The sequence below is a fragment of the Flintibacter muris genome (genome assembly GCF_943192995.1).
Lineage (GTDB): Bacteria > Bacillota > Clostridia > Oscillospirales > Oscillospiraceae > Lawsonibacter > Lawsonibacter muris.
This window is the reverse complement of sequence record NZ_CALPCP010000006.1, coordinates 57,532-113,883: the sequence shown is the minus strand read 5'-3', so window position 1 is coordinate 113,883 and position 56,352 is coordinate 57,532. Positions and strand designations below refer to the sequence as shown.

The window sequence follows — 56,352 nt, the reverse complement described above, 5'->3', positions numbered from 1 at the left end:
GCTCCAGGAACGCGCCGAAAATAATAAACATGACAATAAACTTCTGGCAAGCGGAGATCGGGGTACCCAGAATGCCGGTTGTGGTATAGAACAGATCAAACAGCATCTTGCCCGGACGAACATTCGCTCCAAACAGTGTATAAAGAATCAAAACGCCTACAACACACAAAATCGGCAGACCTACACTGCGCCGGCACAGCTCCACCATGGCCAGAATGCCGATCACCGCAAAGGTCAGCAGCATAGGGTCTCTGGAAACAATGGTATAGTCGGTCAGGGCGATCCTCTCCGCGTTGAAGGCGAAGTAGAAAAAGGGGATACAGCCCACAACCATGATAATAATGTCGTACCAGGGCAGGCTGTTCACCTTTACATTGCCCTTTTTGATGGGGAAATTCAGATAGCCAATGATGATGATGCCGCCCAGGAAGGTACACAGGCGGAACTCGGCCTGATTCCTGTCAATCAGGGTCAGGTACATGCAGAACACAGAGAACAGGATCATAATCCCCTTCACAATCCACATGGGGGTACCTTCCCAGACGCGGGTATTGGATTCCCGGTCAAACTTTTTCATTACCGCGTCCACGTCGGCGGCGCTTCCAATATCCGGGGAACCGGCCGCTCCTTCGCTTACGGCGGGGGGCGTCTCCTTCTCTTTTTTCCTAAAGCTCACGTTCTACTCTCCTTTCATCCCTTGGGTGTAATAAGCATCGGACTGCGGCGGAGCGAATCCACCGCAGTCCGATGGCTGCTAAATCAATTTACTTGGTGGGAACGGTGAAGCCCTTCTCGGAGAAGTACTTGGCGGCGCCGGCGTGATAGGGCACGGCGGTGATGCTGGCGGCAAAGTCCAGGCTCAGCTCATTCTTCTTGTCGTGGCCCAGAGTGTCAATGCTGTCAAAGATGCCGGAACAGACGTTGTAGATGTCGTCCTCGGTGCAGTCGTCCCGGGCGATAATGACGGCGCCCACAGCCACGGTGGTGGCGTCAGCGTCCAGGTTGTAGGCGTCCTTGGAGATGACGTTCTTGCTGTAGTAGGGGGACTCAGCGATCAGCTTTTCAATGTGCTCGTCGTCCAGCTCTACCAGGTAGACGTCACGGCTGGCAGCCAGAGCGGTGATGGCGTTGGTGGGAGCACCGGCCACTACGAAAGCGGCGTCGATCTTGCCGTCCTGCAGGGCATCGGCGCTGTCGCCGAAGCTCTGATAGGTGGGCTTGATGTCCTTATCCACGTCCAGGCCATAGGCGGCCAGCACGTCAACGGCGTTGAAGTACACGCCGGAGCCGGACTCACCGACGGAGACGCTCTTACCCGCCAGGTCGGCTACAGACTTGATGCTGGGGTCCAGGGTAACGATCTGAACCTGCTCCATGTACAGGGCGGCCACGGTGGAGAAGCTTTCGATCTTCTTCTCGAACAGGCGCTCGCCGTTGTAGGCGTAAGCCATTACGTCAGACTGGACAAAGCCCAACTGAGCGTCCTTTACGTCCATGGCCTCGATATTGCCCTTGGAGCCCTTGCCGGCAATGGCAGTGACATTGGTCTTGGTCTTGTCGCTGATCTGGCCGGCCAGAACGGTGCCGAAGGCGTAGTAGGTGCCGGTGTCGCTGCCGGTGGTAAAGGTCAGCTTACCGCCGCCGCCACCGCCGCCGCACGCGGTCAAAGCCAGGGTCATAACCATGACCAGTGAGAGCGCGAGTGCAATTTTTTTCTTCATATTCTCTTCCTCCATTTTTCAGTTTGCTCTGTTCTTCCACACAGGAAGAACAGAAAGCCCAACCTGGGCTTTTCCATAACGGACCGCAAGCCAAACTAAAGCTTGCGCCTCCATTATATTATATCTGATGTAAGAAAGCAAGATATTTTTTCATTTCTTCCAATTTCTGCCCTTTTATCCAATATATGTCAGGACATGCAGCAATCATCAGCTTTGCTGACACATGCAGGGGCGGCCTGTGGCCGCCCCTGCTATAACATTTCCGAAAAATTTGGTTGACAAATGTTCACCTTTCTGCTACACTGGGCTTACATAAGGTAGGCGGATGTTTACCTAGAAGGGAGAGGTTATTTTGAAAACTGAGCTTTCTGATGGGGAGTGGACGCTGATGAAGGCGCTGTGGAACGCCGCGCCCATGACCATCACCCAGCTGACTGAAGCCATGAAAGACAGCACCGGGTGGAGCAAGCACACCATCATCTCCATGCTCTCCCGGCTGGAGACCAAGGGGGCGGTGCGCTACCAAAGCAACGGCCGGGCCAAGGCCTACTCCCCCGTTCTCCAGCGGGGCGACGCGGTGAGGCGGGAGACCAGCCACTTTCTGGACAAGGTCTTTGACGGCCATCTGGGCGTGATGCTCAATGCGGTGATGGACAGCCGCCCGCTGAGTCAGGCGGACCTGGAGGAGCTGTCCGCCATTTTGGAAAAGGCGAAAGGGGAGAAGGCTTATGACTGAGATTTTAATTACCTCGTCGGTGCTGATTGCGGCGCTGCTGGTCCTGCGCAAGCTGTTCCGGAACGTCCTGTCCCGAAGGGTGCAGTACGCGCTGTGGGGGCTGGTTCTGCTACGGCTGCTGGTGCCGGTGAGCCTGCCGGCGGTGGACTTCTCTGTCCTCACCGCCGCCAAGCCGGTGGAGCAGACGGTGGCCCGGGGCATTGCCTCCCGGCCCGTCTACGTTCCGGTGGCCCGGGCCCCTTTGTCCCAGCATCCCTCCGCCCCTGATGTGACCCCGGAGCGGGCGGAAATTGGCGAGGGGGAGTCCGTCTGGCTTGTGGAGACGGAGGACATCGCCGTGCGGTACAGGCGGCTGTCGGCGCAGACGGTGCTGTCTCTGGTCTGGCTGACGGGCAGCGGCATTGCGGCGGCCTTTCTGCTGGCTGTCAACGGGCGCTTCTGGCTGAGGCTGCGCCGGTCCGGAAGGCCCTGGTCCGTGGAGGGATGTCCTCTGCGGGTGTATCTGGTGGAGGAGGGACTGTCCTCCCCCTGCCTGTTCGGGCTGTTCCGGCCCGCCATTTACCTGACGCCCCAGGCGGTGTCCTCCCCGGAGCGGCTGCGCCACGTGCTGGCCCACGAGATGACCCACGCCCGCCACCTGGACCACATCTGGACCCTGCTGCGGGGGGTGTGCCTGGCGGTGTACTGGTTCGACCCGCTGGTGTGGATCGCCTCCGCCGCCGCCCGGACCGACTGTGAGCTGGCCTGCGACGAGGGCGTTCTGGCCCAACTGGGAGAGGAGGAGCGCATCCCCTACGGGCAGACCCTGCTCTCCCTGATTCCGGTGCGTCGGGCGGGCAGTCCTATGCTGGTCGCCACCACCATGGCCGCCGGAAAAAAACAGCTCAAAGACCGCTTTACCCGCATTGCCCGCAAGCCCAGGCAGCTGGCAGCGGCGGCGGTGGCTGCGGCCCTGCTGGCAGGGGTGGTCTCCGCCTGCACCTTTACCGGGGCCAAGCCCCCCGAGGCCGTCCTCCCCAGCCCGGAGCCGACCCCTCAGGAGGACGCCGGCCTTACGGCCCTCACCGGCCAGGAGCTGCGCTGGTTTAACGAGGAGTTTTTCAACGGCGCGGACTCCGACCAAATTGCCGCCACCACCTCCGACGGAGGCAAGCTCTACTACTCCATCCGCAACCAGTTCGCCAGCCCCTGGTTTTCTTACGACAGGCCGGAGAATATCAACCTGGGCGAGCTGTTTTACTGCGAGGGGTCCATGCAGCTCACTGATGAGGAGCTTAAGGCGATCCTGGGCTACAACAGCAGAGACGATCTGCCCTGTGGCGCCTACAAGCTGACCACCGAAGAGATCAACCATGTTCTGACCCAGTACACCGGCCTCACTCTGGAGCAGACCAGCAAAACAGGGCTGGACTACTTCACCTACTCCCCGGACTACGACGCCTACTACTGGATGCATGGCGACACCAACTACTGCGGCGACCTGTCCTTCCTGTGCGGAACCCGGGTGGGCAAAACGGTCAGCCTCTACCAGAACGACGGCGGCGGCTGGACCTGCGTCACTTTGGAGGAGCAGGAGGACGGCGGCTACCATTTCAAGTCCAACTTGGCCTGTGAAAAGCCCGCCATCCCCACCCCCATACCTGCCGGGGAACCGGAGGCGGTCATCCCCCTGGACAGCCTGGAGCGCTATGAGGCCCCCGCCGTCACACTGGAGACAAGGGTGGGGGATTTTGTAGACACCTATGAAAACCGCCTGGCCAACTGGAACATTGACGGCCATAACGTGGTGGTCTACCGGGATACCGGCGGCGCAATCAACGCCGCCATCCGGGATGGAGACACTATGCACGTGTTCCTCACCGGCCTGAGCAAAAATGCCAGCGTGTTTTTCTTCCAGGACCTGTTCGGGCACAACGGGTTTACCCTCTCCTATGAGGTGCCGTCCAAGGGGGCTTCCCCCGAGCCGGTTACCGATTATTTCTATTTTGATGAAGCCGGCACTCCCGTTCTGCTGGTCCGCAGCAACGACGGCGGCGTTATGGCACTGGACCTGGACGGGGACGGAAGCGACGAGCTGGTCTCTAACCGGCAGATGTTTGTACAGCGCGACGGCATAATTTATGAGTCCGATATGGGTGACTGGGGCAGTATGGTTCTGAATCACTCTGAGGGCTACATGGAGACACAGTGGGATCAATACTCCAAATGCCTCTATATCCAGGCCTGCCCCGATCAAAATGACGGGGAAAAGGTTGAGTATTGGCTCTACTTCGACGGGGAACAGCTGCTTTTATATAAGGGCTGACAGAAAGCAGGGACAGAGCGCCACGCTCTGTCCCTGCTTTTGTGGAAATGGGGGTCACTCCCCGTCAAGCAACTCCATGCTGATTTTCACCACGCATTTTCGGCTGACAGCGGGGCCGTCCTCCAGAAAGAGGCCGGGCCGGTGGGCGTCCCAGGGGAAAAACACGCCGAAACAGCCTGCGGTGGCGGTAAGGATACTCTCATTGTCCACACTGGCCAGAAAGGCGATGTCGTTTTCCGGACGGGATTCCAGCACAGGTTCGGTGCCCAGATAGGGCGCTACACCGATCTTCTCTCCCCCCTCCGGCCAGTACATCAGGTCGATATACTTCTTGTGAATCTCCGGATGGGAGCCCTCGAAGGGACGGGTAGTCATATCCATCACGTTGGCAAACATCTTTTCCCCAAGGATGGGGTGCTTGCCCAGCTCTATGGTGCTCCAGTCGGTCCGCCGGAGAAATTCCAGCGCCTGACACACCGCCTTTGGATAAGCGGTCCAGGGGTCCTTCCCGTTGAGCTTTGAAAAAATCATAGTTTCCCTCCGTTCAAATTGATTCGCTTTTATCCCACACTTTAACACTCTGGAGTGCCCAGAATATTCTGTAAGGTGGAAAACAGCTTTTTGATATCAATGGGCTTGCCCAGATGGCCGTTCATCCCGGCGGAGAGGACCCGCTGGCGGTCCTCCTCAAAGGCGTTGGCGGTCATGGCGACAATGGGCAGACTGGCCAGCTTCTGGTCGGACAGGGCGCGGATGGCCTTTGTGGCCTCAATACCATCCATCACAGGCATCTGGATATCCATAAGGACCAGGTCGTAGGGGTTTTTCCCGGAGCGGCAAACCTTCTCCACTGCCTCAGCCCCGTCAGAGGCCACCTCCACTATGTAGCCGGCCTCCTCCAGAATGGTGACGGCAATCTCCTGATTGAGCTCGTTATCCTCAACCAGCAGGAGGCGGCAGCCGGTGAGATTCTGAACAGTGGAATCTCTCAAGGCATTTGTCCCGTCGGGGGCCTGGCCGAACCGGAAGGGAAAGCTGCATGTGAAGGTACTGCCCTGCCCCTTCCGGCTCTCCACGGTTATCTGACCGTTCATCAGTTCGGCCAGGTTTTTGGTAATGGACATGCCCAGGCCTGTGCCCTGGATACCGCTGACGGTAGAGGTCCGCTCCCGCTCAAAGGGTTCAAAAATGTGCTCCAGAAACTCCGGCGCCATGCCGATTCCGGTGTCATGGATACAGAATTCATAAACTGCGGTATCCGGTTGATCCCCCGGCCGCTCTGTGGCAGTGATGGAAATACACCCGTCTGTCGGGGTAAATTTCAACGCATTGCTCAGTATATTCAGCAGCACCTGATTCAGCCGCAGCTGGTCGCATACCACATAGGGGTGAATCAGGGCACTGTCGTCCAGACAAAAATTCAATTTCTTTTCTGTCAGATCAGCCTGGATGATGGACTGGAGGTCCCGCAGAATCTGGGACAGGCTGCAGGGCTTTTCGTCTATCACCACCTTGCCGCTTTCAATGCGGCTCATGTCCAGCACATCATTGATCAGGCTGAGCAGATGGCTGGAGGCGGCGGTAATTTTGCCCAGATAGCCGCGCACCAGCTCCTGGTTGTCCAGATGGGTGGCGGCCAGATTGGTAAAGCCGATGATGGCGTTCATGGGGGTGCGGATATCGTGGGACATGTTGTTCAGGAACATGGTCTTGGCCTGGGAGGCCCGCTGGGCCCTCTCCAGCGCCTCCTCCAGCAGCTTGTGCTGCTCCTGGAGCTTGGCGTCGGTCTCCTTGCGTTCGGTGATATCCACAAACATGCCCACGTAAGTGATGGGGGTGCCGTCCTCCCGCCGGGAGAGCTTGCCTGTGGCGCGGAACCAGCGGTAGCCCCGGTCCTTGGTCAACAGGCGGTACTCCACATTGTAAACCCGTTTTCCTGTGTAGTCGTCAATGGTGTCGTAATATTCCTTCAGTACCCAGTCATGGTCCTCCGGGTGGAGCAGATCAGACCAGGAGGAGAGCACATTGGGAAAATCCTCCTCATCCCGGTAACCAATCATGGCCCGGAAATCCTGGCTCCAAAAGACGCTGACCATCTGCCCCCGCTGGTCAAATTCCATGGTCCACATACCTGAGCTTAAAATCTCATGCACCAGCTTCAGCGCCGTGGTCTCATGCTCCAGCGCCTCCAAAGCCTCCAGCCGCTCCTGAGCCAGCCTGACCGTGTGGGCGTCATCAATCGCTTTAAAATGCTTTTCGGTGGCGTCCTCCACAAAGACGTAGAAGAGATCGCCGAAAACTTCCGTATGGACAAAATGTCCATAGTCCTCAATCCACCGCACCGCGCCGTCTTTTCGCACCATGCGGTATTCCACATAGTCCAGATCGTTGCCGCACGTATAAATCTGCTGCTCAATGCTCCGCTGCGCCGCCTCTAAATCCTCCGGATGAACCAGCCCCGAAAAGGTATAGCCGGTGTATTCCTGAAATTCCTCCAAACTTTGACAGCCATATATATGAATGAGCGCCTGATTGGCATAGATCAATTCCCTGTCCCCATCAACGTGATAAATAAAGAAACCGCCGGGCATTCCCGCAGTGATCTGTTCTATAATCGGGAAAGTCTGCTCACTGAGGGTCAAAGAACGCCGCTTGTTCCTCTCCTGTTTCTGCATAAAGCCCACCGGTCCCTTCTGCCGTTTATAAATGACATAATTTACCCTGTTCAGAAAACGCGGCCGCTTTCAGTCGACTATTTTTATTTTATCACAGCCAGACTTGAGATTCAAGGTAACATTGGCAATCATTACTATAAATATAAGCATGAACAAGAAGATACCAAAAAGGCAACTATAAAAAAGAGCTGCTTTCCCAAGAAAAAGAAAGCAGCAAAATAAGCAGTTCAGACGTATAAACAAGTCTATACCTGGTGGAGAACAAGTATACCGAACTCTTCCAATTTTATTGGACAGCCACGGCCTCAATCTCAAACAAGGCCCCCTTGGGCAGAGCGGCTGCCTGGACGCAGGAGCGGGCCGGAGCTTCTCCGGGGAAATACTTGGCGTAGATGGCGTTGATTGCGGCAAAGTCGTTCATATCCGCAAGGAATACGGTGGTTTTGACTACATCAGCGCAGCTCATTCCGGCGGCAGCCAGTACAGCCGACAGGTTGTCCAGTGCCTGGGCAGCCTGGGCCTCTACACCTTGGGGCAGCTCCCCGGTAGCGGGAATCAGACCAAGCTGACCGGAGGTATACAAGGTGCTGCCCGCCAGTTTGGCGTGACAATAGGGACCCACCGCGGCTGGAGCATTTGGGGCGGTAATCGTTTTGTTCATAAAAAGCCTCCTTGATGTTTGAACCCTCTCATAAAACGCATCAAAATGGATGGCAGATACAGGGACAGCCTGACATCCACATTTTTGAAGCATATTACATATTATATAATGTATTTCAAAAAAAGCAAGATGTTTAAACGGTCAGACACGGAAATCAATTTTGACGTTGCAAGACGCGACGACCCCGGCGCGCCGTCCGCAAAAGCTGCCAATCAGCGGTTGCAGGGGCGGCAATTCTGACGATTGCTATAAACTCCCTCCGTCACGGCTTCGCCGTGCCACCTCCCTCAAAGAGGGAGGCTTTTTTGACAATCCAGGGCAGACACAGGCCGCTCCTTTTCCATCTAGTTCACGCTCAACGCCAGGCCTTTGGGACGGCCGTTGGCTTGATAGAGCTCTCGAAGCTGGTTGAGCTGCTCCTGCTCCGGGTCTATGTATACATCACCGGTATAGCCGTCCATCAGGGCCAGCCGCCCCTCGCACCTGGGGGTCAGGGGGACCTCCACAATGGCGGGAATATGGTAAGCCCGCACCAGCATGGCGGTGTGGCTGTCCAGACTGCCCTTTCGGGTGATAAGCCCAAGCAGGCGGTGCTGATCGAAGTCCATCACCTCGCTGGGCAGATAGTCGTCAGACACCAGAATGGCCGGCTCATCCATCAGCAGCATCTGCCGCCCGCCCATCAGCGCCCGGAGCACCCGCTGGGAGATATCCCGGATGTCCGCCGCCCGGGCCCGCATATAGGGGCTGTCCATAGCGGCAAAGGCGGCGGCAAAGCTGACCTCCGCCATCTGAACGGCGTACTCCGCCGTGGCACCCTGGCCGTTAATCAGGCCCCGGACGGTCTCCACATAGTCGTGGTCCTCCAGCAGCATTCCGTGAATCAGGAAGATGGAGGCCACCCCGTCCCCCACCTGGTTCAGCGCTCGGTGATAGAGGGTATTCAGCTCCAGAATGGCGGTCTGCTGGGCCTGGTGAAATCGGTTGGCCTCATGCCGCCAGTCTCCCTGGGTGTACAGCTGGACCTGGGGCACAGGCCGGCGGTAAAAACACAGCCGGCCAGCCACGATCTGCTCCATGATGGCTTTTCCCTTCAATACCTGCATTTCGCCGCCACCTTTCCATGCTGTTATCCAGTAATTTTTAAAAATTATAGCTCTGCCCGTCCCCTTTGTAAAGGTCAGAAATTTCCAAATTTGGTGGATTTGTTTAAGTTTTCTTGTTCAACTTCATCCCTGTTGGCAGTTTTTAGCAATTTTCCCGGCTTTCTGTCCTGGAGAACAGTCATTTTCCCGCTTTACTCCAATAAATTGCTGTGATATAATAAATGCTACCAAAAAACACAGGAGGTTTCCTCATGGTCTCTGAACGTATGAAGGGACTGGGCACCGCCCGGTCCGTAATCCGGGAGCTGTTTGAATACGGCAAGGTCCGCGCCGCCCAGGTAGGACCGGAAAACGTCTTTGACTTCTCCATTGGCAACCCCAGCGTCCCCTCCCCCTCTGCTGTCAATGAGACGGCCATCCGCCTGCTCCAAGAACAGCCCGACCTGATCCACGCCTATACCAGCGCCCAAGGCGCTCAGGACGCCCGGGAGCGCTTTGCCGCCTCCCTGAACCGGCGCTTCAACGCCGGCTGCACCGCCGAACGGCTCTACCTCACCGTGGGGGCCGCCGCCTCGCTGTGCTGCGTGTTCAACGCTCTGGCCTGCCCCGGAGACGAGTTTGTAGTCTTCGCCCCCTACTTCCCCGAGTACAAGGTATTCATTGAGGGCGCCGGAGCCAAAATGGTGCTCATCCCCCCGGAAATAGAGGCTTTCCAGATTGACTTTGACGCCTTTGAGAAGTCCATCACCCAGCACACCAAGGGCGTACTGGTCAACAGCCCCAACAACCCCTCCGGCGTGGTGTACTCCCGGTCCACACTGGAACGGCTGGCCGCCATCCTCACCGAGAAGAGCAAACAGTTCGGCCACCCCATCTACCTCATCTCCGACGAGCCCTACCGGGAGATTGTCTACGCCGGGGTGGAGGTCCCCTGGGTGCCCCACATCTACAGGGACACCATTGTGTGCTACTCCTTCTCCAAGTCCCTGTCCCTGCCCGGCGAGCGTCTGGGCTATGTGTTCGTCCCCCAGGATGTCACCGATGGGGACGACGTCTACGCCGCTGTGGCGGGGGCGGGCCGTTCCCTGGGCTACGTGTGCGCCCCCAGCCTGTTCCAGCAGGTGACCTCCATGTGCTGTGATATGACCGCCGATATCGGGGTCTATGAGGATAACCGGAATCTGCTGGTCTCCTCCCTGCGGGAGATGGGCTACCATGTTGTGGAGCCCGGCGGGGCCTTCTACCTCTTCCCCCGCACCCTGGAGGCCGACGATGTGGCGTTCAGCGAGAGGGCCAAGAAATTTGACCTGCTGATTGTCCCTGGCACCGGCTTTGGCACGCCGGGCCACGTGCGCATCTCCTACTGCGTACAAACTGACACCATCCGCCGTTCTCTGGCCAAATTCCAGCAGCTGGCCGACTCCTACAAATAAAAGAGGACCCTCCGCCCGGGCGGAGGGTCTTTCCCTTACTCTTTCACGTAATCCACATGGAGCATCTGGTGCCGCTCTTCCTCGGTGAGCTTTTCCAGATAAGCACCCACCACCGGGTTGCGTTCGGCCCGCTTGAAGGGGGCCATGCGGTCCAGATTGTACAGGCCCTCGGCCCGGTTCGCCTTGTCCTGCTTCACACCGTGGGGCTGGCCCGCGCCGCCTACACAGCCGCCCTGACAGGTCATAACCTCTACCAGGTCAAAATAGGCATTGCCCGCCTCAATTTCTTTCAGCAGCTTCTGGGCATTGGCCAGACCGTGGACGATAGCCAGGTGGACATCCCGGTCCCCCACCCGGATCACGGCCACGCGGATAGACTTGTTGTCCCGGAGGGGGGAATATTTCAGCTCCCGCAGTACATTTTTAGACTTGTCGGGCAGGCAGAAGCGGACTACCGCCTCGGCCACGCCGCCGGTGGTGCCATAGATGACGCCTGCGCCGGAGCCCAGGCCAAAGGGCAGCTCGGGGGACTCCAGCTCAATCTGGGGCAGCTGGATGCCGGACTCCTTAATCATGTTGACCACCTCCTGAGTGGTCAGCACCAGGTCCACATCCCGCTTGCCGTCATGGATAAACTCAGGCCGGGCGGCCTCCATCTTCTTGGCGGTGCAGGGCATGATGGCAATGTGGAAGGTGGTGCGGCCGTCCTCCGCGTCCTTTTTGGCGTAGCGGTTCTTCAAAAGGGCGGCGAACATCTCCATAGGGGACTTACAGGTGGAGATATGCTTGAGATATTTGGGATTTTCATGCTCCAGATACTTCACCCAGGCGGGACAGCAGCTGGTAAACATGGGGAAGGGGCCGCCCCGCTCCAGCCGCCGTAGGAACTCAGTGCCCTCCTCAATGGTGGTAAAGTCGGCGCCGAAGGTGGTGTCGTACACCTCGTCCACCCCCATCAGCTTGAGGGCGGTGACCAGCTGGTCCAGGGCGTTCTGACCGGCGGGCAGGCCGAAGGCCTCGCCGATAGCCACCCGGACGGCGGGGGCAATCTGCACCACCACCCGCTTGTTGGGGTTGTGGATGGCCCGCCAGGCCCGGCCGATCTCGTTGTAGATGGTGATAGCCCCTGTGGGACAGACGGCAGAGCACTGGCCGCAGCTGATACAGTGGGTTTCGCTCAGCTTCCGGTCGAAGGCGGGGGACACCCGCATGTTGTAGCCCCGGTTGACAAAGTCGATGATGCCCATACCAATGCCCTCGCCGCACACTCGCACGCAGTCGCCGCACAGGATGCACTTGCTGGGGTCCCGGACAATGGCGGGGCTGGAGTCGTCCAGCTCAGACTCCTCCCGGCTGTCCCCAAAGCGGACCCTCCGTACGCCAAAGCGCATGGCCAGCTCCTGAAGGTGGCAGTCACCGCTCTTCTCGCAGGTGGTACAGGAGCAGTTGTGGGAAGCCAGCATCAGCTCCAGAATCATCCGCCGGTGCTTGAGCAGCCGGGCGGTGTTGGTCTTGATTTTCAGCCCGTCCCGGGGCTGCATGGAGCAGGAGGTCTCAATCTTCCCCCGCTCGTCCTCCACCACGCACATCCGGCAGGCGCCGTAGACCGACAGGTCGGAGTAGTAGCAGAAGGTGGGCATCTCAATGCCGGCCTTCCGGATGACGGACAGAACGTTAGGCTCCCCGTCGAAGGGGACCCGCTGGCCGTCGATATACATAATTCCCTTTGCCATACCGCTCACTCCTCCCGAATGGCGCCAAAGGGACAGCAGCCCCAGCACGCGCCGCACTTGATACATTTTTCCGTGTCAATCACATGGGGCATCCGAATCTGGCCGGTGATGGCCTCCATGGGACACTGCCTCATGCACTTACCGCAGCCCTTGCACAGCTCCGGGTCGATCTGGAGCACCTTCTTGCGGCCGTTGCAGTGGGGACAGTGCTTGTCCACCACGTGGGCCAGGTACTCATCCCGGAAATATTTCAGGGTACTCTGCACCGGCTTGCAGGCGCTCTGGCCCAGGCCGCACAAGGCGGTCTCGCTGATGGTGGCGGACAGCTCCTCCAGCAGGTCCAGGTCCTCCAGGCTGCCCTCGTTGTTGACGATACGGGTCAAAATCTCCAGCATCCGGCGGGTGCCTTCCCGGCAGGGGACGCACTTGCCGCAGGACTCGTTCTGGGTGAAGTTCATGAAGAACCGGGCCACCTCCACCATGCAGGTGTCCTCGTCCATGACCACCAGGCCGCCGGAGCCGATCATGGCCCCCAGCTTTTTCAGGGAGTCGAAGTCCAGGGGCATGTCCAGATGCTCCTCCGTCAGACAGCCGCCGGAAGGGCCGCCGATCTGGACGGCCTTAAACTTCTTGCCGTCTTTGATGCCGCCGCCAATATCGAAGATGATCTCCCGCAGGGTGGCCCCCATAGGGACCTCGATCAGGCCGGTGTTCACCACATTGCCCGTCAGGGCGAAGGCCTTGGTGCCGGGGGAGTTCTCCGTACCAATAGACTTAAACCAGGGGGCTCCCTTCCGGATAATCAGAGGGACGGCGGAGAAGGTCTCCACATTGTTGAGCACCGTGGGGCTGGCCCACAGGCCCTTTTCCACGGTCCGGGGGGGTTTTACACGGGGCATGCCCCGGTTGCCCTCAATGGAGGCGGTGAGGGCGGAGCCCTCGCCGCACACAAAGGCCCCCGCGCCCCGGTTCACGTTCAGGCGGAAGGAGAACTCGGTGCCCAGGATGTGGTCGCCCAGCAGGTTCATCTCCTCCGCCTTGGCAATGGCGGTTTTCAGCCGGCTGACCGCCAGGGGGTACTCGGCCCGGACGTAGATATAGCCCTCGTCGCTCCCCGCCCCCAGGGCGGCAATCAACATCCCCTCAATGATGGAGTGGGGGTTGCCCTCCATAATGGAGCGGTCCATAAAGGCGCCGGGGTCGCCCTCGTCGCCGTTGCACACCACGTACTTCTTCCCCTTAGGCTGCTTGCGCACGCTGTCCCACTTCCGCCCGGCGGGGAAGCCGCCGCCCCCCCGGCCCCGCAGGCCGGAGTCCAGAATTTCCTTGCAGATGGCCTCGTCAGTCATCTCAAACAGGGCCCTCTCAAAGGCCGCGTAGCCGTCCCTGGCCAGATATTCGTCAATGTCCTCGGCGTCGGTGGTGCCGCAGTTCTCCAGCACGATGCGGTGTTGCTTGTGGTAGAAGGGGATCTCGTCATGCCGGGTGTACTTTACGCCGTCCAGCTCATAGAGCAGGCGGTCCACCACCTCGCCCTTAAGGATGGTCTTCTCGATAATTTCGTCACAGTCCTCCAGCTGAACATGGGTGTAGAGGATGCCCTCCGGCTCAATCTGAACCAGTGGGCCCATCTCGCAGAAGCCGTGGCAGCCGCTCTTTTTCAGATAGATGCCGTCCCCCTTGGGCTCGGTGACGTCCTCAGTCTCCCCCTCCTGGGTCAGGCCCACATAGACGTCCAGCCCCCGGCGGGCACACTCCTCCTTGATGTAGTCATACAGCTTTAGTGAGCCGCCGGCGATACAGCCGGTACCGGCACACAAAAGCACCTGCCTCTTCTGATAGGACAGGGCCCGCTTGGCCTTGACCCGGCGGACCTCCAGCCGTTCACGGTTCATCTCAGACATTGACCCCTTCCTCCTTTCTCAGCTTCTCCAGCAGGTCAATGGCCAGCTCCGGGCTCATCTTGGAGTGGACCTGGTCGTTTACCGTCACCACAGGGGCCAGACCGCAGGCCCCCAGACAGGCCACCGTCTCCAGGGTGAACAGGCCGTCGGCGGAGGTCTTCTGCTTGCCCTCCAGCTCCAGATACTCCCGGATGGCATTGAAAATGGGCTGGGACTTGCGTACATGGCAGGCGGTGCCGTCACAGACCTTGATGATGTACTTGCCCTTGGCCTCCAGGGAGAAGTTTTCATAGAAGGTAGCTACGCTGTATACTTTGGCCACTCCAATGTCCAGCTTTTCCGCAATGCGTTCCAGCACTGCGGGGCTGAGGTATTTGTACTCTGCCTGGATATCCTGCATAATCGCAATCAGATGGTGGACCTGACAGCCATAGCTGTTGATGATCTCTTCCACCCGTTCCATGGAAATTCCGTTAGGCATGGCTTACTTTCTCCTCTCTTTTTCGTTATTTTCCCCAAAAATACGCTGAACACGATTCTATCATAAGGCCTGTCATTTTGCAAGAAAATTTTGCAGGAAATACGTCATTTTTTGTAAAAACGGCGGCGTGGATGAATCCACACCGCTGTTTTGTCACAGTTTCATCTTTTTCGGGTTGGGCCAGGCCTCCGGGCCGTCGGTTTTGGCAATCTCCTTAAACTCCCCCGTCTCTTTGGCAAAGGCGTACATGGCCTGAGAAATGGCATACATCTGAGGGTATACCTCCAGGCAGCGGGCCTTGGCGCCCTCCCCCTCAAAGGCATAGACCCAGTCGCTGCCCACCTTCCGCCGCGCCTTCAGATAGTTGGCCACCGCATGGGCAAAGTGGTCGGAGTCCGCATCTTTCTCCTCCCGCCCGGCGTACTCCATATAGGACAGCAGGGCGTATTCCGCCTTGGACAGACACTCGTTAACCCGGTTGGCCAGGTAGGCGACAATTTCATCCCCCACGTAGCTGAGCATCCCGTCCAGCCTGAGGTAAAGGTGGGTAAATTCCTCCCCGTGGCGCTTGGCAAAGGCGGCGGGGTCAAAGTTCAGCGCCCGGCATACCTCTGCCATCAGTTCCGGACTCAGCTTTGCCTCCCCGGCCGGCATGTTCTTCTGCTCCCCCATGATCTTCTCTCCTTCTCATCCATTTCGACCGTTTTTCCGATAAAATGATTGTATCACAGGGGCAAGAGGGTTGCAAGGACAAACCTGATTTTTCCAGATATCCTGCCCGGAGAAATCAATTATGTTAGGGCGCGACCACCCCGGCGCGCCGTTGGCAGCAGCTGCAAATCAGCGGCGGACCGAGTTGTCCCGCCCTTGTCAAAAGAGAGAGGGCAGATTATAATATAACCTGACCATTATATTTTCAGCAGACTTCAAAAGTCCTGCGGGCTGTCCAGAGGGCGGCCCGCTGCCGGCAATTTTGATGTTTGCAGCAGGGGGGATTCCATGACACAGCAGGGAATTGAAGTCTTTCTGGCGGTGGCCCGGCTGGGCAGTATTTCCGCCGCCGCCCAGGCTTTGTACATCACGCAGCCGGCGGTAAGCCGGCATCTGCGCACCCTGGAGGAGACCCTGGGCTGTGTTCTGGTCCACCGGGGCCCGGGCCAGCGGCGGGCGGAGCTCACCGAACAGGGCAGAGACTTTGTTCGGGTAGCGGAGAAGTGGAGGCTGCTGTGGCAGGAGGCCCGGGAGGTGGCCGGCCAGGACCGGACCCAGGTGCTGCGGGCGGCCTCGGTGGGCAGTCTGGTGTCCTACCTGCTGCCCCCGGTATTCCGGGACTTTCTCTCCCCCGGCCGGGCCCTCACCTTTCACCATTACCACTCCCGGGAGGCCTACGACTGCATTGCCCAGGGGTTGGTGGACATAGCCCTCATCTCCGACCATATGTACCACCCCCAGGTGGAGACCATTCCCGCCTTTCGCTCTCCCATGCTGCTGCTCACCGGCCCGGAGGTCTCCCTGCCCCCGGTGGTCCACCCCTCCCAGCTGAACCCCGCCGCAGAGCTGCGCCTGCCCTGGAACCCGGAATATGACTTGTGGCACTCCTTCTGGTTCAGCGCGGCGGCGGTCCCCCGGGCGGTGCTGGACCAGATGTCTCTGCTGGAGGAATTTTTTACCTGGCAGGACAGCTGGTGGGACAGCTGGGCCATCGCTCCCGCTCTGGTGGCCGTCCCTCTGTCCAAAAAGCTGGGGCTGACCATGCGCCGGCTGGACAGCGGCCCCGCCGACGAGATCATCTACTACCTGCTGGGTCCCCGGCGCAAGGAGGAGCTGACTGGGATTTTCCTCGCCTGCCTGGACCGGGAGCTGAAAAACCGGCCTGAAATCGAGTCCCTGCTGCCTGCCGGGTCCCAGAGAACAGAGGTAATTTAGCACAATCACCAGATTTTCTGCCATCTGCAGGGGCGGCCTGCGGCTGTCCCGCCTGTCACAGGCAGGCCTCTTCGGTTCTGTGGGCGGCCAAAGGCCGACCCTACAGATTGAATGTCCGTAATTTTGAAGCTTGCAATAAAAGGAGGAGCTTTTATGTATTTTTCCACCCAATATTCCTCCCCAGTGGGGGATCTTACCCTGTGCGGCAGGGAGGACAGTCTGGTTGGTCTGTGGCTGGAGGGACAGAAATACTTCGGCGCATCCATTCCCGAACCGGCTGTTCCCAATGACAGCCTGCCCCTCTTCTCTCAGGTGAAAGACTGGCTGGACCGGTATTTTGCCGGGGAACGGCCCGAGATTGCGGAGCTCTCTCTGTCCCCCATAGGCACTCCCTTCCGGCTGGAGGTCTGGAAGCTGCTGCAAAATATCCTCTACGGCCAGGTTATCACCTATGGACAGCTGTCTTGGCAGGTGGCCGAAGCGCTGGGACGGCCCTCTATGTCCGCCCAGGCGGTGGGAAGCGCCGCGGGACACAACCCCATCTCCATCCTCATCCCCTGCCACCGGCTGGTAGGGGCGGACGGAAGCCTCACCGGCTACGCCGGGGGAGTAGATAAAAAACGCTGGCTGCTGGCCCACGAGGGCGTCAGCCTGAACCAGCTCCGTCTATAACAGAAAACCTCCGGTTTTCACCGGAGGTTTCTGTCTTTATTTTTTGGGCTTAAAGCTGTCTTTCAGGCTGACGGCCCGGTTGAAGACCAGGGCGCCGGGCTTGGAATCCTTGCTGTCGGCGCAGAAGTAACCCAGGCGGAGGAACTGGAAGCGGTCGGCGGGCTGGGCGGCGGCCAGGGAGGCCTCCAGCTTACAGCCCTCCAGCACCTCCAAAGAGCCGGGGTTCAGGCAGTCCAGAAAGTCCTTGTCGCCGCTGTCGGGGCTCTCGTCAGCGAACAGATTGTCGTACAGGCGCACCTGGGCGTCCACAGCGGTGGCCGCGTCCACCCAGTGGATGGTGGCCCCCTTCACCTTCCGGCCGTCGGCGGGGTCGCCTCCCCGGCTGTCCGGATCATATTCGGCGGCAATCTGGGTGATGTTGCCCGCCTCGTCGGTCTCATATCCCACACACTTGATGAGGTAGGCCCCCTTCAGCCGGCACTCCGGGCCGCCGGGATACAGCCGCTTATACTTGGGCATGGGCTCCGGCAGGAAGTCCTCTGCCTCTACCCACAGTTCCCGGGAGAAGGTGACCTCCCTCGTCCCGGCGGAGGGGTCCAGGGGGTTATTTTCCACGGTGAGCGTTTCGCTCTGCCCGGCGGGGTAGTTGGTGATGACCAGCTTGACAGGCCGCAGGACAGCCATCACCCGCCGGGCGTGGTCGTTCAGGTCCTCCCGGAGGCAGTGCTCCAAAAAGCCGTACTCCACGGTGGAGGTATTTTTGGCCACACCGATCCGGTCACAGAAGTTCCGGATGGAGGCGGGGGTGTAGCCCCGGCGGCGCAGGCCGCACAGGGTGGGCATACGGGGGTCGTCCCAGCCGGAGACGTAGCCCTCCTCCACCAGCTTGCGCAGCTTCCGCTTGGACATAACGGTGTAGTTGATGCCCAGCCGGGCAAACTCAATCTGGCGGGGCTTGGAGGGCACGTCTGTATTGTTGATGACCCAGTCGTAAAGGGGGCGGTGGTCCTCATACTCTAAGGAACACAGGGAATGGGTGATGCCCTCCAGGGCGTCCTGAATGGGGTGAGCAAAGTCGTACATGGGGAAGATGCACCACTTGGTGCCCTGGCGGTGGTGCTCAATATACCGGATGCGGTAGAGCACCGGGTCGCGCATGTTGAAGTTGCCGCTGGCCAGGTCAATTTTTGCCCGGAGGGTGTACTTGCCCTCGGGGAACTCACCGGCCCGCATCCGCTGGAACAGGTCCAGACTCTCCTCTATGGGGCGGTCCCGCCAGGGGGAGCGGGCGGGGGTGTTCACGTCGCCGCGGTACTCCCGGAACTGGTCGGGAGTCAGCTCACACACGTAGGCCAGCCCCTTCTGAATCAAGCCAATGGCCAGCTTGTAGGTCTTTTCAAAATAGTCGCTGCCATAGAAGAACCGGTCTCCCCAGTCAAAACCCAGCCAGTGGATGTCCTCTTTGATGGCGTCCACAAACTCGGTATCCTCCTTGGCGGGGTTGGTGTCGTCCATACGCAGGTTGCAGATGCCGCCAAACTTTTCGGCGGAACCGAAGTCGATAATCAGGGCTTTGCAGTGGCCAATGTGCAGATAGCCGTTGGGCTCGGGGGGAAAACGGGTGTGTACCTGCATCCCGGCAAAGCGGCCGCCCTCGGCGATATCCTCGGTGATAAACTGGTGGATAAAGTTCTGGCTTTCCGCCTCTTCCGGGGCGGCAGTTTTGATCTCGTCAGACATGGGCTTCTCTCCTCCTTTGTCAATGGGGCTATTTTACACCAGAAAAGCCGTCCTTGCAAGTATTTCCTGAAAACAGAAGTGTCCTACTGCGCATTTTATAGCAATTATCAGAATTGGTGTGATCTGTAGGGGCGGCCACAGGCCGCCCCTACGTTAAAATCTGCGAATGGGACACTCCCGCCAGCCAGCGGCGGGCTGGGGTCGTCCCGCCCTACAAATTATGGCTGGACGTTCTGAACATGATTTTCGTGAAAACCCTTGTTCCTGTATGAAAAATGGGGTATAATACCAGTGTATGAGGGGAGGGACAATATGAGCTATGACATGATCGTGTTAGGCTCTGGCCCCGCGGGGCTTGCGGCGGCAATCGCCGCTCGGGGGCGGGACAAGAGCGTGCTGGTTATCGGCAGCCGCTGGCAGGACAGTCCGCTGGCCCGCGCGGAGCGGGTGGACAACTACCCCGGTCTCCCGGGCCAGACGGGGCTGGAGCTGCTGGAGGAATTTTTCCGTCATGCCTCCGGGCTGGGGGCGGAATTTGTCACCGGCAAGGCCCTGTCTCTGCTGGCCTGGAACGGGTTTTCCGTCACGGTGGGCAGTCAGGTGTATCAGGGCAGGGCGTTGATTTTGGCCCCCGGGGTGGTGCGTCAGGCCAAGTACCCCGGCGAGGCGGAGTTTCTGGGCCGGGGGGTGAGCTACTGCGCCACCTGCGACGGGATGCTCTACCGAAACAGGCCGGTCGCCGTGGTGGGCCTGTCCCCTGACGCCCCCCAGGAGGCCAACTACCTGCAAAGCCTGGGCTGTCAGGTGGTCTACCTCTCCCCCCGCCCGCCCCAGGGGCTGGACAAAGATATCCCCTACATCAAGGCCGGAAAGCTGGCGGTGAGGGGAGAGCAGACCGTCACCGGCCTGGAGGCGGACGGCGCCCTTGTCCCCTGTGCCGGGGTATTCATCCTGCGCCGGGCGGTGGCCCCCACCGACCTGCTGCCCGCCCTGGAGACAGAGGATCAGGTCATCAAGGTGGACCGCCGAATGGCCACCAACCTGCCCGGCGTCTTTGCCGCGGGGGACTGCACCGGCGGCCCGCTTCAGGTTTCCAAGGCGATAGGCGAGGGACATGTAGCCGCCCTGTCCGCCTGCGAGTATTTGGACGGCCAAACTACGCAGGGAAATACAGGGCACACCCCTTAAAAAATCATTTTACAAACAGAAAGGAATAAATACAATGATTCATTTTGACAAGGAGACCTTTGACAAGACACTGGCCGAGGGCAAGCTGATGATGGTGGACTTCTGGGCCGAGTGGTGCGGCCCCTGCCAGATGCTGGGCCCTGTAATTGAAAGCCTGGCCGAGCAGTACGAGGGCAAAGCCGTCGTCGGCAAGGTCAACACCGACAAGGAGCCTGAGCTGGCCATCAGCTACCAGGTAAGCGGCATCCCCACCGTCATCTTTTTCAAGGACGGCAAGGAGATTGACCGCAAGGTGGGTGTGATGCCCCCTGACGCATTTGTCCAGGTACTGGAGCAAAACCTGTAAGCTTAAAAACGGGCCCGGTCTTCCTCTCAGACCGGGCCCGCTTCTTACTTTTTCTTCTTTTTCTTGTCAAACAGGCTCTTGAAGCCCCCCTCGGGGACCTCCTCCCCCATAGCCGCCCCAAAGGCGTTGAGGGCCGCCTTCTGCTCGCTGTTCAGAGAGGTGGGTACCTGAACCTTGACGGTGACGTACTGGTCCCCCCGGCGGCTGCTGCGCAGCTCGGGGATGCCCTTACCCCGCAGACGGAAGGTGGTGCCCGTCTGAGTGCCGGCGGGCAGGCTGTACTTCACCTTGCCGTCAATGGTGGGGATCTCCAGCTCGGCCCCCATGGCCGCCTGATAAAAGCTGATGGGGTGCTCATAGAGCACGGTGACGCCGTCCCGCTGGAACTGTGGGTGGGGCTTGATCTGTATCCGTACCAGCAGGTCGCCGGCGGGGCCGCCGTTGGTGCCGGCATTGCCCTGCCCCCGCAAGGAGACGGCCTGGCCGTCGTCAATACCCGCCGGGATGGTGACGGTAACCCGCTGCTTTTTCCGCACACTGCCCGCGCCGTTGCACTTTTTGCAGGGGGTGTGGATCAGCTTGCCCGTTCCCCGGCACTTGGAGCAGGTGGTGGTGGTGGAGAAAGCGAAGCCCCCCGCCCCCCGCTGGATGCGTACCTGGCCCGCCCCCCGGCAATCGGGACAGGTCTCAGCGGTGGTGCCCGCCGCGCAGCCTGAGCCCTTGCACTCCTCGCAGGTTTCGGTGCGGCTGAGCTCAATCTCCTTGGTGCAGCCGAAGGCCGCCTCCTCAAAGGTGAGGGCCAGATTGACCCGCAGGCTCTCCCCCTTCTGGGGACCATTGCGTCGGGCGCCCCCGCCGCCAAAGCCCCCAAAGCCGCCGCCGAAAAAGGAGCCGAAGATGTCGCCCAGGTCGATATCCCCCATGTCAAAGCCCATGCCGCCGCCCCCGCCGTAGCTGGAATCCACGCCGGCAAAGCCGAACTGGTCGTACCGGGCCTTCTTCTCCGGGTCGGACAGAATACCGTAGGCCTCGTTGATCTCCTTGAACTTGGCCTCTGCGTCCTTGTCGCCGGGGTTCACGTCCGGGTGGTACTTTTTGGCCAGCTTGCGGTAGGCCTTTTTCAGCTCCTCCTCGGTACATCCCTTGGACAGGCCCAGGACCTCATAATAATCTCGTTTTTGTTCCGCCATATGGATTCACCTTCTTCAAGCCTGAAAGGTGGCACACAAAGGCTTCCCCCCTGTGGGGGGAAGCTGTCAGCCGAAGGCCGACTGATGAGGGGGCAGACCTGGAGCACTGCTCCTTTTCTGTTCGCCCCCTCATCCGTCATTTGCTTCGCAAATGCCACCTTCCCCCTGAGGGGGAAAGCTTATTTTACTTCTGATCGTCGTCAATGACCTCATAGTCGGCGTCCACCACGTCGGGGCCGGACTGGCCGCCGGGCTGCTCGCCGCCGGCAAAGCCTGCGCCGCCCATATCGGGGCCGGGGCCTGCCTGGCCGTAAATCTTGGAGCCCACCTCGGCAAACTCCTTGTTGACAGCCTCAGTGGCGTCCTTGATGGCGTTGATGTCAGCGCCCTTGAGGGCCTCCTTCAGCCGGTCCAGGGCGGACTGCACCTTGGCCTTGTCCTCGGCAGGCAGCTTGTCGCCCACCTCGCCCAGGGTCTTCTCCACCTGATAGGCAGTCTGGTCACCGGCGTTGCGGATGTCGGCGGCCTCCCGGGCCTTCTTGTCCTCGGCGGCGAACTGCTCAGCCTCCCGCATGGCCTTGTCGATCTCCTCCTTGCTCATGTTGGTGGAGGAGGTGATGGTGATGTGCTGCTCCCGACCGGTGCCCTGGTCCTTGGCGGACACGTTGACAATGCCGTTGGCGTCGATATCGAAGGTGACCTCGATCTTGGGCTCGCCCCGGCGGGCGGGGAGGATGCCGTCCAGCATGAACACGCCCAGCTGCTTGTTGTACTGGGCCATCTCCCGTTCGCCCTGGAGGACCTTGATCTCCACGGAGGGCTGGTTGTCGGAGTAGGTGGTAAACACCTGGCTGCCGTGGGCGGGGATGGTGGTGTTGCGCTCAATGATCTTGGTCATCACGCCGCCGGCGGTCTCAATGCCCAGGGACAGGGGGGTGACGTCCAGCAGCAGCAGGTCCTTCACGTCGCCGGTGAACACGCCGCCCTGGAGGGCCGCGCCCATGGCCACACACTCGTCGGGGTTGATGCCCTTAAAGCCGTCCCGGCCGGTGATGTTCTTCACCGCCTCCTGGACTGCGGGGATACGGCTGGAGCCGCCCACCAGCAGCACCTTGTGCAGGTCGCCGGCGGAGAGCTTGGCGTCACCCATGGCCTGACGGACAGGGCCCATGGTGGCCTCCACCAGGTGGTGGGTCAGCTCGTTGAACTTGGCCCGGCTGAGGGTCAGGTCCAGGTGCTTGGGTCCGGTGGCGTCAGCAGTGATATAGGGCAGGTTGATGGCGGTGGTGGTCACACCGGACAGCTCAATCTTGGCCTTTTCGGCGGCCTCCTTCAGCCGCTGCATGGCAACCTTGTCTCCGGACAGGTCCACGCTCTCGGCCTTCTTAAACTCGGCCACCATCCAGTCCATAACGCACTTGTCAAAGTCGTCGCCGCCCAGGCGGTTGTTGCCGGCGGTGGCCAGCACCTCGATGACGCCGTCGTCAATGTCCAGGATGGACACGTCGAAGGTGCCGCCGCCCAGGTCGTAGACCATGATCTTCTGGGCCTCTTCCTTGTCCACACCGTAGGCCAGAGCGGCGGCGGTGGGCTCATTGATGATACGCTTGACCTCCAGACCGGCGATCTTGCCCGCGTCCTTGGTGGCCTGGCGCTGGGCGTCGGTAAAGTAGGCGGGAACGGTGATAACCGCCTCGGTGACCGGCTGGCCCAGATAGCCCTCGGCGTCCGCTTTCAGCTTTTGCAGAACCATGGCGCTGATCTCCTGGGGGGTGTACTTCTTGCCGTCCACCTCCACCCGGTAGTCGGAGCCCATCTCCCGCTTGATGGAGCTGATGGTCCGATCGGGGTTAGTGATGGCCTGACGCTTGGCCACCTGGCCCACCATCCGCTCGCCGTCCTTGGAAAAGGCCACGACGGAGGGGGTGGTGCGGTTGCCCTCAGCGTTGGCAATGACAACGGCGTCGCCGCCCTCCATCACCGCTACGCAGCTGTTAGTGGTTCCTAAGTCGATACCAATAATTTTTCCCATGATATTTTTCCTCCTAATATATAAAAGATTGGTGTTAACAAATCAATGCAGGAGCATAGCTCCCACGCCAAACAGAGCGGATAGCCAGACCAGCAGTCCGGCGCTGACCATCAGGGTGAATTGAATGTTTTTGCAGGATCTGCACATGTTCATCCGGCCTCCTTGCTCCGGTAGACGCGTTTGTGACAGGGTTCCTCCAAAGCCTCCTTTGGCAAAGGAGGTGGCACGGCGAAGCCGTGACGGAGGATTGTATTTTTCGAAGCAAAATGTATGAAATAATACCGATTTGCAAACCTGGTTTACTTCGTACGGTTCGCTTCGCGAACCACAATCCTCAGTCAGCCTGAAGGCTGACAGCTCCTTTGCCAAAGGAGCCTTTTCCGCTGTGGAGGGCTGTTAATTGGCCACCTGGACCATAGCGAAGCGGATGACCTTCTCTCCCAGCATAAACCCGGCCTGGAAGACCTGGGCTACGGTATTCTCTCCCAGATTCTCGTCCTCGATGTGCATGACGGCGTTGTGGAGGTTGGGGTCAAAGGGTTTTCCCTGGGCCTCGATCTCGGTGACCCCCAGCTTGGCGAAGACCTCCTTCAGCTGGTTCATGGTCATCTCTACGCCCTTCTTGTAGGCCTCGTCGGCGGTGTCCTGCTTGAGGGCCCGCTCCAGGTTGTCATAGACGGGGAGAAAGGCCTGGACGGTATCCGCCTTGGCGTCGGTCCACAGGCTCTCCTTCTCCTTGGCGGTGCGCTTGCGGTAGTTGTCATACTCGGCGGCCAGGCGGAGGAACTGGTCCTTGGAGACCACCTGCTCCACAATGGGAGCCTCCTCCTGTTCTGCCTCAGGGCCGGGGGTATCGGCCTGCGGCTCTTCCGGGACAGCTTCCGCTGTTCCAGCCTGCTCCTCCAGGACCTCCTCCATGGAGTCCTCCTGGACAGGGAGCTCTTTCTTTTCTTTCTTCTTACTCACGATTCATGCTCCTTCGCATCTCGTTATTTATTCTTCCTCAGACCCCTCCGGCGGGGGCAGCTCCTTGCCGAACATGCGGGTAAGGCTGTCGGCAAAGTAGGACAGCCGGGCGGTCACCTTGGCGTAGTCCATCCGGGTGGGGCCTACCACTCCGATTACTCCCCGCATATTGTCCCCAATGTCATAGCTGGCCATCACCACGCTGGTGTCTTTCAGCGCGTCATTGACGTTTTCCGGCCCGATAAGGATGTTCATGTTCTTCCCCGTGTCCAAAGTGGCGGGCAGGCGGGGCTCGTCGCTGTCCTCGCTGAGGTAGGCCATCAGGGGCTTGGCTCTATCCAGGCTGCGGTACTCCGGGTGCTCCAGCAGGTGGGTGATGCCGGCGGTGCGGAACTTTCGCTCACTCTGGCCGGCCAGCACCTCCATGGCAAACTCCACCACCAGGGCAATCAGCTGAAAGGCTCCCAGAGCGGTGCGGGTTTCCATCTTGTCCAGCGTCTCCTCCATCTCCTCCCGGGACAGGCCTACAAAGGAGCTGTTGAGCACAGCGGACAGCATTTGCAGCTGGGGATCAGACAGGCCGTCCGGAATATGGATCAGCTTGTTTTTCACAATGCTGTTGTCCGTCATCACCACGGCAATAAAGGCGTTGTCCTCCACCATCAGCAGATCGAAGCGCTTGACGGTAACCCGCTCCTTGGCGGCGGCCATGGTGAACACGGGGTAGTCGCTGAGCTGGGAGAGCACCTTGCCCGCCCGGTCGATCACCCGGTCCAGCTCCTCCATTTTCAGGTTGAGCGCGTCGTTGATGCGCTGGGTCTCCTGAATGGTGAGCTGCTGGCGGTCCATCAGCTCATTGACGTAGAGCCGGTAGCCGACGGCGGAGGGAATGCGTCCGGCAGAGGTGTGGGGCTGCTCCAGATAGCCCTGCTCGGTGAGGTCAGCCATCTCGTTTCGGATGGTGGCGGTGGAGACGTCCAGCCCGGCCAGCTGGGCCACCGCCTTGGAGCCCACCGGCTCGGCGGTGGCGATGTAGGTCTCTACAATGGCCCGCAGAATTCGCTTTTTCCGGTCAGACAGCGCCACAGCACTCACCGCCTTTCGTTCTCACTGGTTTAGCACTCATATTCCTCGAGTGCTAAAGATAATGTACCACTCCCCTTCAAAATTGTCAATAGCCACTTTATGAATTTATTATAAACAAATCAATCCCGGCCATTCTTTGCAGAATAACCGGGGTTGTGCTAATTGATGTTTATAGATATACGGCTTATCAGAGCCAAGCAATCATAATTACTTGGCAGGCAAAGACATCCATCCAAATGCCAGAAGAGGACAGGTTCAGGCCGAACGTGTTGTTTCTTTTGACATCCCCCGCGGCCGAAAAAATTTTTTGAGTGGCTTCAGGAGCGTATTGTTTTGACAGACAAATACGGAGAACAGATTGTTTACAAGAACAAACACTGCATCGGCGATCCTCAAACAACAGCATTTACGTTTGGGTTTGAGGAGCTTATGGACCCGGCCCGGTTCCAGAGCGGGTCGCTGACCATCTTTGGACATGAAATTTTTCTGGACAATCTGGTCCCGGCGGAATAACTGAAATAGAAATTTTCACAGCTCTTTTGACAAATTAAGGCGATACGCACCCCAGGCCAAAAGCCCAGGGTGCGTATCGCATATCAGAGGGGGAGAGGGGAACATAAAGTCAGGCCACGGCTGTAAAGTACAGGCCGAACAGCTGGGCACAGATGGCGGCGTAGACCAGGCGGATGATGCAGCCGATCACGGCAGCGCCCATGATCTCACGGGTCTTCAGGTCTACAACGCCGCTCCACACGGCGGGAATCTGGCCCAGAGGCACCTGGACAGGCCAGGAGGAGTTAGCCAGGATGAAGGAACCCACAATGAGCTTCTTCACGTTTGGGTCACCCAGGGTGGCGTACAGGGCTCCCGCAGCGGCGTCGGCGGTGGGGCCGGACACCAGGGTACCCAGGGTCTTGGTGGCCAGGGTGCCGGCCACAGTGATGGTCTGGATACCGGTTTCGGGCTCAATGCCGATAGCGGACAGCAGGCCGCCCAGCGAACTGACAATGGCGCCCCAGATGCCGAAGTACTCCAGCAGGCCGACAATCGTAAACACGGCGCAGCCGGCGGGCAGGATGACGGTGAGCACAATGCTCACGCCCTCACGGGCGGAACCGAAAATCAGGTCCATAGCGCCGGTGTCGGGGGTAAAGCGGGGCAGGTCATGGATGTCGGCGGCGTGGGTGTCCCGCCAGAACAGGCGCAGGAAGGCGGGAATCAGGAAGATGGGCAGGAAAATGCCCACAATCATCACAGGGAAGGGGTTGATTCCGGCGGTGGACAGGGCGATAATGCCCAGCACAATGATGGAGAAGGAAGCAGGGGCGTTGGTCAGGGTAGCGATGGCGATTTTCTGCTCATCTTTGGTACAGCCGGACTTCATAACCACGGGGCCGGCAATACGGCCGGCGGCGTTGACGTCACCCAGGATGTTGTAGATGATGCCCACACACACAGCGGCATTGATCTTCAGATACTTCATGATGGGCAGGAAGATACGCATCAGCGCGTCGGTAAAGCCCAGCCGCTCCAGAATGCGGCCGGTCATGATGGACACGACAATGGTAGCGCCCAGCATAGAGGTGCCGAAGAGGTAGAACTCGAACATCTTATAGGCCTTGGCGAACATGGCGTTAAAGGCGCCCGAGAACTGCTCATGGGCAAAGAAGATACAGGCGAGGAAGGCGAGGAACAGCACCAGGCCCACATACTCTATGGGCTGCCATTTGGCGCGGTCGTCATTTGCCTTTGGGGCGGCCTTCCCGGGGTTTTCTTTCTTGTTTTCCATAGTTTACCTCCCATTATATAATTGGCAGACAGCCTCTGATGATGTCCCCGCCTCTCCCCTGACGGGGGCCTGTAATCTCAGAGGTGTCAGTATGCCCGTTGTGAAGGGACAGCTTACTTGCGGTGCAGATACTCCTTGGCTATGTCGGTGCCGTAGTCCCGGATCTCCTGGGAGCCGAAGCAGTCCAGAGGGACGCTGGTCTGCCGCTCCCGGAAGATGACCACCTCGCAGTCGGGCAGATGGTTTTTCAGGGCCCGTGCCATGGGGACGCCGTTTTCAAAAATCTCTAACGCATGGGAATTGCCGCACACAAAGTTCAATCCCAGCTCCTCAGCCTTGGCCACCAGGGGATGGCCGGGATACACACGGCTGATGGTGGCCATCAGGGTGTCCACGTCTGGGTACTCCTTCACCAGCCGCTCCAGATGGGCGGGGGTAAAACCGCAGTGGGGGAACATGTGGATGACCTTTTTCATGGGATTTTCCGGCTTGCCCACCAGAATCTTGGCTCGGGCGGCCACGGCAGTCTCTTCAATGGCGTCGCAGCCCCGGGTCTTGCGCTCCAGAGCCAGCATGTCCTCGTCCATCTGGGCATTCATCAGGGTGTCCAGCCGGGAGATCATGTCCCCCACCGTCTTGATCTCGGGGATCACGTCGCCCACATAGACAATGTTGCCCGGGATGCCGTCGTAGCAGACGCTGGAGAAAAAGGGCCTGTGTCCGTGGAGCCAGGGGATGCCGGGGTGGGTGCCATGGAAGGCCTCGTGGAGCTCAAAGCAGGCCAGGTTGTAGATGCCCAGGTAGTATTTGATGAGCACGCCCCCGGAGTTGGCGGAATCGGCGATAGGGTGGTGGGCCACAATGGCGTTGACCCCCGTGGCCGCGGCCAGCTCGATGACGCTCTCCGTCATGGTCATGCACACGGCGATCTTTTTGACCTCCATCTCCGGGTCGCCCCACACCAGGCCGGGCATCTCCACCACCGCCTTGCCGGGGATGTTGGAGGATTTTGTGACCACCCACGGGTTCTGACCTCCGGCCCAGTCGCCGGGCCCTTTCAGGCAGCGGCCATTGGTCAGGTTGTCCAAGGCGGCCAGTACGTCTTTTACCTTTGCCATAGTCCTTCTCCTCATTCCTTTTTAAAATTTCGCTGGAATAAAAAAGACCGCAAAACATGCCAGAAGCTTGCACCTCTGTCTGTTTTGCGGTCAATTACAGCTTTCTTTGCCTTGTGTCCAGCGCTGGCCTCCGGCCGGCGGCGGTGCCGCTGTCCTTAGCCCTCGCTTTCAGGTTGTGAACTCTGTGCCTGCCCGGCCTTATTGGTTTGATTGGTCTGCCGCTGGGGGGACTTCAGCTCTTGGAGCAGTTCCTCCACCGGCTTTTCAAAAAATGTGACGCTGGCGGCGATCTCATGCTCGGGATCGTAGTCCTTTAAATGGGCAATAACTGTTACCCCCATCTCCTCCTGCATCAGTTGGATAAAGCGCTGCTTGAAGATGCTAATCAAGGTCCGGTCCATGATCTCGGTAGAGGCCTTGTCCATCACGTAGGGCAGGGACAGCAGCCCCACCCGGCGGTTTTTGGCTACAATCACCGCGCGGTTGTGCATCACGTCTACCCGCTGGGTGAGCAGCCCCTGTTTGAAGATCTCCATATTGACCTTGTTGTTGATGCGCAGAATCTCCTGTTTGAATTCTCCCATCAGCATAGCGGCTGGCGTCACCTCGCTTTACTGAGGCTAACAATCTAGCGTATTAAAAGTATAACACAGAACGGGGGAAAAAATCAAGGAAAATGTCGAAATTGCTCGAAAAATTTTCAGCGCCCCAAAAAGGCGGCGGGGCGCCAGGTTTGAAATGGAATATTTTGGGGGATTAAGGGGCTTTCTGACCTCTGTAGGGGCGGCCAAAGGCCGCCCCTACAGCTCCAGTGTCAGCAATATTCAAAATTACAGATAGTGGGCCGCCGAGGGCGGCGGCCCGCTGCTTAACTGCCATCGCCCTGTGGGGAGGGCAGCACCTCCCTCACCGTCCGCTCCAGCACCTCCATGTCAATGGGCTTGGCCACATGGGCGTTCATTCCGGACTCCAGTGCGTCCCGGATGTCTTCGGCAAAGGCATTGGCGGTCATAGCTACAATGGGTACGGTTCTGGCCATGGAGTGGTCCAGCTTCCGGATGGCCCGGGTGGCGTCGTAGCCGTTCATCACCGGCATCTGGACGTCCATCAGGATCAGCTGATACTCTCCCGGGGCGGACTGGGCAAAGGCCTCCACCGCCATCTGGCCGTTTTCGCACACCTGGCAGGTACACCCGGCCATATCCAGCAGCTCGCTGAGGATTTCCGCGTTGATCTCGTTGTCCTCCGCCACCAGGATGTGCAGGCCCTGGAGGACGCCGTGCTCCGCCTGCTCCTGCTGAGGCTCCTCCTGCTGCCGGCTGAGCAGGCTGTCCATCTTCTGGCGCAGGCTGCTGAGGAAGAAGGGCTTGGACAAAAAGGCATCCACTCCGGCGGCCCGGGCCTCCTCCTCAATCTCAGGCCAGTCGTAACTGGTGAGCACCAGAACGGGGATGTCTTTGGGCACCGCCTCACGGATGCGGCGGGCGGTCTCCACCCCGTCCATACCGGGCATCTTCCAGTCCAGCAGGACAATGTTGTAAAGCCGGCCCTCCAACTCGGACTGCTTAACCAGCTCCACAGCGGCGGCTCCGCTCAGGGTGTAGTCCACGCTGACGCCGGTGCCCTCCATAGCGAGCTGGATATTCTGGCAGATGACCTCCTCGTCGTCCACCGTCAGCAATCTGGTAATGTTGTGCTTTTTCCAAAAATCCTGGTCAATGGAGTCGCCGGAAATTTGCAGCTCCAGGTCCACGGTAAAGGTGGTGCCCCTGCCCTTTTTGCTGTCCACAGCAATGGCGCCGCCCATCAGGTCCAGCAGGTTTTTGGTAATGGCCATCCCCAGTCCGGTACCCTGAATCTTGTTGGTAACGCTGTCCTCCTCCCGGGTGAAGGCCTGGAACAGCTTTTTTTGATACTCCTCGCTCATGCCGTAGCCGTTGTCGGCCACGGTAAAGCGGAAGTGGGCCAGCTGTTTGGCGTGCTGGGGCAGCTCCTGGACGGTAAAGGTGACGCGGCCCCCGTCTGGGGTATATTTAACGGCGTTGGACAGCAGATTGAGCAAAATCTGGTTCAGCCGCAGTTTGTCCATCACCACCTGCTCATGATTCAGACCTCTGGTGTAGACCTCAAACTGATGGCCCTTGGCCCTCATCTGGGGGCGGATGATGGAGTCGATACTCTCAATCAGGTCCACCATGTTTTCGCCAGTCAGGTTCAGGGTGGTCTTGCCCGCCTCAATCTTGCTGATGTCCAGAATATCGTTAATCAGCCCCAGAAGATGCTGGCTGGAGGCGGTGATCTTTTTAGTATACTCCAGCACCTTGTCCGGGTTGTCCGCGTCCCGGGCCAGCAGGGCGGCAAAGCCCACAATGGCGTTCATAGGGGTGCGGATGTCGTGGCTCATGTTGGACAGGAAGGAGCTCTTGGCCCGGTTGGCCTCCTCAGCAATCTGGAAGGCCTGCTCCGCCGACTCCTTGGACTGGGCGAGCATGGCGTTATATTCCTCCAGCTGCTGGTTCAGCTCCTCCTGACGGCGCAGGTTGGCCTGCTCCTGCCGGTAGAGCCGGACGCTGCTGCGCTGGCCCAGCACGGCGGCGGCGGCCAGCACCACCAGTACCAGCACCACCGCCGCCAGAAACAGCAGGGTGAAGATCACTGTGTTCACCATGTTCACCGTCCCCGAGGCTACAAAGTCCGCTGGAATCAGGAACAGCAAAAGGGTGTCGTAGTCATCCAGGGCGGTGACGCAGTAGTAATACTCCTGGCCGTCCATGCGGAAGTTGGCGCTCAGGGTATCCCTTTTGGCCATGGCGGCCCGGATATCCGGGTAGCGCTGGCCCTCCATCTCCTCCAGCGCCTTGAGCACGTTGTAGGCCTGGAGGGTGTTCCCCTGGGAGATGTCGTGCATTCGGGTGCCGTTGCTTTTTAGAATATAGGATTCGCTGTGGTGGCCGTAGGCGGCACTGTCGTAGTACTGGGTCAGCGTGTGTACATCCTTGAGAAGCACAGCGTGGGTAAAGCTCAGGCCGTCCGCCGTCCGGAGAGGCTGGTCCAGCTTTTGCACAAAGGCCCAAAAGCTGCCCTCATACAGATAGCTGTCTGAGATGAAGGTATACCGCTCCTCTCCCCCGGCCACCTGGCTGATGTCGGACCAGACGCCGTGCCTGCCCTGGGCGTCGTAGCCGTTGCCCTGGCTGTCCAGCAGCATCAGGGTGGAGCTGTAACGGTCTGTCTCCAGCAGCTGCTCCAGGTCGCCTAGATAGTCCGCCACCTCCTCCCCGCTGTCAAACTGCCCGGCCTTCAGGGTGTTGACGGCGGCAGCCAGGTAGTTCCAATGGGTGTCCAGGGCGTTGTCCAAATTGCTCCTCACCTGGGTGGTGAGCTCTACCAGTTGGGCGGTACGCTCCACAAAGATCTGCTCTTTCAGATACTGTGTGAAAAACACCCCGCCCAGCACCAGAAACAGCAGCAGGCCGCACGCCAGCGCCGCAGGAAGGGCCATATTCTGTTTTCGTCCGTTGGGTTTCATAGACTCCCCTTCTCTTTCCCGGCGTCTGGCCGTTGTTTCAGTGCTTTCCTCCCCAGCCCTTTTACTCCCAAGGGTTTCCGCCAGGGGATACCGTCTTCTGCTTCTCCAGCCAGTCCCGCAGGAAGGCGCTGATGGAGCCCTTTTCCACCCGGGCCTGGAAGGCCTGGGCAGCGGCGGCGGTGCAGCTGTCCTGAAGAAAGGCCACCTGATAGGTTTTGCCGTCCTCCAGCTGGCCGTCTCCTCGGACCACCAGCACATAGGGGAAGGGCTGGCCGTCCCCCGCCGCGTCAAAGCCGGCTTCGGCCAGCTCTTTGGCCTGGGTGCCGGTCATGGTCATGATGGCGTACTCCCCGCTGACGCCGGGGGCTATGGTGTTGGCCACCTCGGTATTGATCCGGCCCTGGTAGAGCCGGGCGGTCACCCCCGCTTTCAGGTCAAAGCCCTCCTTGCGTACGGTAGTATAGGGAATGATGGCCGCGTCCGCCCCCGCCGCGCTGCCCAGGGCCTTGCCCACCAGACAGGCGGTCTCCTCCACGGTGAAGTCGGCGGTGCTCTCACAGAAATATACGTTCTCGTGGTCGCTGAGATAGCCCCTTTGCAGTTCATCCATCCGGGCGGCACACCGGGGGCCGTCCATGCCGTTCTCCCCCCGGACCCACTCCTTCACGCCTTGGCCAATGTCAGCCAGCACCCCCTCCCAGCCGGCGTAGGTCATTTGGAAGGCCCGGCCCTCCCGCAAGGCCTGTTGGGCGTCGTAAATCAGGGCGTCCTCCGGAATGGCCGCGCTGTCCAGCACGCTGAGCACGCAGGGGGCCTCATCAGTCAGAAAGGCGGCCTGGCCCTCCGAAGAGTAGAGCAGCGACAGCAGCGACAGGGCCTCCTCCAGCTTTTTCTCATTGCCCGGCTCGGTCAGCCGCTTGCTGATGCCAATATAGCTGGACGGGCTGTACATATATATGTTTTTGCCGCCGTTCTCGCTGATATAGGGCATCATGCCCAGCTGGTCGCCGGTGTCGGAAAACCGGGCGTAATTCACCGCCAGAGCCGCCGTGAAAAACACCGCCTTGCGGCCCCCCAGGTAATCCTGGATCAGTTCCTTGTTGTTCCGGTCCTCCGGGTCGGGGGTAAACATACCAATATCAATATACCGCTGAAAATAGTCCATGGTGGTCTCCCACCTCCCGGCGGCGGTGGTGCTTCCGGCCAGGAAGTCCCGCTCCCAGGTTACCCCGTCCGGGGTGGTGAGCCAGCTGGTTTTGGCCAGATTGAACAGGGCGGAAAAGGTATTCCCCGTCAGCTGAGTGCCGATCACGCCGGGGATCAGCCCCGCCTCCCGGATCTCGGCGCACAGCGCCTCCAGCCCGGCAAAGCTGGAGGGCACCTGCCAGCCGTGCTCCTCCATCAGGGTCTTGTTGTAATAGATCCCATACATGGTGTTGTTCACCGGAAGGAGGTAAACCCCGCCATCAATGGCCACCTGATCCAGAATGGCGGTGGAGAAGTTGTTTACAAAGTCGTAGCAGGACAGGTCCGCCAGCCGTTCGCTGGCCAGCTCACCGTCCAGAATCTGGGAGGTGATGAAGATGTCCGGGATGTCGTCCCTCTGCATCTGGACCCAGCTGTAGCCGGTGCGGTTAGCCCCCGCGTAGGGTGTGAGCTCCAGCTCAATGTCCGGATAGACGCTGGCAGCCAGCTCCAGAAAGTTCTCATAGCCGCTCCAGGCGGACCAGGTCAGCGCGCCGCTGTCAGGCTGGGCGTCCGGAGTCCTTTCTCCAGTGACGCAGGCCGGCAGCAGAAGGACCAGTGCGGCAGTCAATGCCAGCAGACGCATTTTTTTGCTCATAGAATGTCGCTTCCTTCCTGATAAATTGAAATGAGAGCAAAAATACGTAAAAATCCACTCATGTATTTTATCGACTGGAGGGTTGGATGTCAAGGGGGAGAAGTGCTCTCGACACAGAGGGGGATGTGTGTTATACTTGTTGTATGAAAAATTGTTGACACCAGCCCTGTTAACCGGAAAAACCTCCCTCCTTGAGGGAGGCGGCACGGCGAAGCCGTGACGGAGGGAGCTTACCTAAGGAAAGCATATTATAATGAGAACTCCCTCAGTTACCGCCTGCGGCGGCGGCTGCATCCCTCACATAGGGAGCCTATAGCAATCGTCAGAATTGCTGCCACTTGCAGGGGCGGCCTTTCGCCCACCTGTCACGGACAGACCCCATTCGGCTCTGCGGGCGGCCACAGGCCGCCCCTGCATACAGCGGTAATTCTACAACGCAAGACAAGGAGGAAGCGCCATGGTGCCCACCTATGACCAGATGGGAGACTGGCTGGAGGAGATTGCCCAGCAGTTTCCTCAGGCGTTTTTTGAGGATCTGGACGGCGGTATCCAGCTGGAGGAGCGGGAGCTGTCCGACCCGGACTTTCCCCCGGGGGAGATGTACATTATGGGGGAGTATGTTCATGATATGCTGGGGCGGTACATTTTGTTATACTACGGCTCCTTCGCCGCTGTGCTGTCTGGGGAGGACCAGGAGGTATGGAAGGACGAAATTTTCGCCACCGTGGCCCACGAGTTTACCCACCACATGGAGGAGACCGCCGGTCTCCACGCCCTGGACGACAAGGACATGGAATTTTTACAGGAGGCCATGAAGGACTATGAGGACAGGTAAAACGGTTGGACGCTTCGCCCCCAGTCCCAGCGGACGGATGCATCTGGGCAACCTGTGGTCCTGCCTGCTGGCCTGGCTGGCCGCCAGAAGCGTCTCCGGAGAGATGGTGCTGCGGCTGGAGGACCTGGACCCCGACCGGTGCAGGCGGGAATACTGCGACCAGGTGATGCGGGACCTGGAGTGGCTCGGGCTGGACTGGGACAACACGCCGGTGTACCAGTCCCAGCGGACGGAAATTTACGCCCAGGCCTTCCGGGAGCTGGAGGGGCAGGGGCTGATCTACCCCTGCTTCTGCACCCGGGCGGAGCGGCTGGCCGCCTCCGCCCCCCACCGGTCGGACGGGGTTGCTGTCTACGACGGCCGCTGCGGGCGGCTGACAGCGGCGGAACGGGAGAAACTGTTCCAAACCCGCTGCCCCGCTTGGCGGGTGCGGGTTCCGGAGAAGGAAACCGCCTTTACCGACCTTCTCCAGGGTCCTTTTTCCGAAAATCTGGCCCGGGACTGCGGCGATTTCATCCTCCGCCGGTCCGACGGGGTGTATGCCTACCAGCTGGCTGTGGTGGTGGACGACGCCCTCATGGGGGTCACCCAGGTGGTGCGGGGGAGCGACCTGCTGTCCTCCGTCCCCAGACAGCTGTGGCTCCAGGACCGGCTGGGCCTGCCCTACCCGGAATATGGCCACCTGCCCCTTCTGCTGGCCCCCGACGGCCGCCGCCTGGCCAAGCGGGACCGGGATCAGGAGCTGGGCCAGCTCCAGCAGCGGTACACTGCCCCGGAAATTGTGGGCCTTCTTGCCTACGCCGCCCGCCTCACCGACCGCCCCGCCCCCATCACTCCTCATGAGCTGATCCCGCTGTTTTCCTGGGAAAAGCTGCCCAAGGAGGACATTGTTCTGGAACAATAGAAGCGCCCCGCTTATGCGGGGCGCTTGCAGACTGTCAAAAAAGCCTCCCTCTCTGAGGGAGGCGGCACAGCGAAGCCGTGACGGAGAGAGTTTACACGGGGAGAGTTGTAAAAATCAAAGACCGCCCGGTTGGGCGGTCTTTTAGAGTTTTTCAGCCTTTGGGTCTTCCAGCAAGCACAGCTCAAACAAGGTCTCCAACTCCTCGGAGTGGTCCTTCCGCGGGTCCTCACACTCCAGGCGCTTGACCACGCTCAACTCAAAAGCCTCCTCGCCATATTGCTTCCAGAGGGCCTGGAGCCGGCGGTTAGGGCAGTTCCCGGTGGAGAGCTGAAAGCGGAGCCGGTTGGATTTGGCGGCGGTCTCGGTGGCGGCGGCTAAAAAGGTCTCATCTGTGGCAGTACACCGAAAGGCAATCACGCCCATATCCAGATGCCGGTTTTTGTACGCCTCCGACAGCTCCTTCCTTCGTTTTATGTCCATAATTCTTCACCTCGGGCTGTATTCTACCATAGAGAACGCCGCGAGGCAATCGACGCTCCGTAGAGTGGTCATTTATTCTTCATCAGCTGGTTCAGCTCGGCCATAAAGGTGTCGATATCCTTAAACTCCCGGTAGACGGAGGCAAAGCGGACATAGGCCACCTCATCCAGCTTTTTCAGCCGCTCCATCACCAGTTCGCCGATCTGGGCGGAGCTGATCTCCCGGTCCATCTGATTTTGCAGTACCTGCTCAATCTCCACCACCAGCCCCTCCATGGTCTGGTAGGGGACAGGCCGCTTCTCACAGGCCCGGATCAGCCCCCCCAACACCTTGCCCCGGTCAAAGCTCTGGCGGCTGCCGTCCTTTTTGATGACCATCAGGGGCAGGCTCTCCATAGTCTCGTAGGTGGTAAACCGCTTGTGGCAGGACAGGCACTCCCGGCGGCGGCGGATGCTGGCCCCCTCGTCAGCGGGGCGGGAATCCACCACCTTGCTCTCCAAAAAGCCGCAGTAGGGACATTTCATGGCGCATACCTCCTGTTGTGTTTTGGGGCAACATTAGTGTTATTATACCACACGATACAGGAAACAGGCAAGTCCCTTTGTCAATTTTTAGGAAGAGATTTAAAACTTCCACTGGGCGGGGTCGGCCTCGTCCACATAGACCGCCTGGTGCTCCACGTTCAATGTCCCGCCCCCGCCGGAGGTAACGCTCAGCCCCGGGGTGGAGTACACCCGCTGACGGCCAAACTCGTCGGTATACACCGCCGCCTCACAGTATGTGCAGCCTGGCTCCAGAGTGACGTCCTGTGTCCGTACCCAAGTGTACTCCTTGGCGGGAGCGCCGTTGTAGTTGATGTTCCGCTCCTGCTCCTCGTACCAGACGACCAGCTCCCGGTCCCGGAACAGGCCCACCTGAAGCCGGGCGGGCGGATCAGGCCGGAAGCCAAGGGGACCGCTGCGGTCTTCTATACTGCGTACGGTCACCCCGGAGGATTCTTTCACCGGAAGCACCCCTGCCGCATCCGGTTTTTCGCTCCACAGCCAGCTGTCCAGGTCCAGGTCCGGGAAGGTAGACGTATAGAGCCAGTCGAAGTCGTCCAGCCACTGGGTCTCCCGTTTGCCGTCGGTGACCAGCACCACCGTCAACGAGATGCTGTCGGTGAGGGGACAGGTAATCTGCCCGGCAAAGGCGTGGCCCGCCCCCGGCTCCACAGGCAGCTCCACTGTCCCCTCTCCGCTGACAGCCTGGAACAGGGCGGTCATCCCCTCCACATAGGTGCGGGGGACCACCCGGACGTCAAAGGTGGCCGTGTTGGCCCGCAGATCGGTGGAGACCAGCTGGGCGGACCAGTCCGCCGTCAGATCGTTCTGACTCTTTAAAATATCCTCCACCCGGCTGGTGATGGACCCAATCTGGCTGTTGACATTGCGGCTGATATTGTTTACGGACAGATACAGGCCGTTGAAGTCCCGGTTGACCTGGTCCAGCTTGGAAAACAGGCTGAACAGGGCCGCCAGCAGGGCTGCTGCCGCCGCCGCCGTACACAGCCGGACCAGCCTCCGGCGCTTGGGCGGAGCGGGGGCAGGCTGGGCGGCCAGGTAGCCGTCCACAATCTCCCGGACCATCTGGAGCTGGGTCTCGGTCAGCTCCCCGGAGTTCTCCCGCTGGGGCGGGGCGTCCTCCTCCACCCCCAGCAGCCAGCCCACGGAGACGGAAAAAATCTTGCTCAGCGTTATCAGCTTGTCGATCTCGGGCAGACAGGCGTCTGACTCCCACTTATAAATCGCCTGCCGGGACACCCCCAGCTGTTCCCCCAGCCCCTCCTGGGACAGGCCCGATTCCTTTCGTTTCTGAGCGATACGTTGACCGATAGTCATAAGCTTCGCCCTCCTTTCTGCCCTCAACATACCACTCCAAAACGCCTTCCGACCACCAACCGGGGCTTATTTTTTGTCAACCAGCGGTTTACATGGGGGAATTATGCCCTGTTTTGGGGCGGCGCCGGGGCTTTTGGGGAAAGGGGAGGCTATCCGGCCTTCATCGCCTCGCCTGCCGTTCTCACCAAATACTCCATGGCCTGGACGGGCCACTTGCCCGCGGCGGTCTCGCCGGTGAGCATGAGAGAGGAGGCGCCGTCCAGCACGCTGTTGTAGATGTCGTTCACCTCCGCCCGGGTGGGGACGGGCCGCTGCTCCATGGACCACAGCAGCTGGGTTACCAGACAGAAATTCCGCCCCGCCTCCCGGCACCGCCGGGCCACATCCTTTTGAATGCCGGGCAGCTTCCACAAAGGGATGGCATTGCCCAGGTCCCCCCGGGCAATGCAGATCTGGTCCGCCGCCTGGATGATCTCGTCCAGGTGGTCCAGCCCCTGCTGCTCCTCGATTTTGGCCATGATTTGCAGGTGGCCCAGGCCAAGCACGGCCAGGGTGTCCCGCAGGATGTCGATATCCTGCCGGTTGCGGACGAAAGGCTGGAGGATGTGGGTCACGCCGCATTTGTAGGCACGGGACAGGTTTTCCAGATCATCAGCGGTAAGGGTGGGGGTGTCCACCTCGGCCCCCAGCAGGGACAGGCTCTTTTTGCTCAGCAGAGGCCCGCCCCGGACCACCCGGCACAGCAGCACGGTGGGGCTGGACCGCTTTACATCCAGCAGCAGCGCCCCGTCGTCAATAGAAATCTGCTGGCCCCTGCGGGCGGTTTGGAGGATGCCCCGGGGGACGGGAATGCCGCCGTCTCCCAGCAGGATCTCCTCCCCCTTGCGCAGGGAGATGGGCCGGGGCAGCTCCCCAATGCGCAGCTCAGGGCCCTGAAGGTCCAAAATCAGATGGGCGTCCCGCCGCCCCGCCCCCCGGGCGGCAGGCCAGTAGAGCTCCTCCAGCAGCGGGGCGCACTTGGCCAGCGTGGTGTGGGACAGATTGACCCGGATGCCCGTCATGCCCGCCCGGAACATGCTGTCCAATATGTCCCGCCTGGCGCAGGGGTCCCCCAAAGTGGCGTAAAATTCCATAACATTCCCTCCCGTGGGTTCTTTTTTCCTATTATGGGCCCCCTTCGCCCGGAAGTCAATGATTAAAAGCAGAATTCCACAATCTGTAGGGACGGACTGTGGCCGCCCCTGCACAGGCCATAAATGACTTGCTCTTTTTTCAAATATCCTGTATAATGGCCAAAGTAGGGGCTGGTCCCCTAGCCAGCCCGCTTGTCAGCATTTTTGACGTTTGCTCTGAGGATAACTCCCTCAGTCAGCCTGCGGCTGACAGCTCCCTCGAAGAGGGAGCCATTAAAGGAGGAACACCAATGCGCGTTATGGCGATTGACTATGGGGACGCCCACACTGGGGTGGCTGTGTCTGACCCCACCGGGTTTTTGACGGGGAGCACCACCACCATCAACAGCTGGCGGCAGGAGATTGTGGTGGACAGGCTGGCCCGGCTGATTGAGGAACACCGGCCGGAGGAGGTGGTGCTGGGCTTTCCCAGGAACATGGACGGCACCGACGGCAAAAAGGCGGAGCTGTACCGGCAGCTGGCCGCCGCTCTGGAGGAGGTCACTGGCATGAAGGTGATCCTGTGGGACGAGCGGCGCACCACCATCGATGCCCACCGGATTTTGTTCAATCAGGGCAAGGATGGCCGGAAGCGGAAGAAGATCGTGGACGCCGTGGCCGCTTCTCTGATTCTGGAGAACTATCTGGATTTTAAGCGAATGAAACAGGAGTGATTTGTTATGAAACGACGAACATCGGGACTGCTGCTGTCCCTGCTGATGCTGGTGAGCCTCACCGCCTGCGGCACGGACGTTGAGATGAACCAGGGCAGCCACAGCGCTGTCATACATGGTGTTTATGGATCATCCAGCCAGCTGGTTGATCTGCCCGTCCAGGAGCCGGAGGACGGCAGGGATCTTCCCGGCAACGGTCAAAGCGCCCTGGACGGCAATGAGGCCCAGGGCAACCGCCTCGACGGCAAGAGCGACGAGGGCAACGCCTCCGTTGACGAGGACGGCTGGTACGACTCCAAGGAGGAGGTGGCCCTGTACATCCACCTCTACGGCGAACTGCCCGGCAACTACGTGACCAAAGCGGAGGCCGAGGACGCGGGCTGGACCGGCGGCAATGTGGAGCGCTGGACCGGCGAGGGCACCGCCATTGGCGGCAGCTATTTCGGCAACTACGAAGGCCTGCTCCCCAAGCAGCAGGGCAGAACCTATGCCGAATGCGATATCGACACCGTGGGCGGAAACTCCCGGGGGGCCAAGCGGATCATCTTTTCCAACGACGGCCTGGTCTACTACACCGAGGACCACTACGAGAGCTTTGAGCTGCTGTACGGACAGCCATGACATAATTCTCTCTCCCCAACAGCCCGCCCAGGGTGCCCTGATATCACGGTGACGTTGATCTTTCTATTTACGTTAATGCAGTTCTGCCTCAAAGAGCAATAGCCCTATCCCCCGTGGTATTTGAAGGGTGGCGAGTCAATCCTAAAAATTGTGTAAACCTCCGAAGTAGTATAGAATAAGGATATCACATTACAAGGCTTTTCAGATATGACAAGTCCCGCTTTCGATCAAATTGTTCGAAAAGCGGGACTCATTCATTTTTTATGCCTTCTGATCTTTTTCAGCAGCGATAGCCTCCCGTTCCTTCAGCAGCTCGGCGTGGAGCTGCTTTGTATCCCAGGTCTTGTTGGTCTCGGTAAGCACCGCTTTCAGCGGAATAGGGGGCAGATTGGCCACCCGGATTACCTCCAGCACCTGATTGAGCAGAGCCTGGGGCAGATAGCAGAATACCAGCATGGGCTCGGGGACAGGTTCGGCCGCTTCGCCGGGCTCTCCTTTGCCGTGAGCCAGCTCCTCCAGCGGGATATGGTAGCGCTCAGGGCTCACCACCCGCATACGCAGGCGGAGCATGGCAAAAATCTGCCGCAATTTGGAAAACTCCTCTCCGGAGCAGTTATACATCAAAATCGTTCCAGCATTTTTCATTACAATACCTCTTTAAAGTCACACCTGTTCCAGTGCCTGTTGGATGTCAGCGATCAGGTCCGCCGCGTCCTCAATGCCGCAGGAGAAGCGGACCAGATCGGGGGTAATGCCGGCGGCCGCCAGCTCCTGGTCGTTCATCTGCCGGTGGGTAGCGGAGGCGGGGTGGAGGGTGCAGGTACGGGCGTCGGCCACATGAGTTTCAATGGCGGCCAGCTTCAGGTGCTTCATAAAGATCTCGGCGGCAGCCCGTCCGCCCTTAAAGCCGAAGGACACCACACCGCAGGTACCGTTTGGCATGTACTTCTGCGCCAGATCATAGTACTTGTCCCCCTCCAGGCCCGGGTAGGTGACAAAGCTGATTTTGGGGTGGTCTTTCAGGTATTTGGCCACTGCCAGGGCATTCTCACAGTGGCGGGGCATACGGACGTGGAGGCTCTCCAGGCCCAGATTCAGCAAAAATGCGTTCTGGGGGGACTGGATAGAGCCAAAGTCACGCATGAGCTGAGCGGTACACTTGGTGATGAAAGCGCCCCCCTGGCCAAACTTCTCGGCGTAGGTGATGCCGTGGTAGCTGTCGTCGGGGGTACACAGGCCGGGGAATTTTTCCTTGTGAGCCATCCAGTCAAACCGGCCGCTGTCCACAATGCAGCCGCCCACTCCGGCTCCGTGGCCGTCCATATACTTGGTGGTGGAGTGGGTGACAATGTCGCAGCCCCACTCAAAGGGCCGGCAATTTACCGGGGTGGCAAAGGTGTTGTCAATGATGAGGGGGACGCCGTGGTCGTGGGCGGCCTTGGCAAACTTCTCAATGTCCAGCACGGTGAGGGCGGGGTTGGCGATAGTCTCGCCGAAGACGGCCTTGGTGTTGGGCTTAAATGCGGCGTTCAGCTCCTCCAGGGTGCAGTCAGGGGAGACAAAGGTGAAGTCAATTCCCATCTTCCGCATGGTGACATGGAACAGGTTGTAGGTTCCGCCGTAGATGGTGGAGGAGGCCACCACATGATCGCCGCAGTTGGCAATGTTGAAGATGGCATAGAAATTGGCCGCCTGGCCGGAGGAGGTAAGCATGGCGGCGGTTCCCCCCTCCATGTCGCAGATTTTGGCGGCCACCATGTCGTTGGTGGGGTTCTGGAGCCGGGTATAGAAATAGCCGCTGGCCTCCAGATCGAAGAGCTTGCCCATATCCTCGCTGGTGGCGTATTTAAAGGTAGTAGATTGTACAATGGGAATCTGGCGGGGCTCGCCGTTGCCGGGGGTATAGCCCCCCTGGACGCATTTGGTGCTTATTTTATAATCGCTCATAAAGAAGGCCTTCTTTCGTTAAAATCACTGTTTAGCTTACCGGGTATCGGGGGTATTGTCAAGTGTTTTCCGTGGCAGCTGTGAGCTTTTTATAGGTCCACTCCGGGTTGTAAGGCCGGCGGCTCAGCCACACCATATCCTCCGCAGAATAAACCCAATCGGTATCATCAATCCACAAATAATCCCGACTGTTCTCTTCCAGGTTAAAGTATTGGGACAGGAACCGAAAGGCAAACTCAAAGTTTCCGTGCAGATATTGCAGGTCAAAGGCCCAAAAATAATTGTTCTTATGGATCAGCCAGGCAAAGCTGCCATAGGAGGTGCCGGTCGGCCGCTCTATGTTAAAGCCGTACGTCCGGTTCTGAATTCCGCGCTCAAAATTGGATTTCAGCGTCTCAGCATCCACCTCTGACAATGCGCCGTCCAGTGTTTCAAAGGCGCCTGTTTCATCAAAACAGGTGTGGACATGAATGCAGTGCATCCCTGCGCTCCCTGCCGCCTGCCGGACACTATGCAGAACATCCGTATATTGAAACCCTTCGATTGGTTTCAGAATAATGATCGAAATGCTCACCGCAGCGTCTCCTCACTGGTAGTAGGCCCGCAGAATGGGCTCCAGCTCCCGCCATTTGATCTCGTACATCTGGCGGTAGTCCTCCGGGGTGTAGTAGGGCGTGACCAGCCGTTCCTTCCCCCGATATATCTCGGTGTAGGGCTTGAACATATCAGAGTCCAGGTCCAGGCCGTGCAGCCCGTCCAGCAGTTCCCGGCCCTCCTCCATGTTCCGCAGGATCACCGAGACCTGGGACAGGCCCTCCGCATTGGGCGGTATGAAATCGTGGATGTCCGCCCCGTGCTTCAAAAGCTCGTCCAGCACCGCCTTGAGCATCTCCCGCAGCTGACGGTTCTCCGCCTTGCTCTCCTCCACATAGTAGCCGGGATAAGACTTGCGGGCAAACTGGTCATACTCATTCAAGGCGTGCTGCCAGGCGTTGAGGCCGCTGGAGGTCTTCTGGTTGGGGTCCATCCCCATGTCCAGCAGGCGGCGCAGGAGCAGAAAATAGCCCTTGGTCCGCTCCGGACCGGAGCCTACAAGGTGACTGGCCCGCAGAAAGCACTGGCAGATGGCGTCGTACCAGATGGGGGCGGAGAAATTATTGCCGTAGGGGTTGACGGCGTCGGCGAAGTTCACATCCGCTCCCCGGTCCAGCAGCAGGTGGGCCGCCTCCAGATGGTCACTCTTGATAGCCACCATCAGGGGGGACTGGCCATCGTCCTTCTTGGGCGGGGCCTTGGCGAGGCAGGAGATCAGGTCCGGGTTTTTGTCCAGAATCCGGGCCACCTCCTCCAGCTTGCCCTGTCGGATCATGGTAAACAGCTTTTTCATGTTGTCGCACTCCCTATTTTATCCTGCTTGCTGTGGAATCTCCCTCCGTCACTGCTCCGCTGTGCCACCTCCCTCAAAGAGGGAGGCTTTTTTGACCATGTGTCAACCGAAGGCTGACTGAGGATTGTATTTTCCGCAGGCAAAATGTATGAAATCAAGGGCCCTTTCTTTCGGTTACGAAGCATCTGCTTCCTCTGCCAGCTCGTCCCACAGCACCGCCTCCTCGCTGGACAGCTGCTGGTGGCTGCGGTAGCTGACTTGGCGGCCTCCGGCGGTAATCTCAATCCCCTCCACCCCCTGCAGCTGGGACAGGGTGAGGACGATAGAGTAGTCGGCCAGGGTGAGGGAGATATCAGCCAAAGCGCCGTACTGCTCAGACAGGTCCACCAGCAGAATTCCAGGCCGCTCCTCGTCCCACCGGCACCGCTGAAGGGTGACCCCTCTGGGAAAGGGAGAGGTCAGTCCATCCTGGGTAGGGCCCGCTAGCAGGGCGGCCAGCAGCTCCTCTGCCTCGAGGGGCTCCTCTCCCTGGTAGGGCTGGGCGGTGAGGGCGGGGCCGTGCTCCCTGTCCCCGCCGCTGCAAAACCAGAGGACCGGTCCCTCCACAGGCTCCTCCGCCCTGCCGCCGCAGGCGGCCTGGAGCAGAAGCAAAACCAACAAAACAGGGAGCCATCTTCTTGCCTTCACTGCGCCTCCCCCTTTCCGCCCGGTTCAGGGCCGTGCCAGGGAAAGCCCGCGGTAAACAGGCTTCCCTCCGGATTCCGGGGCCGGGCGGTGACCCAGCCGCCGTGGCGGCGCACCGTGTCCCGGACGATAGACAGCCCCAGTCCGGTGCCGCCGGCGGCCCGGGACCGGGCCTTGTCCACCCGGTAGAACCGGTTGAACACCTTGGGCAGGTCCTCCTCCGGGATGCCTACGCCGGTGTCCCCCACCTCCAACAACACCTGATCCCCGTCCCGGTACACCGAGACAAACACGTTTCCCCCGCTGTAATTGTATTTAATGGCGTTTTCCACCAGATTAAAACAAATCTGTGACAGATCGTCCTCGGTACACAGGATGGTACACCCAGGCTTTAAATTCTCCTTCAGGCTCACCCCGGCGGAGTCGGCCACCGGCTGAAGCAGGGCGACGGTCCGCTGGGTCACCTGGGCCGCGTCTACCACATTCTCCTCCCCCACGGGCAGGCTGTCCAGCCGGGTGAGGGCCAGCAAATGCTCGGTGATGCGGGTGAGCCGCTCCGCCTCAGAGCCGATATCGCTTACAAAATCCCGCACCATATCCGGGTCCATCTCGCCGGTCTGCAAGATGGAGTCGGCCAGCAGGCGGATGGAGGCCAGCGGCGTTTTCAGCTCGTGGCTGGCGTCGGAGACAAAGCGGCGGCGGACCTCCTCCGTAGTCTGGAGGCGGTCGGTGAGGTTGTTGAACTCCCCGGCCAGCTGGGCCATCTCATCCCGGCCCACAGGCTGGAGGCGGTGGCCGTACTCCCCCTCCCCCACGATTCGGATGGCTTTCAGCAGGGCGGCGATACGGGCAGTGAGCATTTTGGAGAAGAAGGTTGACATAATCAATGTCACCAGGGCGATCACCAAAGAGATGGTACGCAGATTCTGCTGCAAATTGAACAGTAACTCGCCCTGGGCCTGGTCCACCTCCAGAATGTAGATGGAGCCAATGACCATCCCCCGGTAGACAATGGGCATGGCCGCGGTGGAGATAAAGACCTTGTCCCCATACCGGGAGCAGAACACGTCACTGCCCCGCAGGGCGGACACCACCTCCTGATACAGGGCGTAACGGTACTCAGGGGGGGCCTCCTCCTCGGGGGGCGGCTCCTCCTCCTCAGGCTGTTTGGTGCTGTCGTAAAGGATGAGCCCCGCCGGGTCGGTGACCAGAATGCGCTTTAGACCCATGCTGTCCAGCATGTTCATCACCCTGGCCACCTGGTCGGCGGACAGGGATTCCAGCTCCATCAGGGCGGAGGCCATCACCGCCGCCTGGCTTTTCAGCGAGTCCCGCTTGGAGGCGAACAGCAGATCCTGGGAGGCCAGCACCGGATAGGTATTCAGCAGCACCAGCACCACGGCGAAGATCACCAGATAGCTCAGGGCGTACTTCACCTGGAGGGAGGCAAAAAAGGGGACCTTGTTCTTCTTGTTCATAGCTTGGCCAGATAGTAGCCCACACCCCATTTGGTGCGGATGAATTCCGGATTGGCGGGGTCCAGCTCCAGCTTTTCCCGCAGACGGCGGACGTGGACGTCCACTGTGCGGTAATCGCCGATATACTCATAGCCCCACACCACGTTGAGCAGGTTTTCCCGGCTGTACACCCGGCCCGGATTGCGCAGGAGCAGCTCCATCAGGTCAAACTCCTTGGCCGTCAGTTCCACGGGGACACCATTGCGCAGGGCAGTGCGGCCCACCGTATCCAGCTTAATGTGGCCGGCCTCCAAAACGCTCTCCGCCCTTTTCAGCTCCGCGGCCCCTGAACGGCGCAGCAGAGCCCGCACCCGGGCTTTCAGCTCCAAAAGGTTAAATGGTTTGGTAATGTAATCGTCGGCCCCGCACTCAAAGCCCATAATTTTGTCGGTGTCCTCCCCCTTTGCCGTTAACATAATCACAGGGACGTTGGAGAACTCCCGTATCCGCATGCAGGCCTGAAGGCCGTCGATTTTGGGCATCATCACATCCAGCAGTATCAGATCAAAGCTGCCCTCCCGGGCCAGCTCCACCGCCTGTTCACCGTCATAGCCCACCTCCACCTGGTAGCCCTCATGCTCCAGGTTGAATTTGATGCCTTTGACCAACACCTGTTCGTCATCCACTACTAATATTTTTGCCATAGTTATACTCCTGTCCTCCTATTTAAGGCTCCCTCTTTGAGGGAGCTGTCAGCCCTATAGGCTGACTGAGGGAGTCCTCTCCGCTTTGGAAAACTCCCTCCGTCACGGCTTCGCCGTGCTACCTCCCTCTAGGAGGGAGGCTTTACGCTTACATACTCCCGCAGGCCTTCTAAAATGCCCGGTCCAATACCGGATACCTCTGTCAGATCGTCCACCGTCTGAAAGGGGCCATGCTCCTCCCGGTAGGTGATGATGTCCTGGGCCCGCTTCTCCCCAATGCCGGGCAGGCGCTGGAGGTCGTAGAAATCCGCGGTGTTCATGTCGATTGTCTCGCCGGGGAGCAGGCTGTCCGGGCGGACATCCTCCTCCGGCTCCTGGGAAGAGACCTCCTCCACCGTGGGGCGCCGGGTGGTGGTCACCCGGTAGGGCTCCGGGGAGCTGGTACGGGCCAGATACCACCCGCCGCAGAACAGGGCAAACCCCGTCAGCAGAGCCAGAACCAGCGCCGCAAATCTGGATTTTCCTTCCATATTTCTCCCCCTTGCGTCCCCAGCCGCTCTTTGATATAATAGAGGCGCTGTCCCGCAAATTTAAGAAGTTCTTAATTGCCTTTTCCCCGCCTCTGGGATACACTTGACCATTATAACATACATATGGAGAATTTCCTATGAAAAAATATCGTTTTCTGTCTGTATTTCTTTTGCTGTTCACCCTGCTTTCCCTGGTCCCCGCCTCCGCAGCGGTCCCAAATCAGGAGGATCTGGACCTGTTCTGCACTCACGCCGTGCTGCTGGACGCCAACCACGGCGAGATCCTCTACGACATGAAGTCCACCGAAAAGGCCTACCCCGCCAGCATCACCAAGATCATGACCGCCCTGCTGACGCTGGAGGCTGTCGAATACGGCCAGCTGTCCCTGAGCACCCCTGTCACCGCCGGGGAGACCCGGATGCAGGACGTGACCTACTCCTACGTCAACGGCAACATCAAGCTGGGTGAGGTGCTCACGGTGGAGGAACTGCTGTACATGACCCTTCTGCCCTCTTACGCCGACGCCTGCAACATCCTGGCCGTGGCGGTGGACGGCACCATTGAGGACTTTGTAGACCACATGAACCGAAAGGCCTCTGAGCTGGGCTGCCAGAACACCCACTTTACCAACCCGGTGGGCATCCACAACGAGAAGCACTACTCCACCGCCTACGACCTGGCCCTCATTATGCGGGCCTGCCTGGATTACGACACCTTCCGCACCATTATCAAAACCGCCCAGCACACCGTACCCGCTACCGACCTGTCAGGGGAGCGCTTCTTTTATAACACCAACGCGCTGATCTCCAACATGTATTACGCCGGCTATGTCTACGACAAGTGTATTGGCGGCAAGACAGGCAACACCGACGAGGCGGGCCGCTGTCTGGTGGCCGCCGCCGAGGATGGGGACGAGCTGCTCATCTCCGTTCTGCTGGGCTCCGGGCCTATGGAGGTCCCCGGTGACACTGAGCTGCGCCAGGGCCAGTTCCGGGAGAGCAAGCGGCTGCTGGAGTACGGCTTCAACAACTTCCAGCGGGTGACCATCACCAAGGACAGCGAACCTGTGGGCAAGGTGAAGGTCACCATGTCCCGCCAGGCCGACGAGGTGAACGTAAAGGCCCAGGGCTCCATCACCCGCACCCTGCCCAAGTCCATGGATGTGGACGACATTCAGATGGACGTCAAGCTCTTTGCCGACGAGGTGGAGGCCCCGGTGAAGGCCGGACAGGTCATGGGCATCATGACCTTGTACTACGGGGACGAGGTATACGGAACCCTGGATCTGGTGGCGATTACATCCGTGGAGCGGTCGGAACTGCTGTATAAGAAGCAGCAATTTTTCCAGTTCTTCCAGAACGAGGGTGTGCGCATCATTCTGGCTGTGGTGCTGTTTTTGGCCGCTGTTGTGGTGCTCAAGCTCACCGTCTTCCGCCGGAAAAAGCGCCCCAAGGCCGGGGCCGCCGCCCGGCGGGGCAATTACAAGGGTACCCGCATGTAATCCATAAGCTGTGAAAGGGGTGGTATGCGTGAAGCGATGTATTGTCCTCAGCGGGATCATGGACAACTAAAATTTTCAGGAGGTTAACAAATGATCCCGCAATGGAAAATTTATCCCCGCTCCCAGGGGCACAGTACCGTCTACCTGCAAAACGTGGTTACCGACCCTTCCATCTCGGTGGGGGACTACACCATCTATGACGACTTTGTCAACGACCCCCGGGATTTTCAGCGGAACAATGTGCTCTACCACTACCCTATCAACCATGAGCGGCTGATAATCGGAAAATTCTGCTCCATTGCCTGTGGAGCCAAGTTCCTGTTCAACAGCGCCAACCACACCCGGCGCTCCCTGTCCACCTATATCTTTCCCGTCCTCTTTGAGGAGTGGGGCCTGGATGTGGAGCACATCCCCCAGGCCTGGGACAACAAAGGCGATATCGTGGTGGGAAATGACGTCTGGATTGGCTACGAGGCGGTGATTCTGGCCGGCGTCACCATTGGGGACGGAGCCATTATTGGCGCCCGGGCGGTGGTTACAAAGGACGTTCCGCCCTACACTATAGTGGGCGGCGTGCCCGCCAAGCCCATCCGCAGTCGCTTCTCCCAAAAGGAGATTGCTCAGCTCCTGGCACTGAAATGGTGGGACTGGCCCTATGAAATGATTTCCGCCCATCTCGACGCCATCCAGTCCGGCGATCTGGAGCGGCTGAAACAGGCGGCAGAGAGGCAGTAATAACAGCCCAAGCACAAAAAACAAGCGGCGTGGAACACAATCCGCGCCGCTTGTTCTTGTTGTTGCAGCTGTTACAGCCTTTGGCGAATCAGCTCGCCCATTTTCAGGGTGCCTACCGCTTCCTCGCCGGGCTTGGCAATGTCAGCAGTGCGCCAGCCCTCGTTGAGTACGGCGTCCACCGCCTCCTCAATGGCCTTGGCCTCCTCAGGCAGATGGAAGGAGTAACGGAACATCATGGCCACCGACAAAATAGTAGCGATAGGGTTGGCCTTGTCCTGGCCGGCGATATCGGGGGCGGAGCCGTGGATGGGCTCATACAGTCCGGGAGCGGTATCCCCAATAGAGGCGGAGGGCAGCAGTCCAATTGAGCCGGTAATCATAGACGCCTCATCAGACAGGATATCGCCGAACATGTTTTCGGTCACCACCACGTCGAACTGGCTGGGGTCCCGAACCAGCTGCATGGCGGCGTTGTCCACCAGCACATCCTCATATTGGACGTCGGAGTACTCCTCCGCCAGCTTGTGCATCACCTGCCGCCACAGGCGGGAGGTCTCCAGCACGTTGGCCTTGTCCACGCTGGCCAGCTTTTTGCCCCGCAGACGGGCCAGCTCAAAGGCCCGGCGGCCGATCCGCTCAATCTCTTTTTCTGAGTAGGCCATCCGGTCGGCGGCCTCCTCCCCCCGGTCCTCGGTCTGGTAGCGCTCCCGCTTGCCAAAGTAGATGCCCCCGGTGAGCTCCCGGACAATCATCAAATCGATTCCCCTGCCGGCGGTCTCCTTTTTCAGGGGGCAAGCGTCCGCCAGGGCGGGACGCAGGGCGGCGGGACGCAGGTTGGCGTACAGGCCCAGGTCCTTGCGGATGGACAGCAGGGCGGTTTCGGGCCGCTTCTCCGCCTCGGTGGAGTGGCCCCATTTGGGACCGCCCACCGCCCCCAGCAGAACGGCATCGCACTCTTTACACTTCTCGGCGGTGCCGTCGGGGTAGCTCTTGCCCACTGCGTCGATAGCGCAGCCGCCCATAAGAACGTCCACATACTCAAAGCTGTGGCCGAATTTCCTGCCGACGGCGTCCATCACCTTGACGGCCTCCCCCACCACCTCGGGGCCAATGCCATCGCCCTTAATCAGGGCAATTTTATAGTTCATGGTCTATTCTCCTGTTCGTTTGAAAATATGTAAATCGCTGGAGGTTCCAATGGCGAAATAATTCCCGCAGCGGCTGAACCCATAGGCCAGAGGCGCATAGTCGTCAAAAATTTTGGTGCAGACCTCTGGATTCTGATACCAGGAGGCAAATTGGGGCATAAAAATGATCTGTTCCCTGGGCCAGAAGGGGGCCGCCAGCTCAAGGCCGTCCCCCGCCGGGGAGGAACGCCGCAGCCCTCCGCCCTCCAGCCCGGCAATGGGCACCAGTTCGTCCCCCAACGGCTCTGCGCAGGCGATCAGGTCCTGTTCGTCACAGTTTTCCTCACAGTAGACCTTTTCTCCGGTCCCGCAGTCAATCACGCACTGCCGCTGGGAGGAAATGACCACCAGCTTCTCGGTCTGGAGGTTGGAAAATCCCAGGTACGTCAGTCCGCCCACCGCAAAGATTTCCTGCTCCCACCCGGCGGGTACACCATGGGGAATTTTTTTCAGCAGTGCCAGCAGCCGTGCGCGGTGTTCATCTTCCATCTCTCACTCCGGCCAGACCTGGCGGCACTGGGCCAGCTCTGCGCTGGCCTCCGGGGAGACCAGCACCACAGCGGTTTTAGACAGGTCGTTGTCCTCAAATTTCTCCGCTTTCAGCAGCTCCACGATCTTGGGCCACCAGCCCTCCGCATCCTCGGTCTCCAGCCAGACAGACAAAACACAGCCCAGCTCGTCAGTGTAGTCGTAGCCATTGTCCTTCACCGCCCCCTGTGACCACTCCTCAATCCGGTCGGGCAGGGTATAGCGGATGTCCAGGTCTGGATTTTCCATCTTCCGGGAATCCATACTGATGACAATGGTCTGCATTACTTCGCCACCCCCCGGGCTTTCAGGGAGTTGAGCAGTCCACCGCTTTGGACAATGCCCTCAATAAACTCCGGGAAGGGAGCGGCCTGATAGGTCTTGCCGGTGGTCTGGTCGGTGATGACGCCGGTGGTGAAGTTCACGTCCACCTGATCGCCGGCCTGAATTTCCTCCGCCGCCTGGGGGCACTCCACAATGGGCAGGCCAATGTTGATACAGTTGCGGTAGAAGATGCGGGCGAAGGAGGGGGCAATTATACATTTTATCCCGCAGGATTTGATGGCCAGGGGGGCGTGCTCCCGGCTGGAGCCGCAGCCGAAGTTTGCCCCGGCTACGATCATGTCCCCCGCCTCCACCGTAGAGGCAAATTTGTCGTCGATATCCTCCATGCAGTGGCTGGCCAGAGCCGCCGGGGATGGGTCGTTCAGGTGCCGCGCCGGGATAATTACGTCGGTATCCACGTTGGCGCCGTATTTGTAAACTTTCATGGTATCAGTTCCTTTCGTCCTAAATAGCCTCCCTTAGCAAAGGGAGGTGGCCTTTGCTAAACTAATGACGGAGGTTTTTTCTCTCCGATCAACGGAGAAAACCCCACCCGGCTTCGCCGGGAGCCCCCTTTGCGAAGGGGGCCTTTTCCCTCCTAAACCGCTCTCGGGTCAGCCACGCAGCCTGCGATGGCAGAGGCAGCGGCCACGGCGGGGGAGGCCAGGATGATCTCAGAGGTGGTGTGGCCCATGCGGCCCACAAAGTTGCGGTTGGTGGTGGAGACGGTGCGCTCCCCCTCGGCCATTACGCCCATGTGTCCCCCCAGACAGGGGCCGCAGGTGGGGGTGGACACCGCCGCGCCCGCCTGGATGAAGGTCTCAATCAGGCCCTCCTTCATGGCCTGAAGGGTAATCTCCTGGGTGGCGGGGATGACCACACAGCGGACGTTGGAGGCCACCTTTTTGCCCTTCATAATGGCGGCGGCAATGCGCAGGTCGCTGATGCGGCCGTTGGTGCAGGAGCCAATCACCACCTGGTTGATGGGCGTTCCCGCCACCTCGGACACCACCTTGGTGTTTTCAGGCAGATGGGGCAGGGCCACGGTGGGCTCCAGCTTGTCCAGGTCAATGACAACCTCCCGCTCATAGACGGCGTCCGGGTCGGCGGAGAAGGCCTCGCAGGGGCGGCTGACCCTGCCGTTGATGTACTCCATGGTCTTCTCGTCCACAGGGAAGATGCCGTTCTTGCCGCCGGCCTCAATGGCCATGTTGGAGATGGTAAACCGGTCGTCCATGGACAGGGAGCCCACCCCTTCCCCGGCAAACTCCAGGGACTGGTACAGAGCGCCGTCCACGCCGATTTCCCCAATCAGGTGGAGAATCACATCCTTGCCCGACACATGGGGCTGGAGCTTCCCCTTCAGCGTCACTCTAATCGCGGAGGGCACCTTGAACCACAGCAGGCCGGTGGCCATGCCGGCGGCCATGTCGGTGGAACCAATACCGGTGGAAAAGGCGCCCAGGGCGCCGTAGGTGCAGGTGTGGGAGTCAGCGCCCACAACAACCTCGCCCGGGGCGGCCAGTCCCTTCTCCGGCACCAGGGCGTGCTCCACCCCCATCTGGCCCACATCATAAAAATTGGTAATCTCATGCTTGCGGGCAAATTCCCGGGCCTGCTTGCACAGCCGGGCGGACTGAATGTCCTTGCAGGGGGTGTAGTGGTCCAGAACGATAGCGATCCTGTCTCGGTCGAAAACCTGGGTGAAGCCCGCCTTCTCAAACTCGGTGATGGCCACAGGGGTGGTGATGTCGTTGCCCAGCACCAGGTCCAGCTTGGCCTCAATCAGCTGCCCCGGCTCCACCTTGTCCAGCCCGGCGGCCTTGGCCAGAATTTTCTGCGTCATTGTCATTCCCATAGGAAAAATACCTCCTTAGCGGTTTGTTGAGAGGATTCTATCACAGAGCTTGCCGTAAGAATGTAAAGTATGATATAATTGAGAACATCTTTTGACAACCATACCGTCCTGAGGTGTGGTGGGCACGCTATTTCCGTTCCCAAAAAACTCAGGCCAACTTCTATTGCAGTCTGTTGGGTATACCGGTGGCGGGAGCCACTCTGCCGGTGCTGGCCTTTCTGCTGCCGGGCATTTATGGCAAGGTGGTCTGGATGGTGCTGTCAACGGTTATACTTGGCGTCGGCCACATTGGTATCCACCTTCAACACCGCCGCCATCTGGAGGAGACGCTATGAACCACGAGCTGGATTTTCTCGCAGGGATATGGGAGGCCTTCGCCCGGAGCCGTCCCCCGGTGCGGTGCTCAGCGGGTTATCTTATCTACCTGCAAGACACCGAGGCCACCTGCTTTTACTACCTGAAATCGGGACAGGTGAAAAGCTTCCTCCAGTCGGAGGACGGAGGGTCGCGGGTACTGAACATCTACCACGCCGGGAGCCTCTTTGGGGAGGCCAGCTTCTTCGACGAGCTGCCCCGGGTGTCCTCGGCGGTGGCCCTGTCCCCCTGCGAAATCGTGCCTATCGACCGGGAACTGGTATCCCAGGAGTTCGCCCGCAACCCGGAGCTGGCCCTGGCTATGATGAAATACCTGGCCCGGACAGTACGGCTGCTGTCGGGACAGGTGGACCAGATGGCCTTCCGCCCTGCCCGGTGGCGGGTGGCCAACTATCTGCTCACCCTGGCTGGCCGCGGCGGGACAGTCATCTGTACCCAGGACGACATTGCCGCCGCCGTCTCCGCCAGCCGGGTAACGGTGAGCCGGGTGCTCAACGAGTTCGCCCAAAAAGGCTGGGTGGAGCTGGGCTACCGTGCCATCCGGCTGGCGGAACTGGAGCCATTAAAAAAGTTATGTCAATCGTAAAAGCCTCTCTCTTTGAGGGAGGCGGCACGGCGAAGCTGTGGCGGAGGGAGTTTTTTGACACGCTGAAAAGCCATCCGGAAACCCGGATGGCTTTGCTTATACCTTTATCTGATTCAGCGCCGCCGCCCGGTCCAAGGCGGCGTCAATATTGGGGGCAAAGCTGTCCTCCCCCACCAGGTCAAACATGCCGGACTTTTTAAACACCGTCATAGGCTGTTCGTTTACATGGGAGAACAGCACTCGGATATCCTTGGATTTGCACTCCTCATACAGCCGCCGCAGGCTGTTCAGGGCGGTGATGTCCATGGCCGGGACGGCGCGCATCCGCAGGATGAGCACATTGCGCCCGGTGTTTCGCTCAATGTGTGGGATTTTGTCCGCCGCGCCAAAGAACAGGGGGCCGGTGAACTCATAGACCATCACATGGGCGGGTACGGGCTTGAGGCGGCCCTGGTCGTCCCCTGTGTCCTCCACGTAGGCCCACTCCTTCACGTCGGCTACCTCAGCCATCCGCTTCATAAACAGCAGGCAGGCCAGAGACAGTCCCACCGCAATGGCCACCACCAGGTCAAAGACCACCGTGAGCAGGAAGGTGACCACCAGCACAGCCACATCACTTTTGGGGGAGTGGTTGACCACCTTTACCACTGTCCGCCAGCCGCTCATGTTGTATGCCACCTGGAACAAAATAGCGGCAATGCAGGGCATGGGGATCAGGGCGGCGTAGGGCATGAGCAGCACCAGCACCAGCAGCAGAACCACCGCGTGGACCATACCGGCAATGGGGGACCGGCCCCCGTTTTTGATGTTGGCCGCCGTCCGGGCGATCGCCCCTGTGGCGGGGATACCCCCGAAGAGGGCGGAGGCAGCGTTGCCCACCCCCTGAGCCACCAGCTCCATGTTGGAGTTGTGGCGGGAGCCGATCATCTCGTCAGCCACTACGGCGGACAGCAGCGACTCGATAGCCGCCAGCACCGCGATAGTAAAGGCGTCGGGCAGCACCGCCGAGATGGTGCTGTAGGAGATGGCGGGCAGGGTAAATTTGGGCAGGTCGCTGGAGATGGTGTACAGATCCCCAATGGTGTTTACCGGCAGGCTCAGCAGCTTCACCGCCCCTGCGGTGACAATCACGGCAATCAGCGAGGCGGGAATCTTCTGAAACACCTTGGGCCAGCCAATCAGAATGGCCAGGGCCAGGCACCCCACCCCCACCGCCGCCAGGTTGACAGTATGGAAGGTATGGACCACCTCCTCCACCTTCTCCATGGTCTCCACCGGGGAATGGGTAAAGGTCAGGCCGAAGAAGTCCTTCAGCTGGCCTATCAGGATGGTCACAGCAATTCCGGCGGTAAAGCCGGTGGTGATGGTGTAGGGGATAAATTTAATCATGCTTCCCATACGCAGTACGCCCATCAGAATGAGCATAATGCCCGCCAGAATGGTGGCGGTGGCCAGGCCCTCCATCCCGCTGCGGGCCACAATGCCCGCCACAATGGTGGCGAAGGCGGCAGTGGGACCGGCAATCTGCACCTTGCTCCCGCCCAGGGCGGAGATAAGGAAGCCGGCCACAATGGCGGTGTACAGTCCCTGCTCCGGGGACACCCCCGAGGCCAGGGCCAGGGCAATGGACAGGGGCAGGGCAATGATGGCCACAATCACGCCGGAGATCAGGTCCTTGGAAAAATCCTCCCTGGAATAGTGCTTGAGGGAGTGTACCAGCTGGGGTGTCAGTTCTCTCATAAGGCTCTCTCCTTCCTTGATTTGAGACATGCCTCTTATGATACCGGAAAAAGGGGAGCTTT

54 protein-coding genes and 1 pseudogene (1 of these 55 only partly in view) are annotated in these 56,352 nt (G+C 59.6%); 17 read left to right on the top strand and 38 right to left on the bottom strand.

All coding sequences use genetic code 11. From position 1 onward, the window contains the following. Together NFS22_RS07700 and NFS22_RS07695 are read right to left on the bottom strand one after the other, a co-directional pair. Positions 1–676, bottom strand: the 5' end (the start) of a protein-coding gene (locus tag NFS22_RS07700; RefSeq protein WP_338147949.1) for a TRAP transporter permease. The gene continues 1,358 nt to the left of window position 1, outside the view; the window shows 676 of its 2,034 coding nt (coding positions 1–676); it begins with the start codon at positions 674–676; its stop codon lies beyond the left edge, outside the window. A gap of 88 nt (positions 677–764) precedes the next feature. After that, entirely contained in the window at positions 765–1,721 is a 957-nt protein-coding gene (locus NFS22_RS07695) for a TAXI family TRAP transporter solute-binding subunit (protein ID WP_251317124.1), read from the bottom strand. A 352-nt stretch (positions 1,722–2,073) separates the two neighbouring features. Between NFS22_RS07695 and NFS22_RS07690 the strand changes: the two genes are divergently transcribed. Continuing rightward, positions 2,074–2,457, top strand: coding sequence for a BlaI/MecI/CopY family transcriptional regulator (locus tag NFS22_RS07690; protein ID WP_251317123.1), 384 nt, complete (start codon positions 2,074–2,076; stop codon positions 2,455–2,457). Then, complete coding sequence (locus NFS22_RS07685; RefSeq protein ID WP_251317122.1) at positions 2,450–4,762, top strand: M56 family metallopeptidase; 2,313 nt, start codon at positions 2,450–2,452, stop codon at positions 4,760–4,762. The genes NFS22_RS07690 and NFS22_RS07685 overlap by 8 nt, the downstream gene beginning before the upstream one ends. A gap of 54 nt (positions 4,763–4,816) precedes the next feature. On the opposite strand, the gene NFS22_RS07680 is transcribed toward NFS22_RS07685, so the two are convergent. After that, the gene (locus tag NFS22_RS07680; RefSeq protein WP_251317121.1) at positions 4,817–5,293 is read right to left on the bottom strand and encodes a NanQ anomerase/TabA/YiaL family protein; all 477 of its coding nucleotides are present in this window, start codon (positions 5,291–5,293) and stop codon (positions 4,817–4,819) included. Positions 5,294–5,334: 41 nt separating this feature from the next. After that, positions 5,335–7,353, bottom strand: a complete 2,019-nt coding sequence (locus tag NFS22_RS07675) for a PAS domain-containing protein (RefSeq protein ID WP_251317176.1) — start codon at positions 7,351–7,353, stop codon at positions 5,335–5,337. On the opposite strand from NFS22_RS07675, the gene NFS22_RS07670 reads away from it, so the two are divergent. Then, positions 7,279–7,659: a hypothetical protein gene (locus NFS22_RS07670; protein ID WP_251317179.1), complete on the top strand. Its 381-nt coding sequence runs from the start codon at positions 7,279–7,281 to the stop codon at positions 7,657–7,659. The two genes, NFS22_RS07675 and NFS22_RS07670, sit on opposite strands and share 75 nt — an antisense overlap. 64 nt (positions 7,660–7,723) lie before the next feature. On the opposite strand, the gene NFS22_RS07665 is transcribed toward NFS22_RS07670, so the two are convergent. Continuing rightward, positions 7,724–8,098 carry a RidA family protein gene (locus NFS22_RS07665; RefSeq protein ID WP_251317120.1) on the bottom strand — a complete coding sequence of 125 codons (375 nt, stop codon included), beginning with the start codon at positions 8,096–8,098 and terminating at the stop codon, positions 7,724–7,726. Between the two features lie 344 nt (positions 8,099–8,442). Then, positions 8,443–9,204 carry a phosphoenolpyruvate-utilizing N-terminal domain-containing protein gene (locus NFS22_RS07660; protein WP_251317119.1) on the bottom strand — a complete coding sequence of 254 codons (762 nt, stop codon included), beginning with the start codon at positions 9,202–9,204 and terminating at the stop codon, positions 8,443–8,445. Positions 9,205–9,455: 251 nt separating this feature from the next. On the opposite strand from NFS22_RS07660, the gene NFS22_RS07655 reads away from it, so the two are divergent. Next, entirely contained in the window at positions 9,456–10,637 is a 1,182-nt protein-coding gene (locus NFS22_RS07655; protein ID WP_251317118.1) for a pyridoxal phosphate-dependent aminotransferase, read from the top strand. A gap of 35 nt (positions 10,638–10,672) precedes the next feature. On the opposite strand, the gene NFS22_RS07650 is transcribed toward NFS22_RS07655, so the two are convergent. From NFS22_RS07650 to NFS22_RS07635, 4 genes are all read right to left on the bottom strand, one after another. Beyond that, positions 10,673–12,370 (bottom strand): [FeFe] hydrogenase, group A, encoded by a 1,698-nt coding sequence (locus tag NFS22_RS07650; protein WP_251317117.1) that lies wholly within the window; start codon positions 12,368–12,370, stop codon positions 10,673–10,675. A 5-nt stretch (positions 12,371–12,375) separates the two neighbouring features. Next, positions 12,376–14,274 carry an NADH-ubiquinone oxidoreductase-F iron-sulfur binding region domain-containing protein gene (locus tag NFS22_RS07645; protein WP_420908850.1) on the bottom strand — a complete coding sequence of 633 codons (1,899 nt, stop codon included), beginning with the start codon at positions 14,272–14,274 and terminating at the stop codon, positions 12,376–12,378. Beyond that, complete coding sequence (locus tag NFS22_RS07640; protein ID WP_251317116.1) at positions 14,267–14,755, bottom strand: NADH-quinone oxidoreductase subunit NuoE family protein; 489 nt, start codon at positions 14,753–14,755, stop codon at positions 14,267–14,269. Before NFS22_RS07640 ends, NFS22_RS07645 begins: the two co-directional genes overlap by 8 nt. A gap of 153 nt (positions 14,756–14,908) precedes the next feature. Further along, positions 14,909–15,427 carry a hypothetical protein gene (locus NFS22_RS07635; protein ID WP_251317115.1) on the bottom strand — a complete coding sequence of 173 codons (519 nt, stop codon included), beginning with the start codon at positions 15,425–15,427 and terminating at the stop codon, positions 14,909–14,911. A 327-nt stretch (positions 15,428–15,754) separates the two neighbouring features. Here NFS22_RS07635 and NFS22_RS07630 point away from each other — a divergent pair, with 327 nt between their 5' ends. Both NFS22_RS07630 and NFS22_RS07625 read left to right on the top strand, forming a co-directional pair. Beyond that, positions 15,755–16,681 (top strand): LysR family transcriptional regulator, encoded by a 927-nt coding sequence (locus NFS22_RS07630; RefSeq protein ID WP_251317114.1) that lies wholly within the window; start codon positions 15,755–15,757, stop codon positions 16,679–16,681. Between the two features lie 153 nt (positions 16,682–16,834). Continuing rightward, on the top strand, positions 16,835–17,353 hold the full coding sequence (locus NFS22_RS07625) for a methylated-DNA--[protein]-cysteine S-methyltransferase (protein ID WP_251317113.1): 519 nt from the start codon (positions 16,835–16,837) through the stop codon (positions 17,351–17,353). 36 nt (positions 17,354–17,389) lie between these two features. Here the strand turns inward: NFS22_RS07625 and NFS22_RS07620 are convergent, their stop codons facing one another. After that, a complete protein-coding gene (locus NFS22_RS07620) occupies positions 17,390–19,093 on the bottom strand; it encodes a glutamine--tRNA ligase/YqeY domain fusion protein (RefSeq protein WP_251317112.1) in 1,704 nt (567 codons plus the stop codon). A gap of 312 nt (positions 19,094–19,405) precedes the next feature. Between NFS22_RS07620 and NFS22_RS07615 the strand changes: the two genes are divergently transcribed. Further along, entirely contained in the window at positions 19,406–20,281 is an 876-nt protein-coding gene (locus tag NFS22_RS07615; protein WP_251317111.1) for an NAD(P)/FAD-dependent oxidoreductase, read from the top strand. A 34-nt stretch (positions 20,282–20,315) separates the two neighbouring features. Next, the gene (gene trxA, locus NFS22_RS07610; protein ID WP_251317110.1) at positions 20,316–20,627 is read left to right on the top strand and encodes a thioredoxin; all 312 of its coding nucleotides are present in this window, start codon (positions 20,316–20,318) and stop codon (positions 20,625–20,627) included. A 44-nt stretch (positions 20,628–20,671) separates the two neighbouring features. On the opposite strand, the gene dnaJ is transcribed toward trxA, so the two are convergent. The 4 genes from dnaJ to hrcA form a co-directional block, all read right to left on the bottom strand. Continuing rightward, positions 20,672–21,817, bottom strand: a complete 1,146-nt coding sequence (dnaJ, locus tag NFS22_RS07605) for a molecular chaperone DnaJ (protein WP_251317109.1) — start codon at positions 21,815–21,817, stop codon at positions 20,672–20,674. 184 nt (positions 21,818–22,001) lie between these two features. After that, positions 22,002–23,849, bottom strand: a complete 1,848-nt coding sequence (gene dnaK / locus NFS22_RS07600) for a molecular chaperone DnaK (protein WP_251317108.1) — start codon at positions 23,847–23,849, stop codon at positions 22,002–22,004. A 396-nt stretch (positions 23,850–24,245) separates the two neighbouring features. Then, the gene (gene grpE / locus NFS22_RS07595) at positions 24,246–24,815 is read right to left on the bottom strand and encodes a nucleotide exchange factor GrpE (protein ID WP_277614754.1); all 570 of its coding nucleotides are present in this window, start codon (positions 24,813–24,815) and stop codon (positions 24,246–24,248) included. A gap of 27 nt (positions 24,816–24,842) precedes the next feature. Further along, positions 24,843–25,901 carry a heat-inducible transcriptional repressor HrcA gene (gene hrcA, locus NFS22_RS07590; protein ID WP_251317107.1) on the bottom strand — a complete coding sequence of 353 codons (1,059 nt, stop codon included), beginning with the start codon at positions 25,899–25,901 and terminating at the stop codon, positions 24,843–24,845. 333 nt (positions 25,902–26,234) lie between these two features. On the opposite strand from hrcA, the gene NFS22_RS07585 reads away from it, so the two are divergent. Next, positions 26,235–26,414 (top strand): hypothetical protein, encoded by a 180-nt coding sequence (locus NFS22_RS07585; protein ID WP_251317106.1) that lies wholly within the window; start codon positions 26,235–26,237, stop codon positions 26,412–26,414. Positions 26,415–26,523: 109 nt separating this feature from the next. Here NFS22_RS07585 and NFS22_RS07580 read toward each other — a convergent pair whose 3' ends face one another. The 5 genes from NFS22_RS07580 to NFS22_RS07560 form a co-directional block, all read right to left on the bottom strand. Then, entirely contained in the window at positions 26,524–27,690 is a 1,167-nt protein-coding gene (locus tag NFS22_RS07580; RefSeq protein WP_251317105.1) for a hypothetical protein, read from the bottom strand. 113 nt (positions 27,691–27,803) lie between these two features. Next, positions 27,804–28,808, bottom strand: a complete 1,005-nt coding sequence (locus NFS22_RS07575; RefSeq protein WP_251317104.1) for a Nif3-like dinuclear metal center hexameric protein — start codon at positions 28,806–28,808, stop codon at positions 27,804–27,806. 155 nt (positions 28,809–28,963) lie between these two features. After that, a complete protein-coding gene (locus tag NFS22_RS07570) occupies positions 28,964–29,398 on the bottom strand; it encodes a hypothetical protein (protein WP_251317103.1) in 435 nt (144 codons plus the stop codon). A gap of 278 nt (positions 29,399–29,676) precedes the next feature. After that, positions 29,677–32,337, bottom strand: coding sequence for a hybrid sensor histidine kinase/response regulator (locus NFS22_RS07565; protein WP_251317102.1), 2,661 nt, complete (start codon positions 32,335–32,337; stop codon positions 29,677–29,679). A gap of 61 nt (positions 32,338–32,398) precedes the next feature. Further along, a complete protein-coding gene (locus NFS22_RS07560) occupies positions 32,399–34,180 on the bottom strand; it encodes an ABC transporter substrate-binding protein (protein WP_251317101.1) in 1,782 nt (593 codons plus the stop codon). Positions 34,181–34,637: 457 nt separating this feature from the next. Between NFS22_RS07560 and NFS22_RS07555 the strand changes: the two genes are divergently transcribed. Together NFS22_RS07555 and gluQRS are read left to right on the top strand one after the other, a co-directional pair. Then, complete coding sequence (locus tag NFS22_RS07555; RefSeq protein WP_251317100.1) at positions 34,638–35,015, top strand: metallopeptidase family protein; 378 nt, start codon at positions 34,638–34,640, stop codon at positions 35,013–35,015. Then, the gene (gluQRS, locus tag NFS22_RS07550; protein ID WP_251317099.1) at positions 35,002–35,919 is read left to right on the top strand and encodes a tRNA glutamyl-Q(34) synthetase GluQRS; all 918 of its coding nucleotides are present in this window, start codon (positions 35,002–35,004) and stop codon (positions 35,917–35,919) included. Before NFS22_RS07555 ends, gluQRS begins: the two co-directional genes overlap by 14 nt. A 141-nt stretch (positions 35,920–36,060) precedes the next feature. Here gluQRS and NFS22_RS07545 read toward each other — a convergent pair whose 3' ends face one another. The 4 genes from NFS22_RS07545 to NFS22_RS07530 all read right to left on the bottom strand — a co-directional run bounded on the left by NFS22_RS07545 (position 36,061) and on the right by NFS22_RS07530 (position 39,412). Further along, positions 36,061–36,399 carry a GIY-YIG nuclease family protein gene (locus NFS22_RS07545; RefSeq protein WP_251317098.1) on the bottom strand — a complete coding sequence of 113 codons (339 nt, stop codon included), beginning with the start codon at positions 36,397–36,399 and terminating at the stop codon, positions 36,061–36,063. A 68-nt stretch (positions 36,400–36,467) separates the two neighbouring features. Continuing rightward, positions 36,468–36,923: a transcriptional regulator NrdR gene (gene nrdR / locus NFS22_RS07540; protein ID WP_251317097.1), complete on the bottom strand. Its 456-nt coding sequence runs from the start codon at positions 36,921–36,923 to the stop codon at positions 36,468–36,470. 99 nt (positions 36,924–37,022) lie between these two features. Then, the gene (locus NFS22_RS07535) at positions 37,023–38,279 is read right to left on the bottom strand and encodes a helix-turn-helix domain-containing protein (RefSeq protein WP_251317096.1); all 1,257 of its coding nucleotides are present in this window, start codon (positions 38,277–38,279) and stop codon (positions 37,023–37,025) included. Positions 38,280–38,428: 149 nt separating this feature from the next. Further along, complete coding sequence (locus NFS22_RS07530; protein WP_251317095.1) at positions 38,429–39,412, bottom strand: pyruvate kinase; 984 nt, start codon at positions 39,410–39,412, stop codon at positions 38,429–38,431. Positions 39,413–39,702: 290 nt separating this feature from the next. Here NFS22_RS07530 and ruvX point away from each other — a divergent pair, with 290 nt between their 5' ends. Next, a complete protein-coding gene (gene ruvX, locus NFS22_RS07525; RefSeq protein ID WP_251317094.1) occupies positions 39,703–40,125 on the top strand; it encodes a Holliday junction resolvase RuvX in 423 nt (140 codons plus the stop codon). Between the two features lie 6 nt (positions 40,126–40,131). Next, on the top strand, positions 40,132–40,746 hold the full coding sequence (locus tag NFS22_RS07520; RefSeq protein ID WP_251317093.1) for a ribonuclease domain-containing protein: 615 nt from the start codon (positions 40,132–40,134) through the stop codon (positions 40,744–40,746). Between the two features lie 261 nt (positions 40,747–41,007). Here NFS22_RS07520 and NFS22_RS07515 read toward each other — a convergent pair whose 3' ends face one another. The 8 genes from NFS22_RS07515 to NFS22_RS07480 form a co-directional block, all read right to left on the bottom strand. Then, the gene (locus NFS22_RS07515; RefSeq protein ID WP_251317092.1) at positions 41,008–41,391 is read right to left on the bottom strand and encodes a DUF3783 domain-containing protein; all 384 of its coding nucleotides are present in this window, start codon (positions 41,389–41,391) and stop codon (positions 41,008–41,010) included. Positions 41,392–41,409: 18 nt separating this feature from the next. Beyond that, complete coding sequence (locus tag NFS22_RS07510; RefSeq protein ID WP_251317091.1) at positions 41,410–42,693, bottom strand: O-acetylhomoserine aminocarboxypropyltransferase/cysteine synthase family protein; 1,284 nt, start codon at positions 42,691–42,693, stop codon at positions 41,410–41,412. Between the two features lie 58 nt (positions 42,694–42,751). Continuing rightward, positions 42,752–43,267, bottom strand: coding sequence for a hypothetical protein (locus NFS22_RS07505; protein WP_251317090.1), 516 nt, complete (start codon positions 43,265–43,267; stop codon positions 42,752–42,754). 12 nt (positions 43,268–43,279) lie between these two features. Next, complete coding sequence (locus NFS22_RS07500) at positions 43,280–44,080, bottom strand: ankyrin repeat domain-containing protein (RefSeq protein WP_251317089.1); 801 nt, start codon at positions 44,078–44,080, stop codon at positions 43,280–43,282. A 174-nt stretch (positions 44,081–44,254) separates the two neighbouring features. After that, positions 44,255–44,767: a GerMN domain-containing protein gene (locus tag NFS22_RS07495; RefSeq protein ID WP_251317088.1), complete on the bottom strand. Its 513-nt coding sequence runs from the start codon at positions 44,765–44,767 to the stop codon at positions 44,255–44,257. After that, positions 44,764–46,242 (bottom strand): sensor histidine kinase, encoded by a 1,479-nt coding sequence (locus tag NFS22_RS07490; protein WP_251317087.1) that lies wholly within the window; start codon positions 46,240–46,242, stop codon positions 44,764–44,766. The genes NFS22_RS07495 and NFS22_RS07490 overlap by 4 nt, the downstream gene beginning before the upstream one ends. Further along, on the bottom strand, positions 46,239–46,925 hold the full coding sequence (locus tag NFS22_RS07485; protein WP_277614753.1) for a response regulator transcription factor: 687 nt from the start codon (positions 46,923–46,925) through the stop codon (positions 46,239–46,241). Before NFS22_RS07485 ends, NFS22_RS07490 begins: the two co-directional genes overlap by 4 nt. A gap of 128 nt (positions 46,926–47,053) precedes the next feature. Further along, positions 47,054–47,455: a ComEA family DNA-binding protein gene (locus tag NFS22_RS07480; RefSeq protein WP_251317086.1), complete on the bottom strand. Its 402-nt coding sequence runs from the start codon at positions 47,453–47,455 to the stop codon at positions 47,054–47,056. A 137-nt stretch (positions 47,456–47,592) separates the two neighbouring features. Here NFS22_RS07480 and NFS22_RS07475 point away from each other — a divergent pair, with 137 nt between their 5' ends. Beyond that, the gene (locus NFS22_RS07475) at positions 47,593–48,957 is read left to right on the top strand and encodes a D-alanyl-D-alanine carboxypeptidase family protein (protein WP_251317085.1); all 1,365 of its coding nucleotides are present in this window, start codon (positions 47,593–47,595) and stop codon (positions 48,955–48,957) included. Between the two features lie 90 nt (positions 48,958–49,047). Next, the gene (locus tag NFS22_RS07470; RefSeq protein WP_251317084.1) at positions 49,048–49,692 is read left to right on the top strand and encodes a CatB-related O-acetyltransferase; all 645 of its coding nucleotides are present in this window, start codon (positions 49,048–49,050) and stop codon (positions 49,690–49,692) included. A 71-nt stretch (positions 49,693–49,763) separates the two neighbouring features. Here NFS22_RS07470 and leuB read toward each other — a convergent pair whose 3' ends face one another. The 5 genes from leuB to leuC form a co-directional block, all read right to left on the bottom strand. Next, a complete protein-coding gene (gene leuB, locus NFS22_RS07465) occupies positions 49,764–50,840 on the bottom strand; it encodes a 3-isopropylmalate dehydrogenase (protein WP_251317083.1) in 1,077 nt (358 codons plus the stop codon). Positions 50,841–50,843: 3 nt separating this feature from the next. Beyond that, positions 50,844–51,368 (bottom strand): hypothetical protein, encoded by a 525-nt coding sequence (locus tag NFS22_RS07460; RefSeq protein ID WP_251317082.1) that lies wholly within the window; start codon positions 51,366–51,368, stop codon positions 50,844–50,846. Positions 51,369–51,371: 3 nt separating this feature from the next. Continuing rightward, positions 51,372–51,692, bottom strand: a complete 321-nt coding sequence (locus NFS22_RS07455) for a hypothetical protein (protein WP_251317081.1) — start codon at positions 51,690–51,692, stop codon at positions 51,372–51,374. Further along, positions 51,692–52,177: a 3-isopropylmalate dehydratase small subunit gene (locus NFS22_RS07450; RefSeq protein WP_251317080.1), complete on the bottom strand. Its 486-nt coding sequence runs from the start codon at positions 52,175–52,177 to the stop codon at positions 51,692–51,694. Before NFS22_RS07450 ends, NFS22_RS07455 begins: the two co-directional genes overlap by 1 nt. A 152-nt stretch (positions 52,178–52,329) precedes the next feature. Beyond that, positions 52,330–53,589 (bottom strand): 3-isopropylmalate dehydratase large subunit, encoded by a 1,260-nt coding sequence (gene leuC, locus NFS22_RS07445; protein WP_251317079.1) that lies wholly within the window; start codon positions 53,587–53,589, stop codon positions 52,330–52,332. Between the two features lie 110 nt (positions 53,590–53,699). Between leuC and NFS22_RS07440 the strand changes: the two are divergent. After that, positions 53,700–53,924: pseudogene (locus tag NFS22_RS07440) on the top strand (hypothetical protein); the annotation flags it as partial. Continuing rightward, positions 53,921–54,550, top strand: coding sequence for a Crp/Fnr family transcriptional regulator (locus NFS22_RS07435; protein WP_251317078.1), 630 nt, complete (start codon positions 53,921–53,923; stop codon positions 54,548–54,550). The pseudogene NFS22_RS07440 and the gene NFS22_RS07435, both read left to right, overlap by 4 nt. Positions 54,551–54,646: 96 nt before the next feature. Here the strand turns inward: NFS22_RS07435 and NFS22_RS07430 are convergent, their stop codons facing one another. Beyond that, a complete protein-coding gene (locus NFS22_RS07430) occupies positions 54,647–56,290 on the bottom strand; it encodes a SulP family inorganic anion transporter (RefSeq protein WP_251317077.1) in 1,644 nt (547 codons plus the stop codon). Positions 56,291–56,352: the final 62 nt, after the last annotated feature.

Coding starts and splice junctions, on each gene's coding strand:
- NFS22_RS07695 (WP_251317124.1), bottom strand. CDS start 1,721: ATGAAGAAAAAAATTGCACTCGCGCTCTCACTGGTCATGGTTATGACC.
- NFS22_RS07685 (WP_251317122.1), top strand. CDS start 2,450: ATGACTGAGATTTTAATTACCTCGTCGGTGCTGATTGCGGCGCTGCTG.
- NFS22_RS07680 (WP_251317121.1), bottom strand. CDS start 5,293: ATGATTTTTTCAAAGCTCAACGGGAAGGACCCCTGGACCGCTTATCCA.
- NFS22_RS07670 (WP_251317179.1), top strand. CDS start 7,279: ATGAATGAGCGCCTGATTGGCATAGATCAATTCCCTGTCCCCATCAAC.
- NFS22_RS07675 (WP_251317176.1), bottom strand. CDS start 7,353: ATGCCCGGCGGTTTCTTTATTTATCACGTTGATGGGGACAGGGAATTG.
- NFS22_RS07665 (WP_251317120.1), bottom strand. CDS start 8,098: ATGAACAAAACGATTACCGCCCCAAATGCTCCAGCCGCGGTGGGTCCC.
- NFS22_RS07660 (WP_251317119.1), bottom strand. CDS start 9,204: ATGCAGGTATTGAAGGGAAAAGCCATCATGGAGCAGATCGTGGCTGGC.
- NFS22_RS07655 (WP_251317118.1), top strand. CDS start 9,456: ATGGTCTCTGAACGTATGAAGGGACTGGGCACCGCCCGGTCCGTAATC.
- NFS22_RS07650 (WP_251317117.1), bottom strand. CDS start 12,370: ATGGCAAAGGGAATTATGTATATCGACGGCCAGCGGGTCCCCTTCGAC.
- NFS22_RS07645 (WP_420908850.1), bottom strand. CDS start 14,274: ATGTCTGAGATGAACCGTGAACGGCTGGAGGTCCGCCGGGTCAAGGCC.
- NFS22_RS07640 (WP_251317116.1), bottom strand. CDS start 14,755: ATGCCTAACGGAATTTCCATGGAACGGGTGGAAGAGATCATCAACAGC.
- NFS22_RS07635 (WP_251317115.1), bottom strand. CDS start 15,427: ATGGGGGAGCAGAAGAACATGCCGGCCGGGGAGGCAAAGCTGAGTCCG.
- NFS22_RS07630 (WP_251317114.1), top strand. CDS start 15,755: ATGACACAGCAGGGAATTGAAGTCTTTCTGGCGGTGGCCCGGCTGGGC.
- NFS22_RS07625 (WP_251317113.1), top strand. CDS start 16,835: ATGTATTTTTCCACCCAATATTCCTCCCCAGTGGGGGATCTTACCCTG.
- NFS22_RS07620 (WP_251317112.1), bottom strand. CDS start 19,093: ATGTCTGACGAGATCAAAACTGCCGCCCCGGAAGAGGCGGAAAGCCAG.
- NFS22_RS07615 (WP_251317111.1), top strand. CDS start 19,406: ATGAGCTATGACATGATCGTGTTAGGCTCTGGCCCCGCGGGGCTTGCG.
- trxA (WP_251317110.1), top strand. CDS start 20,316: ATGATTCATTTTGACAAGGAGACCTTTGACAAGACACTGGCCGAGGGC.
- dnaJ (WP_251317109.1), bottom strand. CDS start 21,817: ATGGCGGAACAAAAACGAGATTATTATGAGGTCCTGGGCCTGTCCAAG.
- dnaK (WP_251317108.1), bottom strand. CDS start 23,849: ATGGGAAAAATTATTGGTATCGACTTAGGAACCACTAACAGCTGCGTA.
- NFS22_RS07580 (WP_251317105.1), bottom strand. CDS start 27,690: ATGGAAAACAAGAAAGAAAACCCCGGGAAGGCCGCCCCAAAGGCAAAT.
- NFS22_RS07575 (WP_251317104.1), bottom strand. CDS start 28,808: ATGGCAAAGGTAAAAGACGTACTGGCCGCCTTGGACAACCTGACCAAT.
- NFS22_RS07570 (WP_251317103.1), bottom strand. CDS start 29,398: ATGCTGATGGGAGAATTCAAACAGGAGATTCTGCGCATCAACAACAAG.
- NFS22_RS07565 (WP_251317102.1), bottom strand. CDS start 32,337: ATGAAACCCAACGGACGAAAACAGAATATGGCCCTTCCTGCGGCGCTG.
- NFS22_RS07560 (WP_251317101.1), bottom strand. CDS start 34,180: ATGAGCAAAAAAATGCGTCTGCTGGCATTGACTGCCGCACTGGTCCTT.
- NFS22_RS07555 (WP_251317100.1), top strand. CDS start 34,638: ATGGTGCCCACCTATGACCAGATGGGAGACTGGCTGGAGGAGATTGCC.
- gluQRS (WP_251317099.1), top strand. CDS start 35,002: ATGAGGACAGGTAAAACGGTTGGACGCTTCGCCCCCAGTCCCAGCGGA.
- NFS22_RS07545 (WP_251317098.1), bottom strand. CDS start 36,399: ATGGACATAAAACGAAGGAAGGAGCTGTCGGAGGCGTACAAAAACCGG.
- nrdR (WP_251317097.1), bottom strand. CDS start 36,923: ATGAAATGTCCCTACTGCGGCTTTTTGGAGAGCAAGGTGGTGGATTCC.
- NFS22_RS07535 (WP_251317096.1), bottom strand. CDS start 38,279: ATGACTATCGGTCAACGTATCGCTCAGAAACGAAAGGAATCGGGCCTG.
- NFS22_RS07530 (WP_251317095.1), bottom strand. CDS start 39,412: ATGGAATTTTACGCCACTTTGGGGGACCCCTGCGCCAGGCGGGACATA.
- ruvX (WP_251317094.1), top strand. CDS start 39,703: ATGCGCGTTATGGCGATTGACTATGGGGACGCCCACACTGGGGTGGCT.
- NFS22_RS07520 (WP_251317093.1), top strand. CDS start 40,132: ATGAAACGACGAACATCGGGACTGCTGCTGTCCCTGCTGATGCTGGTG.
- NFS22_RS07515 (WP_251317092.1), bottom strand. CDS start 41,391: ATGAAAAATGCTGGAACGATTTTGATGTATAACTGCTCCGGAGAGGAG.
- NFS22_RS07510 (WP_251317091.1), bottom strand. CDS start 42,693: ATGAGCGATTATAAAATAAGCACCAAATGCGTCCAGGGGGGCTATACC.
- NFS22_RS07500 (WP_251317089.1), bottom strand. CDS start 44,080: ATGAAAAAGCTGTTTACCATGATCCGACAGGGCAAGCTGGAGGAGGTG.
- NFS22_RS07490 (WP_251317087.1), bottom strand. CDS start 46,242: ATGAACAAGAAGAACAAGGTCCCCTTTTTTGCCTCCCTCCAGGTGAAG.
- NFS22_RS07485 (WP_277614753.1), bottom strand. CDS start 46,925: ATGGCAAAAATATTAGTAGTGGATGACGAACAGGTGTTGGTCAAAGGC.
- NFS22_RS07480 (WP_251317086.1), bottom strand. CDS start 47,455: ATGGAAGGAAAATCCAGATTTGCGGCGCTGGTTCTGGCTCTGCTGACG.
- NFS22_RS07475 (WP_251317085.1), top strand. CDS start 47,593: ATGAAAAAATATCGTTTTCTGTCTGTATTTCTTTTGCTGTTCACCCTG.
- NFS22_RS07470 (WP_251317084.1), top strand. CDS start 49,048: ATGATCCCGCAATGGAAAATTTATCCCCGCTCCCAGGGGCACAGTACC.
- leuB (WP_251317083.1), bottom strand. CDS start 50,840: ATGAACTATAAAATTGCCCTGATTAAGGGCGATGGCATTGGCCCCGAG.
- NFS22_RS07460 (WP_251317082.1), bottom strand. CDS start 51,368: ATGGAAGATGAACACCGCGCACGGCTGCTGGCACTGCTGAAAAAAATT.
- NFS22_RS07455 (WP_251317081.1), bottom strand. CDS start 51,692: ATGCAGACCATTGTCATCAGTATGGATTCCCGGAAGATGGAAAATCCA.
- NFS22_RS07450 (WP_251317080.1), bottom strand. CDS start 52,177: ATGAAAGTTTACAAATACGGCGCCAACGTGGATACCGACGTAATTATC.
- leuC (WP_251317079.1), bottom strand. CDS start 53,589: ATGGGAATGACAATGACGCAGAAAATTCTGGCCAAGGCCGCCGGGCTG.
- NFS22_RS07435 (WP_251317078.1), top strand. CDS start 53,921: ATGAACCACGAGCTGGATTTTCTCGCAGGGATATGGGAGGCCTTCGCC.
- NFS22_RS07430 (WP_251317077.1), bottom strand. CDS start 56,290: ATGAGAGAACTGACACCCCAGCTGGTACACTCCCTCAAGCACTATTCC.